The 57,671-nt window shown below is 59.0% G+C and carries 37 protein-coding genes (1 of these 37 running past the window's edge); 17 read left to right on the top strand and 20 right to left on the bottom strand.

From position 1 onward, the window contains the following. Together A9K71_RS15210 and A9K71_RS15205 are read right to left on the bottom strand one after the other, a co-directional pair. Nucleotides 1-1,080 carry the 5' portion of a phospholipase D family protein gene (locus A9K71_RS15210; protein WP_156752688.1) on the bottom strand. 141 nt of this gene lie to the left of the window's left edge, so the window shows 1,080 of its 1,221 coding nt (coding positions 1-1,080); the start codon lies at nt 1,078-1,080; the stop codon falls past the left edge of the window. A gap of 130 nt (nt 1,081-1,210) precedes the next feature. After that, nucleotides 1,211-2,500 (bottom strand): hypothetical protein, encoded by a 1,290-nt coding sequence (locus tag A9K71_RS15205; protein ID WP_066996970.1) that lies wholly within the window; start codon nt 2,498-2,500, stop codon nt 1,211-1,213. A 112-nt stretch (nt 2,501-2,612) separates the two neighbouring features. On the opposite strand from A9K71_RS15205, the gene A9K71_RS15200 reads away from it, so the two are divergent. Together A9K71_RS15200 and A9K71_RS15195 are read left to right on the top strand one after the other, a co-directional pair. Next, nucleotides 2,613-2,876: a helix-turn-helix transcriptional regulator gene (locus A9K71_RS15200; RefSeq protein ID WP_066996967.1), complete on the top strand. Its 264-nt coding sequence runs from the start codon at nt 2,613-2,615 to the stop codon at nt 2,874-2,876. A gap of 319 nt (nt 2,877-3,195) precedes the next feature. Then, the gene (locus A9K71_RS15195) at nt 3,196-3,582 is read left to right on the top strand and encodes a DUF3768 domain-containing protein (RefSeq protein ID WP_082980535.1); all 387 of its coding nucleotides are present in this window, start codon (nt 3,196-3,198) and stop codon (nt 3,580-3,582) included. A 143-nt stretch (nt 3,583-3,725) separates the two neighbouring features. On the opposite strand, the gene A9K71_RS15190 is transcribed toward A9K71_RS15195, so the two are convergent. Together A9K71_RS15190 and A9K71_RS15185 are read right to left on the bottom strand one after the other, a co-directional pair. Beyond that, the gene (locus A9K71_RS15190) at nt 3,726-4,160 is read right to left on the bottom strand and encodes a MucR family transcriptional regulator (protein WP_066996964.1); all 435 of its coding nucleotides are present in this window, start codon (nt 4,158-4,160) and stop codon (nt 3,726-3,728) included. A 956-nt stretch (nt 4,161-5,116) separates the two neighbouring features. Next, nucleotides 5,117-5,617 carry a hypothetical protein gene (locus A9K71_RS15185; protein WP_156752687.1) on the bottom strand — a complete coding sequence of 167 codons (501 nt, stop codon included), beginning with the start codon at nt 5,615-5,617 and terminating at the stop codon, nt 5,117-5,119. Between the two features lie 403 nt (nt 5,618-6,020). On the opposite strand from A9K71_RS15185, the gene A9K71_RS15180 reads away from it, so the two are divergent. Next, nucleotides 6,021-7,034 (top strand): WYL domain-containing protein, encoded by a 1,014-nt coding sequence (locus tag A9K71_RS15180; protein ID WP_066996958.1) that lies wholly within the window; start codon nt 6,021-6,023, stop codon nt 7,032-7,034. A gap of 7 nt (nt 7,035-7,041) precedes the next feature. Here the strand turns inward: A9K71_RS15180 and A9K71_RS15175 are convergent, their stop codons facing one another. Beyond that, complete coding sequence (locus A9K71_RS15175) at nt 7,042-8,538, bottom strand: DUF2779 domain-containing protein (protein WP_210180297.1); 1,497 nt, start codon at nt 8,536-8,538, stop codon at nt 7,042-7,044. Between the two features lie 395 nt (nt 8,539-8,933). Between A9K71_RS15175 and A9K71_RS15170 the strand changes: the two genes are divergently transcribed. The 8 genes from A9K71_RS15170 (at nt 8,934) to A9K71_RS15135 (ending at nt 24,706) form a co-directional block, all read left to right on the top strand. Then, a complete protein-coding gene (locus A9K71_RS15170) occupies nt 8,934-10,721 on the top strand; it encodes a DUF262 domain-containing protein (protein ID WP_082980534.1) in 1,788 nt (595 codons plus the stop codon). Continuing rightward, on the top strand, nt 10,718-12,988 hold the full coding sequence (locus A9K71_RS15165; protein ID WP_066996952.1) for a DUF262 domain-containing protein: 2,271 nt from the start codon (nt 10,718-10,720) through the stop codon (nt 12,986-12,988). Before A9K71_RS15170 ends, A9K71_RS15165 begins: the two co-directional genes overlap by 4 nt. Nucleotides 12,989-13,447: 459 nt before the next feature. Next, nucleotides 13,448-13,942: a hypothetical protein gene (locus tag A9K71_RS15160; RefSeq protein ID WP_197504235.1), complete on the top strand. Its 495-nt coding sequence runs from the start codon at nt 13,448-13,450 to the stop codon at nt 13,940-13,942. Nucleotides 13,943-14,432: 490 nt separating this feature from the next. Continuing rightward, nucleotides 14,433-17,165: a DUF499 domain-containing protein gene (locus A9K71_RS15155; RefSeq protein WP_066996950.1), complete on the top strand. Its 2,733-nt coding sequence runs from the start codon at nt 14,433-14,435 to the stop codon at nt 17,163-17,165. After that, a complete protein-coding gene (locus A9K71_RS15150; protein ID WP_066996947.1) occupies nt 17,165-18,154 on the top strand; it encodes a hypothetical protein in 990 nt (329 codons plus the stop codon). The genes A9K71_RS15155 and A9K71_RS15150 overlap by 1 nt, the downstream gene beginning before the upstream one ends. Before the next feature lie 12 nt (nt 18,155-18,166). Beyond that, nucleotides 18,167-21,379 (top strand): hypothetical protein, encoded by a 3,213-nt coding sequence (locus A9K71_RS15145; RefSeq protein WP_066996944.1) that lies wholly within the window; start codon nt 18,167-18,169, stop codon nt 21,377-21,379. Then, nucleotides 21,376-21,882 (top strand): hypothetical protein, encoded by a 507-nt coding sequence (locus A9K71_RS15140; protein WP_066996941.1) that lies wholly within the window; start codon nt 21,376-21,378, stop codon nt 21,880-21,882. Before A9K71_RS15145 ends, A9K71_RS15140 begins: the two co-directional genes overlap by 4 nt. A 10-nt stretch (nt 21,883-21,892) precedes the next feature. Continuing rightward, the gene (locus tag A9K71_RS15135; RefSeq protein WP_066996938.1) at nt 21,893-24,706 is read left to right on the top strand and encodes an SNF2-related protein; all 2,814 of its coding nucleotides are present in this window, start codon (nt 21,893-21,895) and stop codon (nt 24,704-24,706) included. A 296-nt stretch (nt 24,707-25,002) separates the two neighbouring features. Here A9K71_RS15135 and A9K71_RS15130 read toward each other — a convergent pair whose 3' ends face one another. From A9K71_RS15130 to A9K71_RS15110, 4 genes are all read right to left on the bottom strand, one after another. Beyond that, complete coding sequence (locus A9K71_RS15130; RefSeq protein WP_066996935.1) at nt 25,003-29,253, bottom strand: DUF3883 domain-containing protein; 4,251 nt, start codon at nt 29,251-29,253, stop codon at nt 25,003-25,005. 142 nt (nt 29,254-29,395) lie between these two features. Next, nucleotides 29,396-30,595 (bottom strand): DNA recombination protein RmuC, encoded by a 1,200-nt coding sequence (gene rmuC / locus A9K71_RS15125; protein ID WP_197504234.1) that lies wholly within the window; start codon nt 30,593-30,595, stop codon nt 29,396-29,398. Between the two features lie 364 nt (nt 30,596-30,959). Next, nucleotides 30,960-31,223 carry a hypothetical protein gene (locus tag A9K71_RS15115; RefSeq protein WP_066996929.1) on the bottom strand — a complete coding sequence of 88 codons (264 nt, stop codon included), beginning with the start codon at nt 31,221-31,223 and terminating at the stop codon, nt 30,960-30,962. 58 nt (nt 31,224-31,281) lie between these two features. Next, nucleotides 31,282-34,635 carry a TM0106 family RecB-like putative nuclease gene (locus A9K71_RS15110; protein WP_066996926.1) on the bottom strand — a complete coding sequence of 1,118 codons (3,354 nt, stop codon included), beginning with the start codon at nt 34,633-34,635 and terminating at the stop codon, nt 31,282-31,284. 79 nt (nt 34,636-34,714) lie between these two features. Here A9K71_RS15110 and A9K71_RS15105 point away from each other — a divergent pair, with 79 nt between their 5' ends. Next, on the top strand, nt 34,715-35,710 hold the full coding sequence (locus A9K71_RS15105) for a WYL domain-containing transcriptional regulator (protein ID WP_066996923.1): 996 nt from the start codon (nt 34,715-34,717) through the stop codon (nt 35,708-35,710). Nucleotides 35,711-35,989: 279 nt separating this feature from the next. On the opposite strand, the gene A9K71_RS15100 is transcribed toward A9K71_RS15105, so the two are convergent. From A9K71_RS15100 to A9K71_RS15080, 4 genes are all read right to left on the bottom strand, one after another. Continuing rightward, on the bottom strand, nt 35,990-36,445 hold the full coding sequence (locus tag A9K71_RS15100) for a hypothetical protein (protein ID WP_156752686.1): 456 nt from the start codon (nt 36,443-36,445) through the stop codon (nt 35,990-35,992). 575 nt (nt 36,446-37,020) lie between these two features. Beyond that, nucleotides 37,021-38,970 (bottom strand): Hsp70 family protein, encoded by a 1,950-nt coding sequence (locus tag A9K71_RS15090; RefSeq protein ID WP_066996915.1) that lies wholly within the window; start codon nt 38,968-38,970, stop codon nt 37,021-37,023. Beyond that, nucleotides 38,967-39,980: a hypothetical protein gene (locus tag A9K71_RS15085; protein ID WP_156752685.1), complete on the bottom strand. Its 1,014-nt coding sequence runs from the start codon at nt 39,978-39,980 to the stop codon at nt 38,967-38,969. The genes A9K71_RS15090 and A9K71_RS15085 overlap by 4 nt, the downstream gene beginning before the upstream one ends. Before the next feature lie 200 nt (nt 39,981-40,180). Beyond that, nucleotides 40,181-41,326 carry a hypothetical protein gene (locus A9K71_RS15080; protein WP_066996909.1) on the bottom strand — a complete coding sequence of 382 codons (1,146 nt, stop codon included), beginning with the start codon at nt 41,324-41,326 and terminating at the stop codon, nt 40,181-40,183. A gap of 356 nt (nt 41,327-41,682) precedes the next feature. On the opposite strand from A9K71_RS15080, the gene A9K71_RS31535 reads away from it, so the two are divergent. Beyond that, entirely contained in the window at nt 41,683-42,084 is a 402-nt protein-coding gene (locus A9K71_RS31535) for a hypothetical protein (protein WP_156752684.1), read from the top strand. A gap of 583 nt (nt 42,085-42,667) precedes the next feature. On the opposite strand, the gene A9K71_RS15075 is transcribed toward A9K71_RS31535, so the two are convergent. From A9K71_RS15075 to A9K71_RS15045, 7 genes are all read right to left on the bottom strand, one after another. Continuing rightward, the gene (locus tag A9K71_RS15075) at nt 42,668-44,167 is read right to left on the bottom strand and encodes an efflux transporter outer membrane subunit (RefSeq protein ID WP_066996906.1); all 1,500 of its coding nucleotides are present in this window, start codon (nt 44,165-44,167) and stop codon (nt 42,668-42,670) included. A 12-nt stretch (nt 44,168-44,179) separates the two neighbouring features. Then, nucleotides 44,180-47,323: an efflux RND transporter permease subunit gene (locus A9K71_RS15070; RefSeq protein WP_066996903.1), complete on the bottom strand. Its 3,144-nt coding sequence runs from the start codon at nt 47,321-47,323 to the stop codon at nt 44,180-44,182. A gap of 4 nt (nt 47,324-47,327) precedes the next feature. Then, nucleotides 47,328-48,620, bottom strand: coding sequence for an efflux RND transporter periplasmic adaptor subunit (locus A9K71_RS15065; RefSeq protein WP_082980532.1), 1,293 nt, complete (start codon nt 48,618-48,620; stop codon nt 47,328-47,330). Further along, entirely contained in the window at nt 48,604-51,750 is a 3,147-nt protein-coding gene (locus A9K71_RS15060) for an efflux RND transporter permease subunit (protein WP_066996900.1), read from the bottom strand. The genes A9K71_RS15065 and A9K71_RS15060 overlap by 17 nt, the downstream gene beginning before the upstream one ends. After that, nucleotides 51,747-52,886: an efflux RND transporter periplasmic adaptor subunit gene (locus tag A9K71_RS15055; RefSeq protein WP_210180296.1), complete on the bottom strand. Its 1,140-nt coding sequence runs from the start codon at nt 52,884-52,886 to the stop codon at nt 51,747-51,749. The genes A9K71_RS15060 and A9K71_RS15055 overlap by 4 nt, the downstream gene beginning before the upstream one ends. Beyond that, nucleotides 52,879-53,094, bottom strand: coding sequence for a hypothetical protein (locus tag A9K71_RS15050; RefSeq protein WP_245299633.1), 216 nt, complete (start codon nt 53,092-53,094; stop codon nt 52,879-52,881). The genes A9K71_RS15055 and A9K71_RS15050 overlap by 8 nt, the downstream gene beginning before the upstream one ends. A 94-nt stretch (nt 53,095-53,188) precedes the next feature. Then, nucleotides 53,189-53,872 carry a hypothetical protein gene (locus A9K71_RS15045; protein WP_066996894.1) on the bottom strand — a complete coding sequence of 228 codons (684 nt, stop codon included), beginning with the start codon at nt 53,870-53,872 and terminating at the stop codon, nt 53,189-53,191. A 212-nt stretch (nt 53,873-54,084) separates the two neighbouring features. Here A9K71_RS15045 and A9K71_RS15040 point away from each other — a divergent pair, with 212 nt between their 5' ends. The 4 genes from A9K71_RS15040 (at nt 54,085) to A9K71_RS15025 (ending at nt 57,550) form a co-directional block, all read left to right on the top strand. After that, nucleotides 54,085-54,810: a response regulator gene (locus A9K71_RS15040; protein WP_066996891.1), complete on the top strand. Its 726-nt coding sequence runs from the start codon at nt 54,085-54,087 to the stop codon at nt 54,808-54,810. Continuing rightward, entirely contained in the window at nt 54,807-56,051 is a 1,245-nt protein-coding gene (locus tag A9K71_RS15035) for an ATP-binding protein (protein ID WP_066996888.1), read from the top strand. Before A9K71_RS15040 ends, A9K71_RS15035 begins: the two co-directional genes overlap by 4 nt. A 120-nt stretch (nt 56,052-56,171) precedes the next feature. Continuing rightward, entirely contained in the window at nt 56,172-56,558 is a 387-nt protein-coding gene (locus tag A9K71_RS15030) for an acetylxylan esterase (RefSeq protein WP_245299632.1), read from the top strand. A gap of 359 nt (nt 56,559-56,917) precedes the next feature. Beyond that, the gene (locus A9K71_RS15025; RefSeq protein ID WP_066996882.1) at nt 56,918-57,550 is read left to right on the top strand and encodes a tyrosine-type recombinase/integrase; all 633 of its coding nucleotides are present in this window, start codon (nt 56,918-56,920) and stop codon (nt 57,548-57,550) included. Nucleotides 57,551-57,671 lie beyond the last annotated feature (121 nt).

Raw genomic sequence — 57,671 nt, 5'->3', positions numbered from 1 at the left:
GTCCAAGGTGAGGGTCGATTTGGCGAAACCCATCTCACTGGCAGCGGCGTCGATGTTCGGGTTTGAGATGCACAGGAAGACGTCAGGTCGCTTCATAGCCAACAATCGCGATGCCGTTGGTACCCCTCCGACCCGATGCGAGTTGGCAAATGCATTGATGAATAGACGTACGAAACGGTCGAAGTGTTCTTTCGTGACATCTCCCTTCTGAGGGATGCTGTCGACTGCTCGAGCCAGAGATCGATCGTTTTCCGAGATTCGATTCTTGAAATCTCCGGCGCCACTCATCGAACCGAACCAGCCCCAGTCTCGATTGAGTTCGTCATCGCCGGCCTTCTCCCACTGCCCGATTACACCCCCTAACGCCTTCCGTTGCAAAAGACTTAGTTCGTGAAATGAACGGGCAGCCGATAGCCAGGTCTGCGCAATCCGAAGAAGCTCCAGGCTCTCGTCCGCGTCATGGTAACTGGAACGCCTCACGGCGCCGACGTAACCCGCCCAGTCCATGTCGACTAAGGGAGATGTAAGGCCCTTGAGGTTTGGGAGAGGTACCTCGTTAAGGGGGTTGCGGGGGAGACGAGGTTTGCGTGCTGTGAGCTTCCAGCTAACGCGGTACCGCTGCGCAAGCTCCCGTGTAACGCTCTCTCCAAGTTTGGCGCTGCGCGCTGTGAATGAGAAAATGTCGGCTAGAACACTGTCGTCGGCCGAACCGGTGACCAGCACTGACGCTTCGTGGTTCTTGCCAAGCCCGCCGAGGGTGAAATTCGCGCTTCCGATTATCGCCGCCGCTCGCTTCCCAGAGCGAAAACCATAAACCTTCGGATGGTAAGTTCCTTTCGGAAATTCAGTGACGACGTAGGATCCTTCGACTCTGACGAGCGAATCGATAAGGTTCGGGTCCGTTTGAGCGAAAGCAAGACCAAAGGTGACGGCCCTGATTTTGGAGGGCCGCGAAAGTAATTTTTCAGCTAGCGACGTGGAGGTTCCCCAGGCGACCGCCCAATGAAACTCGTCGTAATCTCTGATCAGCCGCCCTAGGGCACGCTCCACTGCACTTCCCGTCAGAAACTCGACTTCCATCTTATGTCCCCCCAGCCCCATTATGAGTCTGCCACAAAGGCGGTTTGTAAATCCAGGGGAAAGGGAAGGGTGTCCCGAGCCTTCAAACGTCTAGATAGGGCAGCGGCAGGAACTCTCCGGAGGGGGGTTGTCAAAAATCCTTCTTGATTTCCTTTGTACCAGGCATACTCCCTGCTTCCATAGCCAGCATCTTGACGGAGTTTTTGCATACTTCATCCAGCTCACTTGAAAATTCCCGCGTAACCGATTGGTCCAATAGGCTATCCAGGTAGAATTTGACTTTTGTCATCCCCTCTTTATTCCTGTACTGCTTGTCGTAGTGCCAAAGTGGGTAGGCCACGGGCGAATTATTCCATATCCGATCCGGGGAGATTCCGCTTGAGGAGGTAACGGTTCTTTGCTGAATAACTTTGATATGCTCCCTCGCTTCGGCCATCATCGTGTCGTCGACATACTTCCTCTCGTATTGAATTCTATTATCGTAACAGATTGATACGAGTTTGTAGGCGCCATAGAAGTCACTGAGGATCTCAGCAGGTTCCGACAATCTCGCCTCAAGCGAGGATTGTGCTTGCGAATTTTCAGAGGCAACGCTGTTAAGTTTAGAGACCTGGGCATCGGACTGGTCAACCATCCCGTCGAGGATAGTTTCAAGGGCGATCAACCCGTCCGACAGGGATGCCATGACGACCAGATCGCCTAATCTTAGAGGCCCGCCGTCGAAGTCAACGCTAAGATCGATGAACATATCCCCAGGGTTGTAAGCGAAGATTTCCGACAAGGCGTCCCTTGTGGTATTTTCAGACTTAAGTGCGCAGTTCGAAAACCTCTGTTCGATCTCATGCCGCTTGTCTGAATCCAGACTCAATCTTACCAGCATATTGCCGTCGGCGTAGATCGGATTGTTTATGTTTGCACGTTTAACTCTGGCTAGCATCCATGAATCAAGTTGATAAGACAATTTCTGCGACGTTTCGCTGTATGCTCTTTTATCGAGATGGTACATCGTAAATATGTTTGAAAGAGTTTTGTGACCGAGAAAGCGGCAGAACTCCGATTCGTTCGTCATTTCTCCATATACTACGTTATTCTCATCGGAAAATTGTTCACCACCCTGGTCCCCGGCCAACGACCCTGGCTTTACCGGATCTGCGTTTGCAGTTTGAGTAGCGCGGTCAGCCTCCGCAATCCTTGCTGGGCAAAGGGCCTTGAAGTTGTCGATCGCAACATCATAGTCGGACTGATGCTCTTTCAGCGTCTCGCCGGACTCTGTGTCGAGGTCGTAGGGCAGATTAACGTCCACCGCGGGGCCTTTGAATGTGAGCCTATTTCCGCCGGCGTAGACGTGTCTAGTGCCAAGGCCGAATGCCATTTCAGTGACGACCAAAGCCACTGCGCCAATTCGATTCAAGATCATCATTTGCCCGCCCGAAAGTCCGTAATGGTTGCAACCTCTTTAGCAACCTTTGCACTAAATAGGGGACTGTCAGTCCGTCGATTGTCAAGCCGTTCGTATTGCTTTCTTGCTCACGATGAACGTGCGCAAGATCATTGGCTGGAACCTCCGCAAACTGCGTGTCGCACAAGGGTTGTCGCAAGAACGGCTGGCGCTGGCCGCGGAGATCGATCGGTCCTACGTTGGTCGCGTCGAGCGCGGTTCGGAGAACGTGACCATTGATAAGTTAGAGGTTCTGGCCAAGGTGCTGGGTGTTCCCGCCGCGGATCTCCTGATTGAACCTCCGAAGGGCGCTCGCGAGCCGTCTCCTCTTTCTTCCGGGAGAAGGCCGAAGATATGACAGCCGACGGTTAGCGGGCGCGGCCAAGGTCGCGACGCTTGTGTCTTACCCCGATCCAACGGGGGGACAACCGAGCTTCGAAACGATCAAATCCTCGATTTTTGTGGGGCACAATGGTCGGAATGGCGGCCTTTCGGCCTGGAAATAGGCATATTTTCCTATATTCTGGTTCCAGACCGGGGTCGGGATGTCAGGTTTGATGACGTTCTGAGGCTCAACACCCCCCGGACAAACCGCACAAACGGACGCACCTGAACGACAGGGCTGACCATTGAGCCGACCAGAAGGAACATCTCCGTCCCAAAAAAGGGGAAACACTATGACGAACGAGAAACGAGAGATTCCCTTCGGGGGAGTCAACGATATCAGTCAATCTCTAGACGAAACGGTCCTCAGAATCAGGCTATTAAACGACGATCTAAGGATCCGACGCCTTGGCGGGATCGTTGTCATTACCGACGGGATAGCAGCGCTCGGTCCCTCAACGATCAGGGACATCATCTCGGCTATCACGGTGTTCGATGGTTTCACTCCCGAGAATGATCCCTACGGTGAGCACGATTGTGCGGTCATGACGGTTGTCGCCATCAAAATCATCTGGAAGATCGACTACTACGACCTTACCCGCCGTTATCACTCTACCGACCCTTCAGATCGGAACGTTACGTCCCGTGTGATGACCATCATGCGGGCCGACGAATACTGAAACGAGTCCCCATCAAAAAGGGTAGCAGCCGCCTGCTCCGGCGATCGGTCACGGCGCCTTAGCGTCAGTGGAACCTTCTCCAAGCCGACGGCCAGGCCAGGCCAAAAACTACTTCACTGCAGATCAGCCGCTTTTAGTTTGCTTTATCGAGCTCTTTTGGCCGCTTTCTTTGTCGCCGGCGCCTTCCTGCCAAGCCCACTGGATTTCGCCAGCGCCGACCGTTGAGCCGCATAGTTCGGCGCCACCATCGGGTACTCTGCCTTCAGTCCCCACTTCTCGCGGTATTCATCGGGCGTCAGCTCGTAGTGCACGTTAAGATGCCGCTTCAGCGATTTGAACTTTTTCCCATCCTCGAGACAGACAATATAATCTGGAAACACTGATCGCCTTGGGTTGACCGCAGGAGCTTGGGTTGGCTTCTCGGGTTGAGCGGGCTGCTTGATTTTCGAAAGCGCCGAATTTACGCTCCCGATAAGGTCTGGAAGAGACGCAACTGGCACAGCGTTCTTGCTTACATACGCAGAAACGATCTCGGCAGTTAGCTCAAGCAGGTAAGGGGCGTCTTTCTCAGCTGACATTCGAAATCCTTTGCTCTCCACAAGTAATTCTGCTCATAAACGCTCTGCCGGAAAATGCTAGCCCTCCCGTCGTTCCACGCCTGAAGGCATCGTGTCGAAACGATTGGACAGCGCATTGGGCTTGTCTATTTTGGGTGCAGTTACCGACGTGAACCAAATTGAGTGAATGTCTAAGCTGGTGCCGAGGCACGGCTCGGAATGCATGCAGGAGGGAGGAAAGATATGCTATCGTCCGACGTGACCATAAAGGACGTCTGGAGCAGTCTCAGAGATCGCAAAGCGTACGCAGAATGTGTCCTCAATTCGATGGATTACTGCATACGAAAACATGGCAACGCACGAGTTAGGATCGGTACCGATGGGAAGGGAAAGTACCCTTCTTACCGGGTCGTTTATGATGGCTTGAATGAATCAGGCGCAGCCGTGGAACACGTCTTCAACTCATTCTTTGATAGCGGAAAGCCTTTCCCACGCGATGTCGCTTTCAGAGTTCCGGGTGATTGGAGCGCTGCGTCGAGCACGGTCGCTGAAGTAGAAGAACTCCTGGAAAAAGAAGTTCAGGAGCGGCGAAGACGAGTTAAGTAGGCGGCATTCACACATTGTGCTGGATGATCCTACTTGGGCACACCAAGATCGAGAATCGGTTCGATGTCTTGGCATGGGTGTCGAGGATGCGCTGACCTTTCCCGAGGGGACGGAGATCTGAAACATCAGCTCTTCAGAGTTCAGCGTTGATTGAAATGCCACCACAGGCTACCGGCCCGGTCTTTATCGGCCGCCCCCGTCATTCGCTCAGTTGCAAAACGGCCCGCTGTTAGGCGAATCCTTGGACTGTCACGATGCGTTAGATCAAACCCGCGAGCAATGAGAGATTCAGTGTGAAAGACTAATTTCACACTATCGGTCTGCTTCGGGATTCCCGATACCCTTGTCAGCGATAATCGGGTAGCCACGGTTTAAACACTGTCGCCACCATCCTCCTTGATTTCAAACAGCAGCAGTTTGTGTGTAAAGCCTGACAGCATGGCTCCCAGGACGGCACCGATGATCGCGTGCGGCAGATCATTAGTGCGGTGAGCGTAGATGACCGCTGATTGGCGGTCGATTAGACAAGCCTGGTAATCGCTTCCCCATTCGGCGTTTTCCTCCTCCTTGATCGTAAGGAGAAGACAAGAGCCGAAGACCCGCTCCTTGAATTTTAAGGCATCGTCCACCTTGGTCGTGAAACGAGGGATCAATTCAAGGCGGGGACCTTCAATGAACTCACCATCGGCGCGGAAGTAGCCATGTCGTCCCATTTCAACGACATGGGTGCCGTTATCGTCAACATAGTCGACTTCTAAGGCATGTATCTCGCTGACCCAGTCCTCATGGACAATGGGCAGCAGTTCCCGCAGCGAGATGGCCGCTTCGAGTGCATCTGCTGACAAAGCACTCAAAGTTACATCATTGTCCATGACGGTAGCCCTTCGAACGGGCCGGGAATCGATAAGTCTAAACAGATCGGCGTCGTAGTCACGACTCCCGTAGTCCACGCCTACCAATGGTAGTAGATCAACCAACTTGGTTAGCGACGATCGGGAAATCGTTGCAGGTTCAGACTTATCCATAGGGTTTCCTTCTGTTCCCAATTCAAACCACTTCTCAAGGCGTTAGTTCAGCATCGTGTGGCACTTCAGCATCCGGCGATGGCATCCACGACATCGCCGCAACCCCCACGCTATCTCTCGTGTTGGCTTCAAAGTGAGCGATTTCGATCATTGATCATTTTTGTCTCCAGTCTTTCTCGTTTCAGTGAAATGGTAGATAAATCGAGAGGTGGACGGATTTGGTCGTTCATGTTTTGATCCGCGAGGGTGGATGTCATACAGGAAAGCCGAGGAATTGCTCCAACTGGCCATCCGTCTCGCCGCCAGCCGGTCCGGTCTAAGCGCGACAGATATCGAAGCGGAACTCGGAAAGGGACCAAAGGCGGCGCTGGAGAAGAAGCGTCAGCGAATGCTCAGCGCGATGAGAGGACTGTTTCCTGCGGGTCTGAAGGAGGTCAGCGAAGGTCCGCGGCGATATTGGTCGTTGCGGACAAAGGAGCTTGATCATCTTCCGGTCGTCCAGCCGAGTGATCTGGCGATCCTTGAGCGGGCGGCGACAGTGCTCGCAGCAAGCAATGACGGGGAAGCCGCGGCCAGGCTCCGCATCATTCGGGATCGGCTGGGCGGATCCCTGATGAGGCGCGGCGAGAAGAGCTATGAAGCGGATCTGGAAGCGATGTTGCATGGCCATGCAGTAGCGGCGCGACCTGGCCCGCGACCGGTGATCGACCATTTGGTATCAGACGCGGTGGGAAGAGCGGTGTTGGAACTTCGAAAACTGCGGTTCGTCTATGAGAGCTCAAATGGGGAAGGGCGCGAGCGAACGGTCGAGCCGGTTGGTGTTTTGCTGGGTGGGCGCCACTACCTTGTAGCCCGCGTCGATACTTCGCCTGTCGCCGCGGAGCCCGGAAGATGGCGCATGGATCGGATGACGGAAGTTCGAGTTCTGGAGGAGGGAATCCGGCCAATGCCTGACGGCTACAGCTTCCGCAAAATGGCCAGAAAAGCGTTCGGCGTCTACTACAATAGCGACGAATACGGAGAGGTGGTCTGGCGATTTAGCCCGGTGGCGGCACGAGCGGCGGCCGCCTATCACTTTCATCCTGACCAGAACCTCGAGCCGCAGCCGGATGGCTCATTGATCGTGCGGTTTCGTGCCGCCGGACATCTGGAGATGGCCTGGCATCTTTATCAATGGGGCGACAACGTGGAAGTTCTCGAACCACCTGAGCTTGCGGCACTCGTCAAAGGTCACCAGCGGTCAGACTTCGCCGCGGTTCCCTGACAGGCGATTAAAGAAGATTGGCTATGTCGCGCCCCAAAAATTGCCGGGCAATGATCACCATCGCCAGCGTATCCTGCCGGCAATAGGCCCTGAGACCAAGATCGATCGCCGATCGCCGATCGGGTTCGGTCGCAGGATCGATCGCCTCTAGGTACGCCTTTTGTGCCTGAGAACCATCCTGGACATCTAGGCGACCATAGTCGAGATTGGCGATGGTCGGCAGGACGGCTTTGATCGACCAACTCCCGCGTTGGTCGCGGTGATACCAGCAATCGCGGGCGACGGGCAAAAGATCAACAAGCCCATCTGCGATAGTGTTGAGCCGCTTCAAAAATTCAGGAAAGGCCGCGGCAAGCTCGCGCAGGACACGTCTCTCGAAACTCGCGTTATAGGCGACGGGGGTCGCGCGACAGGGAATGAGCTCGACCAATGCCTTGGCGCAATCCTTTCGTGGGTCCTCGCCGTCGATGCTCAGGAATTCGTGGTGCGTAATCGAGCCGTCGGCTTGTTCGAGGTGAAGCGAGAACTGGAAAGGGATCTGCTGGTATGGCTTTGTTCCAATCCAGCGCGGCACTGCAAACCCTATGGTCTCGAAATCCAGCCATGCACGCGGATACTCCCATTGGTCCATCGTTTGCCGAGCGGATTTCAGATCATGGAAGGGCTTGCCGCTGCGCGTTGCTGCCACGATTCGGGCATCTCTCGATCCAAGATCCGCCTCATCAAGCGCAAGCAGATCCGATATCCCTTCCTTTTCCCATCGCTTTCCTGCGCCGTACGGCAGGAGCGAAACTGGCCAGGCGGGGGCGTCTTCGTCAGCGACATGGCAGCAGCCCGAGAATTCGCATGGGAACGGGCTGCCGCAATGGTCACCGACCTCAATCACTGGTTCTTCGCCTGCAAGCGTTTCTCTGATTCCGGCGACAAGTTTGCCGCGACCGGTAGCGAGTTCTTGAAGTTCGTTAAGAAGTTCATGATCACGGAAGAGGCCAGCATAATCGCCAACGGAATGGAGCACGAATTCCCTGTCAACATGACGGATTGATGCCGCGGCCAACTCAACACCAGCCTGTTCAAGCACCCAGATCTGGGTGCAGAGGTCGCCTCGGTGGTAATCTTTGACGCCTGTGGAGCTCTTCACTTCACGCATTGCCCAACGGCCGTCTGGCGTTCGCTCGAGGATATCCACGCGAACGAGCACTCCATCATGTTCGAAGGTCGCTTCAAAGATCGGTCCGGGGTGTCCTTTCTCGATGAGACATTTAGTGGCCGCGAGCGCGGCACGCAGGTCCGGCAAAGCCTCTATCATGACGCCACCGGGACAAAGTTCACACGCAATCTCGCCGATCGCGTGACCCTCTGCAAATCGCGCTTGGGCCTGGTCGTCGTACGCTGCAAGCTCTGGCTTGTGGGTCATCAGCCAGAGCCGTTTCGGACACTGCTCATAGGCGGAGACCTTCGATTTCGATAGGCCGAAAGGCTTGGTCTTATTGGGCTGAAGCAACATCACTATCCTTGCGAAAACATCGGGTCCTATTCAGTCGCATGGATAGCCGACGAATCTGGTCGGGTCCGAAACGAGAACGCAGCTGGCGCTGATTGCAAATCTTTCCACTGGAAATTAAAGAACTGGACCGACAAGCACACGATTTGCCAATGAGCGGGTAGCGCACACCCCCCTGATCGTATCGGCAGACGGCGACCACATCGACGTGGTAGAGCCGCTTGCGTCTCGGAATCGGGGGCATTTGTCGAGCGCCGTTCGCGTCACGGTGGATCGTGATCTTTTTAGGGGATGCATGCGAATAGTGGGGAATTCTGGATGCCCAGGAGTCCAATCCTTCCTGATCTTGAGATTTGCCGTCGCTAGATTTTAATCGCAGGCGGAGGGGGAATTGAATGGCAGTAGTTGAAGCGAAGACAACATCGAGCACGGCTTTCGAGGAAGGCGCAACATACTTCAAGAATGGAGCTCTTCTCGAACTGAAGCTGGTCGGCGATATCTCCGGGCAGTTTTTTGTTGCCAAGTACCAACGTGGCTACCGCTGGGGGAAACAGGAAGTTGAGCGCCTCCTTAGCGACATCTGGGAAAGCAATGGCGCCCCGTATAACCTGCAGCCCATTGTTGTGAAGCGAACCGGCAATGAGGAATGGGAACTTGTCGACGGTCAGCAGCGGCTTACGACGCTCTATCTGATCTTCCTTTTTATGCAGCGCGAGGGCTTGCAGAATGCCGGGCCGGCGTACTCCATCGCTTATGAAACGCGGCCTGGTAGCGAGAACTACTTGCACGAGCTGGACCAAGCTCGCAGCGAAAGCAATATCGACTTCTTTCACCTCTACGTGGCTTTCCAGTGCATTCGAGAATGGTTCAATACGCACGGTGCGCGTCGCCAGTACGTCGCAAACAAGTTCTACGGATATCTGTTCGAGAGCGTTCGCGTAATCTGGTACGATGCACCGATCGATTTGGATTCAACTACTCTATTTACGCGCCTGAACGTCGGTCGCATTCCGCTCACTGACGCTGAACTGATCAAGGCCCTCCTGCTCTCGCGCAGCCGAGGCGGGCCAGGACGTGCGGATCGCACCCGTGAATTCGCAGCGCAATGGGACAGCATCGAACGCGATCTGCATCAACCCGACGTATGGTCTTTCATCACCGACGCCGCTGAAGACGAATACCCGACGCGCATCAGTCTTCTACTCGACACACTTGCTGGTGGCACTCTTGGGTCGAAGCGCCCGCGCTTTTACACATTCGACAACCTGCGGGAGAGAATCGAAGCGACCTCGCCCGAGACACTATGGAACCAGGTCGTTGACCTGCATGCAACGATTCTCGGCTGGTTTGAAGATCGCAATTATTACCACAAAATCGGCTTTCTTGTTGCTGTTGGGCAATCGTTCGGAGAGCTTGTAACGCTCGCTGCCAACCACAGTAAGAGCAACTTTATTGCGGCCTTGGACAGACGTATTTGCGAAACACTCGACCTCAGCCCATCCGATGTTACCGCCCTGAGCTACGAAACCGACACACACAAGGAAAAATGCGCTCGGCTGCTGCTTCTGATGAACGTTGAAACTGTACGCCGCTTGAGGCATTCGACTGAGCGCTATTCATTTCGACAGCACCGGGATTCGGCATGGTCGCTTGAGCATATTCACGCTCAGAATGCCGAGAGCCTCACCAAGGCGGAGCAGTGGAAGGAATGGCTGCGATTGCATCGCGATGCGCTCACGGATCTCCCATCAGTCGATCCGGAACGACGCAGCGCAATTATTGGCAAGATTGATGCTGCCGCCGATCAGATCGACCGCAACAGCTTTCAGGAGCTGGTTCGCGACGTAACGGCAGTGTTTACACCGTCGGATGCGAACGCTCCACCTTCAGTTCACTCGGTTCATTCGGTGACCAATCTTGCACTGCTGTCGAGCGGCGACAACAGTGCCATCGGCAATGCAGTGTTTGAGGTGAAACGCAGGCAGATCCTGGAGCTCGACAGGAAGGGCGCATACATTCCCCTCTGCACTCGGCAGGTTTTCCTAAAATACTATACGAATGCTGACGCGCAACAGGTTCATTTTTGGAGTGTCCAAGACCGCGAGAGCTATCTCCGGGCAATGATTTCTCCCGAACAAGGGATTCTTTTCCCGTATTTGAAGTTAGAGGACCGGCAATCATGAGGAGTTATCTAACTTCTTACAATTCGCTATTCACCCACAGCGTGCCGGAATCGCCCACCGTCAAACATATCGAAATTCCGCTCATCCAACGCGACTATGCGCAGGGGCGCACGGGAACCGCTGTCGAGCGAATACGCGCGAGTTTTCTTGACGTTCTGTATCGTGCCGTCACCTGCGGCGAGAGCGTAAATCTCGATTTCGTATACGGCGATGTGGAGAATGGGACGTTGCGACCGCTCGATGGGCAGCAACGGCTCACCACATTATTTCTTTTGCACTGGTATCTGGCGTTTCGTTCGGGACGCGTCTACCAAGAGCAGGGTTGGAAGAGTTTTTCATATGCCACTCGGGCCAGCGCACGTCTTTTTTGTGAGCGGCTTGTAGAGAGTGAGCCTCCAGCGACAGTAGAGATTTTGTCCGCCTGGATCGCCGATCAGTTCTGGTATCTGCATACTTGGCGTCACGACCCGACCATCCAATCGATGCTGGTGATGCTGGATGCGATGCATGAGCGATTCCGAGACGACGATTGCCTAGCCGCATGGGAGCGCCTCATTGATGCTGAGGCGCCGGCAATCACATTTCACCTGTTGCCGATCGAGCAGGTAGGCTCGGGCGACGATCTGTACATTAAGATGAATTCTCGCGGAAAGCCGCTGACGCCTTTCGAAAATTTCAAAGCGTTGTTTGAGAAAATACTGGAAACATCGTGCCCCGATCGGGTCGATGAATTCGCGGTCAAGATTGACGGCGTTTGGTCCGATCTGTTGTGGCGATACCGGAGCCGCGACTTTTCCATTGACGATGGTTTTTTGCGGTATTTTCACTTCGTAGCGGAAGTATGCGAGTGGCACGAGGGTCGCTTCGCAAAGGGCGACATCGCGTCACAGGCTGAAGATGTCTATGGAAGGCGCAACCCGAGGGCTGCGGCCAATCTCGACTTGTTGTTCCAGGCCCTCGACACTTGGGTGGACGTGGAAATCCAATCAATTTTTGCTGGTCATTTCTCGACAACCGCGGCGCCACTTGACTCGAGCAGCCCGAGCAAGGTCGTGTTGTACGGTCAGCAGGGCACCGCTGAAACTGACCTCTTTGCGGCGTGTTGCCAAACCTATGGACAAGCGCGCGGTCGCAATCGGGTGTTCGGGTGGCCGCAGACCATTTTCCTTTATGCCGTTCTACTCCACAGGATTCATAAGACGCACGATTTCGCTCGTCGCCTACGCGTCCTTAGAAATCTGGTCGAGGCGTCGAGCAATGAGCTTCGATTGGAAAAAATGCCCGAGCTTCTGGCCGATGTTCGGTGCATCGTGATTGATGGTGCCCTAGATCGCGTCTCTGCTTTCAACCAGGCGCAAGCCTCGGACGAGAAGCTAAAACAGGAACTGCTGTCAAAAAGTCCAGGTCTCGAACGAAACTTGCTCCATCTTGAGGACCATCCGCTACTGCGCGGATGTCTTGCGGCTTTTGAACTCGACGAGGCCGTGTTCGACAGACGTGCCAGTGCCTTCCACAAGCTCTTTTCCGCAACTGAGTGTATGCCTTCTCTCACGGGCGCGTTGCTCGCGATCGGCGACTACTCGCGACAGATAAATGCCCGCCTATTCCAATTCGGTTCAGGTTCAAATCCTGCCCCATGGCGTGAATTATTGACCGGGGCAAGCAGGTTGAACCTCTCCGAAACCCGAGCCGTTCTCGGGCACTTGCTTGACGTGGTCGCCAGCGCCGAAGTTGATGTGGGTAGCACCCTGAGCAAGATTCAGCAGGACTGGCTCGATGCTACGGCCGGCGCGAATGGTTTGGGGTGGCGTTGGTACTTCGTGAAGTATCCAGCTATGCGCGAAAGTCGCTCGGGAATTTACGTCGGCTCGAACGGTCTTCTCGGTTACAGCGTCTGTATGCTCAACAAGACCCAACTGAACAGTTGGTACCGTGACCCATATCTCTATGCAATTTATCGCGTGAGTGGGGTAGAAAATAGCATCGAAGATCCTTGGTTCACCGGCCATGAAACGGAGTCCCGGTGGATGCGTCTGAATAAGAGTGGTACCGAACTTGGGTGCGTCGCCGAAGGTTTGGTTCTTCGTCCTCCACCCTTAACGTCACACGTCGAAGCATTTTCCCGGATTTGCGCTCAGCATGGAGTCGGCGCTGACCGTGTGTTGCTGGTGCCTCAAGTGGAGTGCGAAGGGCTCAACCTCGATTCTTGTGATCGAGTTGAACTCGGGGCAGCACTGCTGCGCGATTTGGTTGAGGCCGGATTGTAGATGGCGCATTCGTTCTGCGTTGGTTTTTACTAGCAGTCGCGTAGGAGATGGTGCTGGCGGGACGAAGTCGTAACGAGGGCAGCGGGCGTAATCTGAGGTGATTTGCACGACGTACGGGACGCAAGGTCGTGATCAAAGCTCTGCGTGGCTTGGTGAGGACGAGTCTGCGAGGTCACTGCCGTGGGGAGGTTCAGTGTGAAAACCCAATTTCACACTGAGGACGTCCTCGGTTGACGACCTAGTCGGTGAGTTCGATCGTAAGCGATGGCCAGTCCCTGTACGCGGCGGCGCTTTGAGGCTGTGTCACATGCCTGGCGTAATTTCGCGGGACGGGACAACCGTGCGTGCCGAACGTGACCGTATCGTTCCGCGCAAAAGGATGGTAACGGCAAGTCGTGCGAAGGTTAGGCAATCGCTCCCTGGAGACGGTCTCGGGGATCGCTGGCTAGAGGGAATGAATTGGACTTCTTGCAGCAGCTGCAATCGGCCACGGTTGCCGAACTCCTCGTCGTTCATGCCCAAGTCGCGGAAGAATTGCGCAGCCGGGGAGTGGTGCGCAGCGCCAACAATCCGACGGGTGATCTTGCTGAGTATTTATTTTGCCGTGCCTTCGGATGGCACCAAGCTCCGAACTCCGAACGGGGATATGACGCCATCGGAAAAGACGGCACGCGGTATCAGATAAAGGGCCGTCGCATTCACCGTCGCAACAAGTCCCGACAGCTTTCCGCGATCCGCGATATAGACGGGGGACATTTTGATGTGCTGGCGGGTGTCCTGTTCGATGACAACTTCAATGTGATGAAGGCGGCGCTGGTCCCCATAGCGTTCGTGGTCGAACGATCCACTTATATCGCCCATACAAATAGCAACAAGTTCATGTTGCGGGACGACGTATGGACTGCCCCTGGCGTCCGTGACGTGACTGCCGAGATTGGGGCTGCCATGCCCTGATTATCGGGCAAACTGCGATCCGGTACCCTTTCCAGCACTGATCCGCTGCCGGGCAGATCGATCGTGCGCATGTAGGGTGCAAGACGGAACATCGCTGCGATGCCCCTGATGCGGATCAAGATCACCTCGTTCGTGGCGAAACAGATTGTCGAGCCTGCATTATCGCTATAGAGCTAGCTTTGCGAGCGGCTGGGCGGGATCTATGACGATGCATCCAAGTGCAACCACCTGAAAGAATTCTCTTGAAAGAACGGTTTGGGTGCTATCCTCGCTACCCAAATTCTTGGTGTTGATCGGCAAACCTCCAGCAACTCCTGAATGCTTGGTCGGGCTTTTTGCCCGAGGTGACCGTATGGTTTGAAAAGGTATTTGGTACACTCGCCCGGCTATGCGGCATGCTCTATTGCGAGTTGGCCGAGGTCATGCGGCGGACAAACAAGATCAAGGTTGAGCCTTTCCGTGCCTCAACCGCGGAAAGCGAGGGGAAATAATGCTTGGGCTGACTTTACGTGAAGAATTTCGGGGCAAGCGCCTCAAAGGCACAGCCATCGAGCTGTCCAACGATCAGCATACTGGTGCAACCCAGATTGCCGCCAAGCAGTTCCTGGAAATCACCTATCCCACGCACGATCTATTGAAGGGTATTGAGGCCGTCGGTCCCAACCAGGGCCGCCCTGTTGTCGTGATCGGCGAACGGGGTCTCGGTAAGTCGCACTTGATGGCCGCGCTCTACCACGCGGTGACGGACCCGGTATCGACCGGTGCGTGGCTCAATGCGTGGGCGACCACGCTGGCCGATCCCGGCGTAGGCAAGGTCGAGCTGCGCGATGGGATGCATGTTATCGGCGAAAGCCTGCACCGTCACCGCTACAAGTTCCTGTGGGATGTGCTGTTCGAGAATCACCCGCACGGCACTTTCATCAACGGCAAGTGGGAAGGCCAAGGCGCATCCAAGACCGAAATCCCGTCAGACAAGCTCATCATCGAGCTGTTAGAGAATAAGCCGACGATGCTCCTGCTGGACGAATTCCAGACGTGGTACGACGGTCTCACCAACACCAAGCAGTATCCGTGGAAGAACTGGGCATTCAACTTCATCCAGATTCTTTCGGAGATCGCCAAGGAGCGCCCCGATCTGCTGGTGCTGGTGATCTCGGTGCGCAACGGCGGTAGCGATGCCTACCAGCAAGTGCACCGCGTCAACCCGGTCGCCATCGACTTCAAGGCGGGCGGTAGCGCTGAACGCATCCAGCACGATCGCCGTCGGATGCTACTCCACCGCCTATTCGACAATCGCTTGCAGATCGCAAATGGCACCATCGAATCGCTGGTCGCACAGCACGTCACTGAATCTTTCCGTCTGCTCGACGTTCCTTCCGCCGAGCAGGAGCGCAAGCGCCGTGAGTTCACTGAGTCATGGCCTTTCGCACCTCACCTGCTGCGACTGCTTGAAGAACAGGTGCTAATTGCCACCGATGCGCAGGAAACCCGGGACCTTATCCGCATTCTTGCCAACCTGTACAAAAGTGCTGGTGACACCATGCCGGTGCTCACGGCTGCTGATTTCCGGCTGGATGATGACGCCTCGGGCATTGGTGCATTGCTGGAAGCTGTGGCTAATCAGCACCACCGCACACTTCGAGAGAAGGCGCAGCAGAACGTTATCTCGGTACAAGAGGCGCGACACGATCACGCCAGCGTTGCGCCGCATCTGCAAGAGATCATCGGCGCGTTGTGGTTGCGTTCGATTGCCATAGGCAATCTCGCCGGAGCCGAACCAGCCACGCTCCAATTGGACATCACCCGAAGCAAGCCGGTGGACGACAACGCCTTTCAGGTTGAGTTGGCGACTATTGTCGATAACAGTTTCAACATCCATCACGAAGGCACGAAGCTGCTGTTTCGTGAGGAAGAGAACCCGCGTGCGAAGCTAATGGCCTATGCGCGCAACGACAAGCTGTTCGCAGACGGGGCCGACCAGGCCCAACTCGCAAAGCAAGTTCGTTACGTTATCGGTGGCACTGACGAGGTTGCCAAGACCTTCCGCGTGATCGCCTTGCCGAAGTCTTGGGTCAACGCACCATGGACATCGCTCGACGAAGCCGAACAGCCGGACAGGTGGGATGACCGTTTGCCCATCCTTGTGCTACCTGAAGAGCCGGATAAGCTCGACGCCACACTCGGCCGCTGGCTTAAAGATCACTTGCAGAAGCGCCGCAATACCGTGCGTTTCCTGCTCCCGCGCCCAGGTAGCAGCAACGCCTTTCTCGACCATGACTTGCTCATCCTCGCCCGCGCCGAGATGAAGGCTCAGGAATGGAGTAGCCAGAACCCCGAATATAAGAGGCTGCACAAGGAATTCGAGAGCACCCTGCGCGACAACCTCAAGAAGAGGTTCGACCGCTTCGCCGTGCTGCAACGTTGGAATTTTGCTGACCCTGCACAGAGCAAAATCACCGTTGAGCGACTGGACAAGCAAGGCGCGCAAATTCCCGAAGCCATTGAAGAATCACTAGCCAGTGACCTGTTTGTACCCGAGGATTTCGAGGAACTAGTACTCGAGTTCGCTAATAGTAACGATTCCGTCGGCAAACTGCTGCGCGAACTGCAAGAGCCACGCCCCGCCGGACAGGACTGCATTCCGTGGCTGGGCGAAACGGCGATGAAGGAGCGCCTGTTGCGCCTGTGTGCCAAGGGCACGGTCGCCATCAACGTGCGCGGCATGGAATACCTGCAAACCCATCCAGGCGAGGACGAGGAGACCGCCTGGCGGCGTCTGCGGTCCAAGCTCTCACTCACGGGTCGCCACCTCGATGACGTGTTTGTGATGTTACCCTCTGCGGTGCCGGCGACGGGTGGCTCCGCACCGCTCGCGCCGTCGTCGACGAGCAGCGGATTTTTCGAGGGCGGCATCACAACGCCACCAATGCCGCCTGTGCCCGGAGGCGGCCCGCTCGACGGCGTCCCTCCTACACCCGCGCCGGGCGGCATCTTTGGTGGCGACGCTACGACCGCCAAGCCTCGCATCCCTCTGTCCAACTCAGCCACATCGCCGCTTAACCTCATCGGGAAGATCGAAGGCTGGGGCATCGGCCCAGCCACGCGCGTGGCCGAAGTGTCGATTAAGGTATCCGAAGCCACCGGCGCGCAGCTCAAGGAACTGCTTAAGAAGCTGCCCGAAGGCATGACCTTCGAGCTGAATCTTGAGAAGGAGGACGATTGATGGTCTTGACTGTCAGCGCATTGCATGGCCTGACGCAGGGCACGGACGCACATGCCTGGCGCATCATCATCAGCCATGTGATCGAGACCAATTCAAAGCCCTTGGCCGCAGGCAATGCGCCTAGCGAGGTCGCCAAGCGCGATCGCGAAATCGCTGAACTGGATTTGTTTCTCTCCTCCAGTGGCTGGGACTTGTGGCAAGCTTTCGGCGCAAGCGTTGAGCGGACTTCGGATCGCTTGGTGCGCTGGTGGGCCGAATCCTTCAGCGCAAAGGCAATGCTGGTCCTAGACGGTCTTTCCCTGCGCGAACTGCCGTGGCTGTTGCAGGGTGCAAAGGAACGCGGCTTCACCCTGCACGAGGTCAGCGCCCATGCCTCCGAGCTGCCCGGTGAAACCGACCAATTCGCCCGCGCGCTCGGCTTTGCCAGCCGCAGCAAACTCCAGAACAATGGCGGCGGCCTCGCACACAAACTACAACCAGCGCAGACGGAAACCGTCGATCTGCCGTGGAAGGATTGCGAGGCTCTAGTCGGCAACACGCCAAACCAAATTTTCTGGCACCACTGGCCCGACGTTAAGTTGCATGACGGCTCCGGTGCAGGTCGAGGATTGGAACCGCTGACGAAAGACGTGGCCGAGCAGCTGAGCGGCGACGATTTTTGGGCCTTCGTCGAACGTCTCGCTACCGGCCGGCGGTTGGTTATCACTTCCGACCACGGCTACGCGGCCACCGGCTACTTCCCTGATGCGGATGGCGAGGTCGGGCAATTTCTCAAGCAGACGTTTTCCAGCGGGCGCAGCAAGCCTGGAATGGGTGACACCGGTCCCTTCGTGCCACCCGTGGCATTGCAAATCAACAGCCCGCGCGGCGCGTACCTTTTGGCCTTGGGCCGTAGGAAGTGGCGCAGCCCGGGCGGCTACCCAACGCTCACACATGGTGGCCTGTCGCTGCTCGAAGTGCTGTCACCCTTCGTTGAACTGACCAAATAAGGATTGCGGCTGATGGCCACCAAGAAAGAACTTCTCGCGCAAGAAGTCGCCAAGGCCGTCGGTGCAGGCAAGGCCGGTGCGCTGGAAACCGTTGATTTCAATGATCCGAACCGTCCAAAGACTTGTCTGGAAGTGGACTTTCCGATCCTGCCAGTCAATCAGATCGCGGTGATCGAAGGCAATGCAGGCAAGCCCATCTACCAGATGTCGAAGTGGTGGGCGCGGCGGCGCTCAAGCGTGTTCCGCTCGATGTTGATCGCGGCGGCCACCAAAGCGCCGGACGATTCCTCGCACGCGGCCAAACTTGTGTGGGACAACTACTATGCCAATCACCAGAGGAAAGGCGCATTCAAAGCCCTTAAGGTCGCCGACATCTTCATGGGCGGCGGCACCACGTTGGTGGAAGGCTCGCGTCTTGGAATGCAGATGGTCGGCAATGACCTCAACCCGGTGGCGTGGTTCGTGGTCAAACAGGAGCTGGCCAACGTCGATCTGGAGGAGGTGAAGAAGCTTCTCGCCGACATCGAGGCCGAGGTCAAACCGCAGATCATGCCGTACTATTACTGCGACGGCCCTGAAGGCGAAAAAGGTACATGGACGCACCTTCCTAACAACAAGGTAATGCCCGCCAGCTTCGATCCGCTAGCTATTCCGCGCGACGAGCGCAAGGATTACCGTTACGACGGCCCAGAAGCCATTTACACCTTCTGGGCGAAGCACGGTCCGTGTCAGGTCACTGGCTGCGGCCACCGCACACCCATTATGAGTAGCCCGGTGATGGCGGTGAAGACGCTCACTGTCAAGCAATGGGAACATGCCTGCGGTAGGTGCGGCACTAGCTTTCACGTCGAGGAAGAAGCAGCTCGCATGGCCCCGGATGCGCCGCTCTACGTCGCGCCCTCCGAACATCCGTATTCCGTGCTTAACCGAAAGAAGGGCGTGATTTGCCCGCGGTGCGGTCACACCGCGCTGACGAATCTGGGTCAGGGCAAGAACAAGAAGGTTCAGCTGAGCCTGCTGGTGCATCCGCAATGGCTTGCGGGTGAGTCTAAACAAGATGCGAATGGCCAGCCTTATGGCGGCTCGGCGCAGGATGACGTGGCCGCGACCACGCGCTGGGATCATGCACGCGCCGCGAAGATTCGTTTGTTGGAAGTGCGTGGTCCGCTGCCGGACGAAGTGACATGCCCGGAAACGGGCGTCACCTTCGCGCCGGAAAAAGGCACGGTACCGAAGAAATCGCATTACGCCTGTTCGGCTTGTGGCACCGTTCAGGATGTGCTGACGACTATAAAGGCTACGGGTAAGACCGGACCGATGGCTGCTTATGCAGTGCAGGGCTACGCGCCCAAGCGCGATGCGGCGGGCAAGCCATATAGCGGGCGCTTCTTCTCTGCCTACGATGTGGGACACGCGCGACAGTACGACAGCGCGTTCGCGGAATGGGAAGCTCGCAAGGACGCTGACCTGAAGGACTACTGGCCGCGCTCTGAACTCCCCTACGGCTTCATGACTCACCACTTGCAGGGCGGCGTTCCGAACCACGGCTTCACGCACTGGTGGACAATGTTCCATCCTCGTCAGTTGCTCGTCCACGCACAACTGCTGAAAGCCATCGTGAACGTCGGCGACTACGATTGGAAGGTGCGCGAGTTTGTTCTCGGGGCGTTTCAGAATTATCTGCGAAATCAGAGTGTTCTTGCGTTCTGGCACATCACCAAGGATCACTTCGTTCCGGCTCTGTCGAACAATAATTTCCACCCGAAATCAACTCTGGTTGAAGTGGGAGTCTTTTCGCCTATGGGCTACGGCCCCTGGAGTTCTTGCGTGCCGGTTCTCCTTGAAAGCCGGGATTGGGCTGTGCGGCCATGGGAGGCGGTAAGCGCGGAGAGCCTGAAACGAAAGGATGCCGCGCTTGCAAGCGGCATCAGTGGCAAGAGCGAGAAGGTCTTTCCGGGCGACCCGGTAAATGGTGCAGAGGTTTTCTGTGGATCATCCACCGAGCTGACAAAACTTGCCGACGCCAGCCTCGATCTTGTGATCACCGACCCACCCTTCGGCGGCCTGCTCCATTATTCGGAGCTGTCAGATTTCTTCTATGTCTGGTTGCGCCTCGCGCTGAAGGATAGATACCCCGACTACTTCCGTGCCGAATACACGCCCAAGTCGCTGGAAGCGGTCGCAAACCGCGCGCGCGAGCCGGAAGACCCGGACGGCTTCTACCAGCGTCTGCTCACGCAATGTTGGCGCGAAGTGCATCGTGCGCTGAAACCAAGTGGCATTCTCGCCTTCACCTTCCACCACAGTGAAGATGAACCGTGGGTGGCGGTGCTGGAATCGTTGTTCGACGCGGGTTACTACCTCGAAGCTACATACCCAATCCGCTCCGACGAAACCAAGGGCGAAGGCGAATTCGGCTCCAAAACCATCGAGTACGACATCATCCATGTTTGCCGTAAACGGACCGAGGAACCGAAGCCGGTGAGCTGGGGCCGAATGCGGCGTGAGGTGATGGCAGACGTACGCCAGTTGCAGGGCATGCTAGAAAACCATGCCAAAGAAGGTCTGCCGGCTGCCGACCTCCAGGTCATCCGGCGAGGGAAGGCGCTGGAATACTTCTCTCGTCACTATGGCAAGGTTTACGTCGATGAAGGGCGCGCCATCTCCGTGAAGGATGCGTTGGTAGGCATCAACCAGCTCATCGACGAGGATGCCGACAAGGGCAAGGAGCCACCGCCTGTCACCGCCGAGCCGATCACGCGTCAATTCTTGCGTACTTTCGGCAACGGGGCCGATCTGAAGCGCGACCAGTTGCAGAAGTTTCTGAAAGGCTCGATCACAACGCCGGACGAATTCGTGCAGCGCGGCTGGTGCGCGGAGAAGAATAAGATTTTCACCCGCACCGATCCCTTGGATTTCGCGCGGGAATGGTCGGGCAAGCATCGCCGTCGCCTGATTTCCGATTTGGATCAGGCGCTGGTGCTGGTCGGTGCGTGCTTCGACGGTAGCGGCATCAACGCCTCGGACACGTTGAAGAACGAAAACTTCAAGCCGCACGTTGCACTGAAACCGCTGCTAGAATGGCTTCACCGCAACGGCTCAGATCAAGCCGCCCGCAATGCGGCCTCGCGTGCGGTGTCAATCTACAACGCATGGCACGCTAGCCGGGCTCCCCAGCCCGTACAGGGGTCGTTGTTCGACGACGATGGGGAATACAAACAATGAGACAACTGGTGGACACTGTATGGCAGCGGCGCGGAACCAGTTGGGTGTGGGACGAGGAAGCGCGCAACCGGATTTGCTTGCCTGGCGAGGTCTGGAGCTTGCGTCAGTTTCTGCGCTCAGCGCAGGTGCCGGGGAACTGGCCGGAAGACCTGCCGAGTAACGGTGATCAGACGCTTGTGGTCGCCGGGCTGGATGGCAGCCTCGACTTGTTGACGTCGACGGATGCCGAAACATGGCTGGGCGATGTGGTTAAGCCCGCCGTGCTGTCGTTTCAAAATGCCTACGCGGGCGGTGCAGCGCTGGTGTTCTGGCTGCCCGGCGGCCAGAACCGCATCAGGGTGCAGGCGTCCACCGACGCGGTGAGTTGGCTGTGCCACACGCCCCACGGACATCAGATCGACTTTGGCCGCGTCCTGTGGGGCGAGGCTAACGAGTATCCGCAGGAAATCCTGCTGCGCGATGGGGGCAAGTCCGCTGGCTTGTTCCATCTGCGGATTACTTGAGGACGGCACAGTGACGCCAGAGACTCAGTTCCAACCCGGTGAGCGCATTACTCACCACGAATACGGCCAGGGTGTTGTTCTCGATCCGGTCCGTGACGGCTACCTGCGTGGCTTTTTCGGTGTCGGCGAGCGCCGAGTACCTGTCGCCTCGCTGCGACGCGAACTGACCCGCACTGAGCGCATTCTCCGTGCGGTGGATGGGAGTGCAGAGCGCGGGCGCAAGGCGTGGCTGTCCTACGAGGCGCACGCGCTTCCAGTGATGGAAAGCGCATCTGCTCTGACCTCGGCTAAGATCGATCTCTTGCCGCATCAGGTGGTGCTGACGCATTGTATCGCCACCGCTTCGCCACGGCGCTATCTGATCGCCGACGAAGTGGGCCTCGGCAAAACCATCGAAACGGCGCTGATCTTGCGCGAACTTGCCAGTCGGGGCGAACTGAACCGCGCGTTGATGGTCGTGCCTGCTGGCCTTGTGAACAACTGGCATCGCGAATTGAACGAGGTGTTCAACCTCGATTTCGAGGTATTTGGCTCTGAAGGCGACATTACCGACCGCAAGACAAACGCCTTTGCCAAGCACGATAGACTGATCGCCAGCATCGACACGCTGAAGCGCCCGGCGCGCATCAAACGGCTGCTGGATGCACCGCGTTGGGATTTGGTGGTGTTCGACGAAGCCCATCACCTGACTGCCTACCGCACTGGTGGCAAGGTACGAAAAACCGAAAACTACAAGCTGGCCGAGGCGCTGAAAGATCATTCGCGCGATCTCCTACTGCTTTCGGCTACGCCGCACCAAGGCAACCATTTTCAGTTCTGGATGCTGGCCCAGTTACTGAATCCGACACTGTTCCGTAGCCCCGAGGAGATGGTGGAGAACCGCCATCGGCTCAATACGGTGATGTTCCGCCGCACTAAGGCCGATGCCTGCCAGCCGGATGGATCACCATTATTTGCGCGGCGTTGGGTTCATACCGAATCCTTCGTGATGGCGAAGGGCGAACGGCTTTTTTACGAAAAGTTGCGCGAATATCTGGAGGACGGCTTCGATCTTGCGCGTCGCCAGGGCAATCAGGGGCGCGCGCTAGGCTTCCTGATGGCGATTTTCCAGAAGATCGCAGCGTCCAGCTTCGCTGCCGTGCGCCGCACGCTTAAACGTCGCCTTTTGATGCTGACGTTGCACGAGGCGCTGCTGCGCGACAAGGAGCTGGACATCGAGGGCCGCGAGCGATTGATCGAGGAGGCGCGAGCGCTGATCCACGAGGAGTTCAATCTGCCACGCGACAGCGTTGGGCGCAGCGAGGTGGACCGCGTCCTGGCCGACCTGAAGTACCGATTGGTAAAGAGGCTGGACGAGGAGGCTTTAGAGATGGCCTCTGATCCCTACGACAGCGAATATAGCGCTATGCATGCGGAGGAAGCCGCCTCAGCGGTGGTGAATCTGCATCTGCCCGAAGAGCGTCTTCGTATCGGCGACCTGCTAGGCGTTTTTCCGCCACAACGCGAAACCAAAATGCAGAAGCTGCTCGACGGCTTGGGGACGCTGTGGCGGCAGAACCAGAATGAGAAGATCGTAATCTTCGCCACCTATCTCGGCACAGTGGACATGATCGCCCGCGAAATCGAACAGACCTTTCCTGGCCAGGGCGTGGTGGTTTTGCGCGGTGGTGACCACGGAGCCAAGGTGGCGGCGGAACGTCGCTTCCGGCAGAAGGATGGCCCCCGCGTGTTGGTCTGCACGGCGGCGGGACGCGAAGGCATCAACCTGCAATTCGCTCGCATCTTGTTCAATTTCGATCTGCCGTGGAACCCGATGGACATGGAGCAGCGCATTGGGCGCATCCATCGCTACGGCCAGAGCCATACGGCTCAGGTATATAACCTCGTGCTCTCAGACACCATCGAGGGACGCATCTTCCTGCTGCTGGATGAGAAGCTTACCGAGATTGCACGAACAGTTGGCAAGCTTGATGAACAAGGCAATGTCGCCGAGGACCTGCGGGCGCAGATTCTTGGGCAATTGTCTGAGCGGTTGAATTACGACCGCTTGTATCAGGAGGCGCTGTCCGATCCAGAACTGAAGCGCACGCAAGTGGAATTGGAGGCGGCGCTGTCGAACTCCCGCGAGGCGCGGCAGGTGGTGTTCGACCTCTTTCAAGATCTCGATGGTTTCAGTCTGGACGACTACAAACCGTTCTCGGACGTATCGTCCAGCCTCGATCGGCTGGTGCATTTCTTTTCGGCGGCGGTTGGGGACCGCCAGCAGAAACTGGTGAAGGTGGACGATGCCACCTACGATCTCGTCACGTACGAAGGCGCGCGGCGCGCCCGGTTCACCTTGAGCCGCGAAGCAGCGACAAACCAGGATGGGCTGCAACTGATGGGCTTAGATCACCCGTTGGTGCAGGAGGAGTTGGGACGCTGGCGTAGCCTGCCACCAGAGGAAATCGGTATTGCGGTGTCAGGTGACGTGGACGAACCGGTATTGCTGTCGCTGTGGATGGTGGAGGCGTCGGCCGGCAACGGTGAACGTCGCGTGGTGGTGCAACCCATCGCCGTCAAGCAGGATGGCACGCGCGTCCCGGCGGTCGAGCGTTTGTGTGAAAAATATCTACAGGCGCCGACGACAGCGCCAACCTTTCAACCTGAGCAGCGAAGCGATCTGTTCACCCACGCGGTCGAGCCGACTTTACAACGGGAACTGAAGCACAAGGGAGCCGTGAACGGCGACGGGAGCTATTCGGCGGAGTTAATTGGATACATCGAGATCGTAGGCTGCGGCGTGCAATCGGCGATGACTCGAACGGATCATCGAGCATCCTGAAACCTCGCTATCGTTGTCTTGACAGGGTGGGTTCGCAGGATGAGGTCAGAAGGGCTATCAAGGATTTCTTGCGCCACTCGTCTGTATGCCCTGTCAGAAATTTTGAGAATATAGCCGCTATGCTGATGCTTCATAGAGAGGAAGAACGCAGAGATCCGGTATTTCGAGGCTTGGCGGAGAGGGAGAAAATTTCGATTCTGATCGCGACGACCTATCCTCAGTGTAAAACACCATCTTCACACTGAGAGATTTCGTCGACCGGTACGAATTGCACACAACCTTCCCGCGGATCGTGGTTATTGGGCCTGGCTGGTCTCATCCGCCGGCGACATGAGCTGACACGACAAATCGGAGCGTAAGCCTTCGACCGTTACCTGGAGCGTGGCCAGTTCCAACTGGAGACGGGAGGTGCTGAGCATCGCGCTTGGATTTGAAAAGCATTTTGCTACAGGCTCGGGCTCCGCGGCTCGATATACACGCCAAATCTCATATCGTTCTCGCTCGCGGATAGCCTTTTCAAACTCCTTCCGCGACCAGTCAAACCGTCCATCCGTACCTACAGTCGATTTTACCTCAATCCAGCGGGGATTTCCCGCCGCATCGATTGAGCAGATATCGTGATCGGCGCCGGGATCGGCCAGAGAAGTCCAGATTACGACTTTTTCCGGGTCTGGATGACCCTGCCTCCGAACACGTTCGATTTCCATGCGATAGATTAAGGCCTCGCCGCGCTGGCCAACCTCCTGGTCGCGATCTATGTCCGCCCCGGTGCGCGGGGCCCAGCCGCCGTATCCGTGGCCTCCGTAATACCGGCCCTGAAGTGGCTCTGCCATCTCTTCGGATGCCTCCTCAACTAACAAGTGCACTTCGTCAAGTGGAGGCAGCGGCGGCAATTTGAGAGGCCGTTGTGTGGCCAGCGGGATGATCAACGTGGGATCTCCCATGGCAGATGCTACGGGTGGATTATCATGCTCCGGTTCGATATCTAGAGACTCAAATACCTGCCTAATGGCATCTTCCCCAACACCATCGACGGCCTCGGGTGGCTCTATCTCTGAACCGTCGGTGAGTCCGAGAGTGCGGATGAAGACCCCGACTCTCTCCAACCATCCGATAATTTCGTCGACTGATCGCGCCAACACTAAGGGAAGCATGTCAGTGGAAAGCGTCCTGATTAGGTCAACATTGGTTGCCCCGGCCAGCTCGGCGAGCGCCTGGGCAAAGAGCTGCTGAAAATCGAGCCGAGTTCTTGGGGAAACCAAACCTATCAGCTCGCTATTGACGGCCGCCTCCACCGGTACGCGGGCAACGGCAGATCCAACCCTGTATTCTCGAACTATGGACTCGTAGAAGGTGACGCCTTTGACGCGCCTGAGATTCACTTCCAGCTCTTCAAGAGAAGGGGGGGCGTAGTTGTCGAACATGTGAAGACGACGAACCGCGATCGCGTGTAGCGCCCCGGCGAAGATTGGCCGCCGAAGCATCTCTATCACGCCTTCGTCGTGAAATTGCTTAAACCAAATAGGTTGTCGCGATTCGGAACCGAAAATGGGCGTACCTGCGCCAGCCAAACTGGATAGTGGCCGTATGCGGAGTTGATGAAAAAAAGCCCTGTTCCTCTCGTTAACGTCGACTATGCCTATGTTGACGTCGGAAGCGTCCAATGCATCTGCGAGCGCCGGGAAATCGTTCTCCATTAACCCGCCCGCCCTCAGCTCATCCAGGCTGAAGAGATATCCGTTTCGCGCCAGTAGACACTCAAAGTCGTCAAGACCTGAAGGCAGGCCCGCCGGGCCTAGCACGTAGTAGGCTTCAGTAAGAGATCGCGCGATCTGGGCAGTCACTGATTGACGGTCCCAATCATCGCATAAGGCCTTGAAGAACTTACGCCAGTCGCTCTCGTCCACTTGTTCGCGTGCTCCCAAGGCGAGGCATGCGAGGGTCGTCTGGTCCAATTTCCGGATGACGGGCAGGTATTGGTCCATGACCCGCGGAATCCGCTGCCCGGCGAGAATGGACTTTGGCGGATGGAATGTTCCATTCCACCATATGATGGGCCGATCTTTGAATTCGTGCCGCGATCGTTTCTCTCGTTTGAGCGCTTCGACAATGGCCGGGTAGATTAGATCCATGCGCGATGGTCGCTCTGATCGCGCCTTGTTCCCTTCCAAGATCGCGAGCAGAAACTCGACCGACGGGTGTTCGGCAATGCCGATCCGTCGATACAGCTCGTAGTTTGAACCACCTACAATCACTGCACCGCTATCAGTGACGGCTCGATTAAGTGGCGTGTCTAAGTGCAAGTCTTTAGGCGCCTCAAGCGATTCAGCTCGTGAACGCAAAAAAGGAACGCTCAGGAGCTTGTTCCTCGTTACCGGCGTAATGAGACGAAGGTTGTCGTTAAGCACACGTTCGAATGCTTCAGCCGCTGAGGGCCGATTGACCATATTCTCTGCAAACGCGATAAGGTCTTCGCTTGCTAGGCGATCCCTGATCTTGAGCTTGGACATGAGCACTGTCGCGTCCAACAACTCTTTTGATGGCAAGTGTAAGACCGGAGCCATCAGCTTCGCTAGTGAGCCCTTTAGCCGGACCATTCTCTCGGCTGCTATCCAATCACCACGCTGACTTCGGAGGGTGGGAGCTTTCCGTACTGCTACGAGTGCGCGCCTGCCAATTTCGGCCTTATCGTCGAGCAACCGGGCGTAAAGGGCCGCACGCTCGGTCTCCGAGATCGTACCAGCTGAGGCGCGACCAGATGCTTCTACAATCCAGTTCTGCTCGTCAAACGGTCGGCATGCGGCTGAGATCGCCCGATGCGGCCCCAGCGCCTGGTGGAGGCGATGTTCCATGGGCTCGGGCGATACATTCCATATTTCGGGTGCTACCAATACAAGGTCTTTCGCGGGCCTCAGCGTGTTCGCAGCAGAGAGTGTCGACGCGGTGTTCTGCAAGTCGGCTCGATTGGCTGGACTCAACCGCCTCGAAAGTGCCGACAGGCTGGCCGCCATTTTCACTTGCCTATCGACGTTGTTGAGGGCGGTGTCGTATGACGCGAAATGCCAGTTACCTTCTTCTTTCTTGAGCTTAGTCTGGAGATGTTTCGTGTCGCTTCCGGCACATCTCAATCTGACCAGGGCAGCCAAGGTGAAACGATCTGCCCCTCGGCTGAGGGCCAGGTCGCGAACAACTGGATCCTTCGCAAGGAGTGGGTGAAGGTAGCGTTCGTCAGAAAGGAATCCGTCCAGGAGCGGATCTTGAGGAACTACTATCAAATCTACCTTCGCCAACTTTCCGGACGCTCGCGTAGGCCAGCACTCCCGCTCTGTCAGCAGTTCTGAGACCCTGTCGATGAAGTCGTTAGGTTTTCCGGCTTGGGTCTGGGCAATGGCCCGGAATGAACCGGCTCCAAAGCGTTGAAACCAGTCGCCAACGATCAGGTCAACGGTTAAGCACGCAGCCTGTTCGATCAGCCACTTGTTCCAGCCATGGTCTGTCAGGCCACTCCGATCGTTGTCCAAAATGAACGGAGCACTTACCGATACTAGGCATCCGGTTGCAGCGTCGGGAGCTTGGAGTGGGTAGTGAAAATAACCGGATCTAGTGAAGTCCAGCTTCTTCCGCTTCAACGGCAACGAGACGCCGATCGTTATTCGGCCCCCTGCACCTTTGAAGTAGCTTGGATGGTGAAGGGAGCTATACTCATCGGGCACCTCCAGCGAGGTTGTGAACTCAAGCTCCTCGAATTCTTCGACGTTTGGTTTCGTCCCGAAAATGTCAGTCAACTTGCCGACACGACGAACGACCGCCACCCCCTTCATTGGCGAGCGCAAGCTTTCAGCTGTCTGCCTCCAATGAAGAGTTCTTTGGCAGCGCGTGGAGCGCAGGGTTAGTCCCCGCAGGCCCGCACGTTTGCCTGGCAAGGCAAGCTTCACCAGGGTGGCAAGCATGCCGCGGGCCATGACGTCAAAAGCAGTCCTTTCATGCTTTGCAGTAAAGGGCTCCAGCATTTCGAAGGATTTCTGCCTGAAAGGAACTTGTATCCGGACCCCTTTGCCATCCCAGTATCCTGGGTCGCGCACTTTGCCAGTCTCGAGGGTTTTCAAATCGAGAACGGCCACCGATCCTCCCGATCGCACATATATTTCGTCACCGAAAAGGAAGAGGGAGCGCAGTCCGAAGTTCTTGGACCCGATGCCATTGGCCTTTGCGTCGACCCGCTCCGCCTCACCGGCGCCGACCACCCGGCCTGTGCCGACGATTACCGAAAGCCGCTTCCAGCCGTCTGCACTCACGCCTTTCCCGTTACCCGCCACCTCCAAAGCGCTTTCGCCGAAGGAAACGATGAGATGATCTCCGCCACCATCGAATTCGTTCTGGACCAGCTCGCGCAATACGTCACTGGCATTGTGCCCACTGACAAATTCCTCAACAACGCTGGCACCAATCCGGGTTTGCCTATGATTAGCGAAGTCCGGCGGCTGCCATGGTAAGTGATCCGCCTCGATCGGACTGACCGTGAGAACCGACGGCCTCAATTTTCCCATGCCAACCTCCCCAATGACTCTCACCACATTTTATTCTCAAGAGAACTTTAGTGTATCGCGAGCAACGACCCATCAAATATGATAAGCTTGAACTTTGATGAGAAACGGTACCACTCCCCTAACTCAAACCGGATTGATATGATCATGAGGTTTCCTCCAACACGTCATCTTCTGGTTGTTCCTTTTCCCCCTCTCCGAGAGAAATATCCTCGTTGAAATCCGGCAGCTCCACCGTCTCGACGTCGCGAAGCTTGCGCTCCAATGCCCTGGTACGACGTCCAGCATCGTCGACCGTTCTCTTGGCGGTATCGAGTTGTTTCCCGAGCTTACTCCAGACTTCTCCGTACTTGCGGAACTCAGCCTTGGCGGCGCCAAGCACCTGCCAGACTTCGCTCGACCGCTTCTCAATCGCGAGTGTGCGAAAGCCCATCTGTAGGCTCGTCAGTAGCGCGGCGAGCGTGGTGGGGCCGGTCAGAACCACACGGTATTTGCTCTGGACGTCACCGCCGAGACCTGGGCGCCGTATGGCCTCCGCGAAAAGCCCTTCAGTTGGAAGATACATGATTGCGAAATCCGTCGAATGCGGCGGATGCACATACTTTTCCGAAATCGTTTTGGCCTGCAGTCGAATGGCGCGCTCCAGACCCGCGCCGGCAGCCTCTACTTCGGCCGATGATCCCGCGTCCTGAGCGATCAGGAGCCGCTCATAATCTTCCTGCGGAAACTTTGCGTCGATCGGCAGAAAGACGGGAGCACCATCGTTCTTGCCGGGGAGCCGGATTGCAAACTCGACGACTTCGTTTGAGTCAGGGTTGATGCGCACATTCTTCGCGTACTGGTCGACGGTGAGCAGATCCTGCAGGATCATTTCCAGCTGCATCTCGCCCCATCCGCCACGGGATTTGACGTTGGTGAGAACCCGCTTCAGGTCGCCCACGCCCGTTGCCAGGGTCTGCATTTCCCCGAGGCCTTTGTGGACCAGTTCCAGCCGGTCGCTGACGATCTTGAACGATTCGCCGAGCCGGGTCTCAAGTGTACCTTGCAGCTTTTCGTCAACAGTCAGCCGCATCTGCTCGAGCTTCGCTTCGTTCTCCTTTCGCAAATATTCCAGATTTGAGTTTAGCGCCTCGCAGATGGACTCCTGCTTTTTCTCGTTTGACTCTGTCAGCGACTTGATCTGCATGGCCACGGCCTCAAGGCCGGCTTTTTGATCCCTGCGAGCTTCGATGTGCGCATTTTCGAGGCGCTCGGCCAACTCCTTCATGGCCTGGTTTGTCTCGCCAAGGCGCCTTGCCTGAATGTCTGAAAATGCATCGGTGCTTTGCTTCAGGCCGGTCTCCAACGCTGTCCGGCCGTCGCTTGCTTCCTTTCGCAGCGCCCCGAGCTGGTCATTTTGCTGGTCCCCAGAGTTGCCAGGCGGCTTTCAACCAACTGAAGAAACCGGGCTAGGATCTGCTGCAATTCCTCTCGGCCATTGCGACTGTCCTCACGGGACGCAGCTTGCAGCTTCTCAAATCCTTGCTCGAATTGGCTCGGCTCCAAGGCGAAGCCTTTGAGGTGATTGATCCTCATGCCGAGATAGAAGAGGGCAATTAGGGAAAGAACGCAGGCCAAGGCGGATGCTATGGCTGCGAGCAAAGGAAAATCTATATTGTACACAGTAACAACCCCCAAAAATTACAAACCTGCCGCGCGGAATTTAATTGCTAGAACTTGAGTCGCCCTAGCCTTTTTGCGGCGGTGATCATTTCCCCGCCGTCGCTCATCACGAGATACGTGTCGAGACGATCTGAGACCTTGGCGTATTGGCCCCCCAGTTCCGCCCTGGCGCGCGCCTTCGCCTTGTGGTCCATGAAATAGACGTCCGCACCATAGCGATGGCGGCGGCATCCGTAGGCGAGAATGGCGTCGATGACGTCGCCTCTGACACCTCTTTGTTGGCAACGAGTTTGGGCATGGCGCGTGAACATTGGTCATTCCTCCTTCCTTCGATCTCTGGAAGGTAAAGGGTAGGGGTGCCATTTCCTGTCATGCTGTATGCGAGGCCTGGCGCCCGCTTTGAGCGCGGCCGTATTGCCGCAACGCGCACAACGTATTCACAAGCCGCATTTCGTGAATGTTGCTGCAGGGAATGTCGAGGAGCTTTGGGCTGGCAAAAACCAGCGCCAAGACTTGCGCGCGCGAGACCGCGACATTGATCCGGTTCAGGCTGAACAGGAAATCGACGCCGCGCGGAATCTCCTCGTACGATGAACTCGTCATCGAGATGAGGCAGACCGGTGCTTCCAGGCCCTGGAACTTGTCGACGGTTCCGATCCGAGCGCCAGCGGGGAGAGCCCTTTTCAGCGCGTTGACCTGCGCGTTGTAGGGCGCCACGATCAGGACATCATCGAGCGTTATTCGCCGTTGCCGTCCGTCGCGGTCGCGAAATGTCTTCCCCAACAGACGTGACATCTCGCCCTTGATGGCTTCGATCTCTTCCGGAGAGGTTTGCCTGTTGCCGGAGTGCACGATTTCACACAGGCGAACACCCGAAGCGGGTTCTTCAACAAGAATGGCCTGCCTCGCCGCGTCCTCATGCGATCTCAGCCTGCCATCATAAACCGTATCGGAAACGAATCGGCAGAGATCGGGGTGCATCCTGCGCGTGACGGGCAGGAATATGCCAACATCCGGGGGAACCGTGTTGTGGCCGGCAAGCCGATATTCGAGCGATGAAAGTCCGCTCTCGCCCGGATGCGCGCCTTGGACGGGTTGTGGCAGTTGCATAGGGTCGCCCACGAGTACGATGTTCTTCGCGCAGGTGCCCATGGCGATGAGGTTCGCCAGCGAAACCTGGCCAGCTTCATCGACAAACAGATAGTCGAAGGCCTGTTCGAAGTCGGGCCTGGCGAAAAGCCAGGCTGTTCCCCCAACGACCGATGCCGAAAAAAGCTGCCGGTCATTGTTGCTCGTCGCCACGTAGATGGATCGGTAGTGGCCGTCATCGCCAGCATGGCCATTCTTCTTCGCGATGCTGACCGGCCTCTTAAATTCGGCTGCCCTGTCCGCAACTGCAAAGAGAAGATTGTCGATTGCCTTGTGGCTATTCGAAGCGACTGCGACGCGCTTGCCACGCCCGACCAGATCCAGGATGGCGCGCGAGCTGACATAGGTCTTGCCCGTCCCTGGCGGTCCCTGGATCACCAAGGTGGTCTCATCCATCTCAACAATGGCCGTGACAGCTTCCTGGACAAGATCCCGGTCCGGGCTGACTATGCTTGCGGTCCTGTCGCCGCGGCGGAAGCGAGGCTTTGAGCGGTGCAGCAGGTCAAGGACGGCTGGATACTGCCTGTCATCACGAATGACGGAATCCACCACCCGGTCCACGGCCCTCTCAATGGCATCGGTTCTTAGCGGACCGGGAGGGACAAGCGAGATCGCCGCCGGGGCGCCATCGAACCACTTCTTGGGAAAGAGGACCTCGGCCGTGTTTCGGGCGAAGTCGATCTCTGCGGAAGCCGGGATGGGAGCTCCATCCAAGTCGACGTGGCAGTCTCCCGACTGGAGCTTGCTTTCTTGTTCGGGGAAACGATAGTCGCGTATCCAATAATTGCCTTCGCTTTTGGCCGGCGACATGGCCACCAGTGCGCCAAGGCAATCCAGATCGTCGACAAGCCTTTCTGGCTCCCGGCCCATCTTGTCGAAGACCGACCACCAGGCCGGTTTCCGTTCGCGCCGGTGAAAATGGCCGAGATCAAAGAGCAGATCGGCAAAGGTGGCGCCGAAGCGCTCCCGCAAGGGAGCCAGCCTATTGTGCAACGCGTCATCCGAAGCCTGTTCATCACTGACTTTCCCAAAGTCGAAGCTCTTCGCGTCGGCGATCACCTTGTCCGCTCGCCAGGGCATGTCGACCGGACGCACGCCAGCAATGAGCCAGTCCCGCAGCTTCTGTGTCGAGATGCAATCGATCCGGTTGTAATCACGGATCTCGTCGAGGATGTGCTGGTCACCGCTTTCTCGCCATTCCTCGTAGGCCACGACGCTACCACCCGCGGTCTTTACCTCTCCCGTCCGTTCCTCCATGTAGAAGACCTCGAGGTTTTTGAGTGAATATCTCGGCTCCGAGACAATGATGCCCCCGGAAACCACCCGATAGAGGTCGACGAAGCGGCCTTCCCGCAGCATCTGATCAAGCAGTGGTTCACCGATCGCATGAATGCTGGTCAGCCGCCGCAGCGCGGCGACTTCATAGTCCGCATAATGGTAGATGTGCGCGTCGGGGTACTGGCGCAGCCGCGACGCGAAGAACGCCATCAGCTGGCGCAAGGCTTCCTTCTCTTCCGCCCGGTCGTGGCCCCAGAAATCCTTGAAGACACCAACTCCGTCGTCTTCAAACCAGAGGCCATGGAGATATTCGAGGCCGTCTTCGTAGAATGGATCACCCTCGATGTCGTAGAAGAGGTCACCTTGATCCGGCCGGGGGAGAAGGGCCAGTCCGCGCTGCGGATCAAAGGCCTTCAGCTCGAAAGTGGGCGGGCCACCAGCCCGCCGATCGGTCTGTAGGCGCGCCTGTGTCTTCAGCCTGGCAAAAGTGTCGTCGGCAAGCTTCGGAACGCGTTTGCCGAGCCGTCCAAGAGCAGTCATCGTGGTCACGCCCGCGGCAGTCAGCTTGTCCCGCTGGGATCTGGAGATACCCGCCACGAGCGCCAGGCTGTCGGTCTCCTCCCAATGCGCCTTGCACTGTTCGCGCCAGCGGCAGAGACTGCACATCCTCACCGGGTCAGGTGCGGTGTCCGGCGGGCCGGCGACAAAGCGTTCGAGCCGCTCGCGCGCGTTCCTCGCATAGGCGGCGTATTCGTTCAGGCGAAAGGAAAAGCGCTCGCCGCTGCCAAGCTCAAGGTGTGCCTGCTCCGGCTCAGTGCCCTGAAGCCGCGCCAGAAGATCAGAATATAGGACGAGCTGGAGGATGTGCTTGGGATCTGGCTTGCGCTTCAGCTTGGTGTCGATGACCTCGTAAGAAAACGGGCCCAGCAATGAAGGCCGCTCCACCTTGAGGAGGAAATCCGACCAGCCTCCCCAGGGCGCGTCAAAGAAGGCGCCCTGAAAAAGGACATCTGCACCCTCGAAGAGCTTTTCCCGCGTGAGTTCTGCCGCGGCCGGCAAAGTGATATCGCGCGTACATTCGAGGACCCCCCGGCCGTCACTGCGCAATTTGGCGAGATAAGTCGCCTCGTGCTGATCACCATACTTCTGGAGAAGCTGCGCGTCCTCGGAATCCTCCGCCGGCACCAGAGCTTCTCCCCTGGCGTAACGAAGGTCCATCGCGGTGGCGTGCTGGCATCCCATGAACCGCATCAGATCGGATGCGGAAAGCAGGATCTTTCCATCCTCAAGTTTCATGCCGATACCCCAAAGCCACGCATAATAAAACCGTAAGCAATGACCATGACAATAGCTGACACCCGGGGTGGCCAAGGCAATGTCATTCGAAAAGGCACAGGAGCTTATCGGTCTCGCAACCTTTGTGGCTGCGCGCCGCACGGGCGTGACCCTAAGCGACGTGATCGATCAGCTTCAGGTCTCCAAGCGGACCGCGCAGCGCATTCTTCACACGCTCGAAATCCAGTTTCCCGATACGGAGGTCGTCTTCGATGACGAGGGAAGGAAGCGGTGGCGCCTGGAGAGCGGTGCGCTGCGTGATCTCATCACGCTGACCCCTGACGAATTGGCCGCGCTGGATCTTTCGATCGAGATTCTGGAACGGAGTGCGCAGGGCGCAGAGGCTGAACAGCTCAAATCGTTGCGCGAGAAGATTGTCGCGCTTGTTCCGCGCAAGCGCCTGGCACGTCTGGAAACCGATCACGACGCATTGCTCGAGGCGCTCGGTCTTGCAGCACGCCCGGGCCCGGTTTCACGCATCGCGCCGCCGATCGCCGCTACGATTGCGACCGCTCTGAAAGCCTCAGAACGGCTTCGAATTGTCTATCAATCCAAGCAGTCGGCCGAGCCAACTGAACGGGTGGTGGAGCCTTATGGCGTTCTGATTGGCATCAGGCGCTATCTGGTCGCCAAGCCGAAATCCGACCCGACCGGACCGTTCCGTCATTATCTCGCCGAGAAGATCGAGACTGCTCAGTTGACCGGAGAGATTTTCGAACGGGATCCCGGTTTCGATATTCATCGACATGCCGACAAGGCCTTCGGGGCTTTCCAGAATGACAGTGAATTCGCAGAGGTCGTCTGGCGATTTGCGCCTGAAGCGGCGTCCCATGCTCGAAGCTTCCTGTTTCATCCAGGTCAAAAGTTGGAGGAACTGCCTGACGGATCGCTAGTGGTTCGCTTCGATGCCGCCGGTCATCTCGAAATGTGCTGGCATCTGTACATGTGGGGCGACAAGGTGGAGGTGATCGCTCCTGCCGCTTTACGTGAGATGGTAAGGAACTATCGGCGCGCGGATTTCCCTTCGCTGCCCTGAATGCCCGCGGTTTGTGGTCTGTTAAAGCGGTGCACCATCATCCAGAGTCCAAGCACACTGAGGACACTGAGGATGATAAACCTCAGGTTCAATCCGCGTTTCGACGCAAGCCTCCCTGTGCTCCATTTTGATGGCGGTTGCGAGTGGTCCTCGCAAGGCGGGCGATTTATCCTGCCAGGCACAGAGCGGCTATCTTGCACGGTCAGTAATTGTCTTAACTCTGACGTGGTTCTTGTGATGGCAGAAGTCCGCATCGCTAAAACAAAATGTGCGGCAAAACTAACCCGGCGGCTTTTGGCTGCGCGGTTGCCAGGTAGCCGCCGTCTTTGCCACTGAACCGGTTGGCATGTCGGCTCGACCGACTAGTTCGTATCCTAGGTGACGCATGACCGCGCCAACGATTGAGCCTGCATCGACTGTTCCAAGATCGTGCGGATGATATTGCGCGCCGAGATCGGCCACGATCAATGGTTCGACACCTGCGAGGGCCGGCAATCCAGCCTCGGTCGCCTCGAGCAGGAGCTTTTTGCCTTCCGACGACCAGATAATCTCCTCCATCCGGATATGAAGCGGATCGGTGAGGGTGATGCCACCAGATCGAAGCGGGAGGCCGGATGAGTTGATAAGGTCAATGATCTCTTGGCCTCCTTCCATGACCCGTTTCCGGGCATTTTCATACAGCGTCGCTCGGTCCTGAGGTGACATTGTCCTAAGCTTCTCGAGCGTCATCTGCATTGAAACTCCCCTTTGTAGGCACAGGCGCTATTGCGGCTCGGGCGACAGGCTCGCAGCGGTATGACCAGGCCAACGAATCTGACCTTTTGTTCGTTCGCAGCGACAAAATTCTTAATCTCTCGGAATCCGTTAGGACCGACTATTCCAGGCTTCGAATTCTTCTCACTAGCCGAAACTTTAGGCCCTCCTCAGGGACGTATGTGACATTGTCGACCTCGTAGATCGCAATGTAGCCCTTTCGTTCGAACCCGGTCAGGTTTCCGGCGCTATCGAAGAGCGGTTTATCGTCTGTGAGGATTACGCGCTTACCGCTCTGTACTGCTTTCGCTAATTCTAAAATTTGCGGCGAGTTCCCGTAGCCATGTCGTTGGAAGCGGTCGTGGTGGAGCAGACCTTTGACCCAATATTTATGGACGCAGGGAAGTTTCTCTCCGTCGACAGTGGCAAACCACGATCCTCGTTGGCCCTTGGCTTTTGTGGCCACCATACGAATCCCCCTTTGGCTTTGAGCGCCTAACCAGATGCTCGCCGAATTGTCCATGGTCCTCAGCCGTGCTGTAGCCAGAATCAGTGAGTCACGACAAGTCGACTCGATCCATAGAAGCGCCGATCAAATGGGCTGTTGGGGGAGGTAGCGATGCGCCGCACCGCCTTCCCCTGCAGGCCTCAATCGGTCCAACAGCTTTGATCTCGGTCAGCAATCGCTTACATGTAGAGCACGGCTGATAGAAATTTCGCTCCTCGTGCTGCCTTGGCGTGGCCTCTGTACTACGGACATCAAAATACCCGGTTTGGTACTCGGCAATTATGTCGCCAGGTACAAGCTTCCAGAAGGCATCGACACGATCATCGTTACCGGGCAAAAATATGATGTTTGTGCGCTGAACAATGTTGACCGACCCCGCCGCGATCAATGTCGGTCCAGCCGCTGACCCGTTCGGTTTCTCTGATTCAGGCTTATCGGAATGCTTCGCCGGATCGAGTTCTCTATGAGGAAGGGCAAGTGCGAAATCGAGATCGTGGAATTCGGCTTCTCGAACGTCGCCTCTTGCCGTTGATCGAAGGCTCGCCTTGGCGACATAGTCGTGGTCGATGGTAAGGTCGCAGATGATACGTTCGATAAGTGGACGCGCCGCAGGATCGACCAAGACCATAAGAGTTTGTAGCGTCGTCCTCTTGTCTGAGGGCCGCGGCGTTCCGGGAGACCGCGGCTTTGCGAATTCAATGCTAGCGACCCCCTCTCGGGGATCCAAGCAGTACAGTCGAGAATTTGTCACGGCATGCGTGGCGTTTTCAATCGGTAGCGCCGTGCCCTCGGCGACGAGGGTCTGATACGTTCCACGCCCGGTGCTATCTGCGCTGAGTATCTCGATCGGCTTCGACAGGCACAACCGTAGACCGTCCGCAGCTATCCATGCGGCCCCCTCCGAGATGATCCTGTCGCCATTTGCTGGTGCCCGGTACCGTCCGGGGAATTTCTCCGCAAGGGCGTTTCGGATCGCTGGCATGTTTACCATTCCACCCGTGGCCAGGCAGAACTCGACGTCTCTTGTCTGTAGACCAGATCTATCGAGAATTTCGTCGATACGGCCGAGTCCCCGCATCACAAGATCCCGTGACAGAAGATTCAGTTCATCACGAGTGACGCCTTCCAAGAGATCTGAGGATGGGCCATCAGTCTCGAGATAGCCGTCTACAATAAAATCCGTACTATCCTTGTCTGGATCGGAAAGATCGATTTTTGCATTCTCGCACTGGTTCAGAAGCCGAGCCGCCATACCGGGGCGTTCCAGCGCAACTACGTCGGCCAACTTCCACGATTTCCCGTGCTTCTCACGGACCAGATTGCGCAGCCTCTCGTCGAAGCGATCGCCCCCAACTTCATTGTCGCCGAGACTATCGATCTGCTGAATCATGCCTCCTCGAATTCTACAAAGAGTGAGATCGAGTGTTCCACCGCCCCAATCGAAGACAAGCATCGTACGGTCTTCGTAGCGTGCTATCTCACGATCCAAGTTTGATTGGGATCGAAGGTAGGCATAGAGTGCAGCTACTGGCTCATGCACAAATTGCACGACACCAATGCCGGCCTTCGTTGCCGCTGTACGCAATGCCCTGCGTTGCGGCCCACCGAAATTGACCGGTACTGTCATCACGGCCTTCGACACAGTCTCTCCGGCGCGACCTCCCCGGGGCTTGGCGGCATCTGCGACTAAATGTTTTAAGACCTCGGCTATTGCATCCCGCGGGTCGATCACAAGGCCATCGACGTGTATCGCACTATCTTGGCGGAGAGCCATTTTCGGTGACCTGACGAAACCTGGGGGCGCGCCTTCAGAGGTTATATCCAGGTAACGGCGAGCTTGGCGCCCGACGACGATTTCGCTTCCGCGATACCAGAGTACCGACGGATGTGGCCTATTGGTCTCTATTTCGACCAAGGGAATCGATCGACCTTGCTCGTCAATGAGCGTGACCAGACTGTTTGTCGTTCCGAAATCTATCCCGAAAATCTGACCGCTCATTTGCCAATTCCCGTTATTGCGTCAATCGCGGAAATGATGCGCCTCTCCGCAGCCTGAAGTCCTCGCAGACTTCCTTCGTCGGCTCGTTTCATGGCTATCTGGACGGCCTCGGCAGCGTCGACAATAAGCCCCTTTACTCTTTGCAAAGATGTACTAACATCAGCCTGTCTCTGGGTGGAAGAATGAGCGTGATGCCTCCTGTCGCTTTCCGCCCGCGTCTTTTCTTCTTCAAGCTGTCGCTCTAACTCCGCCTTCTCATCCTCCAAGCGATGGATCACCTCTTTGTAACGAGCAGCTCTCTCGCGTTGCTCATCTAGGGTACCCTTCAGGTCAAACCTCTCACGCCGCTCGACGTCGCGTTCATGCTTTGCAGCGAGTATCTGGTCGTTGACGAGATGGATAGCAGCAATGCTTGCCAGAAGTTCAGCCTTGCTACCAATCGACACCGCCCTTCGGACACGGTCTTCCACGCAGCCCTCGGCGCCGACGAAGATGTGGTAGACCTGCGCGGCAATATCAGCCACATCCGCGTTACGGCGCTCGATGAGCCAAGCAATTGCAAGTCGTAGATCATTCTCGGCCCGTTTCGCGTGTAGCCGGTTTTCCCCGAGAAGCGCACCGGAAATCGCGGTGATGACGTAGCTCATAATTTGAGACGGCGGCTCCTGGCTCAAGTCAACTTGCGCTCCGACCAGTGTGTTGATTCGCCGATGAATGAATGGCCATACCCAGGCGGAAACCGGGCTCGAGCTCGACGCGTGGGCGACAAGCTGCCAGAGTCGAGAGCCTTCTCTGTCGTTCTCAGCGACCGAAGCCTCCGCTATCTTGATATCATCCAGATCGAATTTGCGAAGCTGCGCCGCCTTCAGCGCCCTAGCAAACGCTGTAACCTGAACGATGTTCGATCCAAAATATACCTGCAGTCTCGGCTCGACCGTGGTCTCGTCAGAATCCTTTTTGGCATGGGCGTCCACAGGTTTCGTGTCATCGGCCGCCGAAAGACTCTTCATCCTGTCGGGCTCCTCAAGGACGACTTGATTTGTCCCTGCGGAATCGTCGTTAGGGGGCAGACCTGCCTCTCGTGAGAGAGTCGCCGTTCCCTCATTCGGCGGGTCCTTGCCTCCTACCGACTGACTATCCTTAGCACGCGTGTCCCCCTGAGGGGCGCCCTGCAGGTTCTCCTGGCCGCTCAGGCCGGTTTGATCACCGCTCATTCGACGTCCTGCCCATATTCTGCGAGCGCATCCGCAGCCCACTGATCGAAGGGGTAAATGTTTGCAATTTGCTGGAGTGGATAACGTGCCGCTTTCCTGCAACCAAGTCGCAATGCGGTCACGGCCCAGTAAGCGAATATCTTTCGCCGATCATCAATGGGGAAAATATCGCTCGAAGAGAATGACCGACATTCGTCCTCCAACAGCTCGCTCCAGCGCTCGGCGGCGGCCAATCGGGAGGCTAGGGCAATCACACGACTTGTACCGTGGTCGACCGGAAAAAGGCGCTCGTTCTGCGCAGAGCTGCCGAATCCTTTCATCGACGCCATTCCCATCGGCCCACGCAACATGGCATATGCAATTCCAATGTTTCCCTGAGCGGAATCGACGCGCCCCGAGATATCGTTCCGCATTAGTCGCACGATCGTGCAGATCATAGATGCGAGCTTGCGGTCCACTTGCTCCAGTTTTTGCAGTGCCTCTCCGAAGCGCTCTGAATGCATCGCGTATGCAGAGAATAGGGCACTGTTGTTCAATCGTTCCTTCAGCATAAGGGCATGAACATACGCATAGAGGCCTGCGGCATATTCGCTTGCCACACCGGCACACCGTGGATCTTCAAGGAATATCCGAATCGTGTCTGGTGTGGGCGTGGACCGAACAACATGATGGCGGAAAGCTGCTTCAACGCTAGAAAGCGAATCCTGGTCGGGGATGCGAAATTCCAGGCGATACGCAGATACGGCGGGCGCCATTTTTTTGTCGGGCCGGTTCTCGAGCCAGACCCGGATAACCGAATTCACTGCCGAGTCCAGGACGGTGGGTAGTTCGCTCGTCAGTATCGACTTCGCCGCGGTGCCGTCGATCGCAATGGAAGCGGTCGTGCAGCTTGTCACGGCAAATGACCCGTGCGAGACAATCTTGCGGTCGCCCCCGACTTCATAGCCGTTCCACAGAAGGGCAGGCCGTTGCAATCGATGTTGGCTCGTGGCATGCCGCTGCATCGCAGGAAAATTGGTATAAACCGCATCGCAGAACGGGCAGACAAAATTGAGAGGTGCCCGACCTCCTGGAGGCGGAACCTTTTCAGTGTTGGAGTAGACAGCCTCCTGGCTATCCTCGTAAATCCAAGTGATGCCCATTCCACTTCCGTCGCCCGAACCCCATTGGTGAATTATTCACCGCAAAGCGGAAACGCAAGTAGATGATGGCGACTCGAATTTATCCGCCATTCGTGAGAGTCCCCAGAGCCGGCTTGGAGTTTCGCAGCCTTCTTGGCGTGGGAAAGCCCAATTCACCCTGTTGTTCGTTCAAGAGTAGGACCTTCCAACCAGGTTCATTTCTAGGCTTCCAGAAAGGTACTTCCGAACTCCCGCGTTTCGGAAGCCTCGCGGAAATAACGCTGTGACAAAGCACCGAAGCCATTTCGGCAAAATCCTGGTCGCCGTGCCAATTCGCGGCCTTAAGCTGATAATGCAATGCGTGTCGAGCGCCAGACATGGCTGACGATCGAGCTTCCGAACCGAACATGCGCGATTTGATGGCCGCAGTCGCATATGTGCTTCTGCACTGGGGATGGCTAGAAGAAGAAGTCCGGGCGCGTATCGAGGCAATCGAGCCTGATCGCCAATTGTCTGACGGATCATTGTGGGTTCACTGGCGCGAAGTAGAGCCAGAGGCTTGCCAGCGGATCCGTAGCAACATTCAGATGCTTGTCGATGTTCGAAACTGCCTTGCCCATGGGCTGTGCGGCGCGCAGGCGGACCCGCGCTCCGGCAGTGAGCCACACGTTGTTTGTCACACAGGGGCGGGCCGTCGTTACTTCAAAATTTCAGACTTAGAGCGAGCGGCTGACGCGCTTCACGTGGCAAGGAACGAGGTGCGCGACAGCCGCGTTTGATCGTACCGGTAGGAAAGCCGACGGCAGCGGAAACAAAGAAGGCAGCATTCAGACCTTGGAGGGACTGACCAGCGGAGAGGGCAGGGTATTAACCCTGCCAGTCGGCTCCCTCAGTGTAAAATACCCATTTCACACTGAGGGCCTTTCCAAAGGATACTGCAGGCCACCCAGTGACTCGAATGTGACGGACTTTGCAAGGCCCATGGCCGCTTTGCGCTTCATCTCGGCCGCAACGATGTTGACTGCAGTTGCCTATAAGCCGACATCTGATTGGGGGTCGCGCTAGACAATCCACGGTGGCGCCACGACGTGCAAGTAATCCTGATACCATACTCGGTAGGCCTGCGACTTGGACGATATCTGCCGCAGCCCGATTAAGGCAGGCGCTCGCCATTTCGCGACGCGGCGAAGCTTCTGGTCCGCGATACCCTCCGATCCAGCTATTCGTACCGACCGTTTTCGCCTGCCGGAACAACGTTGTTCGAAACATATGCGGAAATCACGTCTGCCATGAGTTCCAAAATTGCATCTTTCGAGGCGTCGTCGGTCATTTCTCTCTCCTCTGATTGACCGTGCATCTTGTTCACTGCGCCACGGCTCTCGACGCGAAGCGTGGCCCAGTCGTGACATCGATGATCTCGGGTGTCGTGCTGTCGACGACGCCGTCCCAGCCGCCGCCGAGCGCCTTGTTCAATGCTATATAGTCGGTGGCGATCGACACTCGGCTTTGGAGCAGAGTGTCGTCGGCTGAGTAGGCCGATCGCTCGGCATCCAGCACATCGAGAAGGCTCGTCTCGCCCGCCTTGTAGAGCGTCCTTTCCAGCCGCGCGGCTTCGCCATAGGATTTCGCGGAAGCGGCGAGCCTGCCGTTTCTGATGCGCTCCTGCGATAGTGAAACCGTTGAGTTCTCCACGTCTTCCAGCGCGGTCAGCACGGCGGCCTTGTATGCAATGAAGTACTGGTCGCGCTGGGCTTTGGCGACGTCGACGGCCGCCCGCAACTGGCCGCCGTTAAACAGCGGCACGCTGAGCGACGGACCGAACGACCAGCCGATGGTGGAGTTCTTGCCGAGATCGCCGAGCTTGAGGGATGTGGTGCTGATGTCGCCGGTCAGGCTGACGCTCGGATAGCGCGCCGCCTCGGCCTGGCCGATCTTGGCGGTGGACTGCGCATACTGCCGCTCAGCCATGCGCACGTCCGGACGGGTGAGCAGGATGTCGGCCGGGATGCCGGTCGGGATCGGCAGGCGGGGCGCTGGGATCGGCTTGGTGCGCTTCAGCCGCTCGGTAAGGGCCGCCGGCGGCCGGCCAGTCAGCACCGAAAGCCGGTGCACGGCTTCGGCGTAGCTTGCTTCCAGCGTCGGAATCTCCGCTTCCGTGCTGCTTGCCTGTCCCATGGCCTTGGCGACATCTGCCGCCGTCGCGGTGCCGGCCAGGGCCATCGTGCTGGTAAGCTCGGCGGTCTGCCTTTGTGACGCAGCCGAGCGCCGGGCCAGCGCGACGCGGGTCTGATAGCCGCGTGCCTGGATATAGTTGGAGGCGACATCACCGACCAAGGTCAGAAGGGTCGATCGCAGGTGTTCCTCGGAAGCGTCGACGCCATAGCTGGCGGCCTCGACGCCGCGGCGGTTCGCGCCGAAGAGGTCGAGTTCCCAGCTGGCATCGAAGCCTGCCTGGTACTGGTCATAGGTTGTGCTGGTTGCCGTGCCCGAGCTGGTTGCTGCGGTCCTATTGCGGGTAGCCGAGGCCGAACCCTCGGCGGATGGTAGCAACTTGCCCACCGACTGGCGGTAGCTTGCCCGCGCCTCGCGGATTTTGGCCTTGGCGGTCGCGACATCGAGATTGCCGGCGACCGCTTCCTCCACGAGCGCGTTCAACTCGGGATCGCGCAGGCGCTGCCACCATTGCGACAGCTGCACCGGCTTAGCCGGCTTCACCGCCTTCTGCCCGCTCCAACTCGCTGGCATTGCCAGAAGAGACTTCTGGTAATCCGGACCGACGACGCATCCCGAGAGCAGGGCAGCGGCAAACGCGGGCAAAAGAAGCCCCTTCGCGGTCGCGAGACCGCGTTCAAAACCTGGCATGGAAAGAAACCTCTATTCTTGAGTGGCTGTGGCTGGGGTCCCGTCCGTATCCTGCTTGGTCGCCTTGCCCTTGAAGATGCGGCGCACCCTGACGAAGAGAAGCGGCACCAGGAAGACGCCGATCACGGTCGCCGCGATCATGCCGCCCATCACGCCGATGCCGACCGAGTTCTGCGCGCCCGAGCCCGCGCCGCTGGCGATCGCCAGTGGTGTGACGCCGAGGATGAAGGCCAGCGACGTCATCAGGATGGGCCTCAGGCGCTGTCGCGCCGCTTCGAGCGTTGCTTCGACCAGGCCCATGCCTGCCGCCTGCCGCTCAATGGCGAACTCGACGATGAGGATGGCGTTCTTCGAGGCAAGGCCGATCGTGGTGAGCAGGCCGACCTTGAAATAGACGTCGTTGGTCTGGCCAAAGAGGGTGGCCGCCGCCAGCGCACCGAAGATGCCGATCGGCACCGACAGCATCACCGCGAAGGGGATCGACCAGCTTTCGTAAAGCGCGGCAAGGCACAGGAACACGACCAGCGCCGAAATCGCGTAGAGCGACATCGCCTGGTTGCCGGAAAGCTTCTCCTGATGCGACAGGCCGGTCCATTCATGCGAATATCCGGCGGGCAGTTGCGCGACCAGCCTGTCGATCTCGTCCATCGCCGCGCCTGAGCTTTGGCCGGCGGCCGCGGCGCCCTGGATCTCGACCGCCGCCGAGCCGTTGTAGCGTTCGAGGCGGGGCGATCCGTAGGTCCAGTGGCTGGAGGCGAAGGCCGAGAACGGCACCATGGCGCCGCTGGAGTTGCGGACCTGCCATTTGTCGAGATCTTCCGGTTGCATACGGAAATCCGCGTCCGACTGCAGATAGACCGGCTTGACCCGTCCCCGATCGATAAAGTCGTTGACGTAGTCGCTGCCCCAGGCGCTCGACAGCGTGTTGTTGATGTCGGCGAGGCTGATGCCCAGCGCGCTGGCCTTTTCCTGGTCGATATCGACCGAAAATTGCGGCTGGTCCTCCTGGCCGTTGGGGCGTGTGTTGGCGAGCAGCGTGCTCTTCCCGGCCAAGCCGAGCAACTGGTTGCGCGTCTGGATCAACGCCTCATGGCCGGCGCCATTGACATCCTGGAGGTAGAAATCGAAGCCGTTGGTGTTGCCGAAACCCTGGATTGCCGGTGGGGCGAGGGCGAAGACTTGGGCATCCCTGATCTTGGAGAAGGCGGCCATGGCGCGGCCGGCGACCGCAGACACGGAAAGAGCCTTGGTCTTGCGCTGGTCGAAATCCTTCATCCGCACGAAGGCGATGCCGACATTCTGCCCGGAGCCGCCGAAGCCGAAGCCGGAAGCCGTGAACACGCCTTCGACCGCGTCCTTCTCCTCGTTGAGATAGTGGTCGGTCACCTGAGCCAGCACGCGCTGGGTGCGGTCCTGCGTCGCGCCGGCCGGCAGTGAAGCGCTGGTGATCAGGATGCCCTGATCCTCATCCGGCAGGAACGAGCTCGGCAGACGGGCGAACATCCAGCCCATGGCAACGACGATGGCGAGGAACACGGCAAGGAAGCGCCAGGAACGGTTGATGATGCCGTGCGAGCCGTCGCGGTAGGCGATGGTGCTGCGATCGAACATGCGGTTGAACCAGCCGAACGGACCCCTTTGCGTCGCATGGTCCTTGGCCGGGCGCAGGATGGTGGCGCAGAGCGCCGGCGTCAGCACCAGTGCCACCAGCACCGAGAGCACCATCGCCGAGACGATGGTGACCGAGAACTGCCGGTAGATGATGCCGGTGGATCCGCCGAAGAAGGCCATCGGCACGAACACGGCCGACAGCACGGTGGCGATGCCGATCAGCGCGCCGGTGATCTCGTTCATCGATTTGCGCGTAGCCTCCTTCGGCGGCAGGCCTTCCTCGTGCATGACGCGCTCGACATTCTCGACCACGACGATGGCGTCGTCGACGAGCAGGCCGATGGCCAAAACCATGGCGAACATGGTGAGCGTGTTGATCGAATAGCCGAAGAAGGAGAGCACGCCGAATGTGCCGAGCAGCACCACCGGCACGGCGATCGTCGGAACGATGGTGGCGCGCAGGTTCTGCAGGAAAAGCAACATCACCAGGAACACCAGCACGATCGCTTCGGCGAGCGTCTTCACCACTTCCTCGATCGAAAGCCGCACGAAGGGTGAAGTGTCATACGGGTAAACAACCTCGACGCCTTGCGGGAAGGTCGAGCTCAGGCGATTGATCGTCGTGCGTACAGCTTCCGCCGTGCTGATCGCGTTCGCGCCGGTCGCCAGGCTGATGGCGACGCCGGCGGCCGGCTTGCCGTTGTAATGGGCTTGGGTGGTGTAGCTTTCGGCGCCGATCTCGACCTTGGCAACATCGTTCAGCCGCACCAGCGAGCCGTCGGTATTGCTCTTCAGGATGATGTTGCGGAACTGCTCGGCGGTCTGCAGCCGGCTCTTCGCCGTCACCGTGGCGTTGAGCTGTTGGCCCTTGCGCGCCGGGAGCCCGCCGAGCTGGCCGGCCGAGACCTGCGTGTTCTGCGCCTCGACGGCCGTGGCGACATCGCTCGGCATCAGCGCGTATTGCGCTAGTTTGTCCGGGTTGAGCCAGATGCGCATGGCATAGCCGGAGCCGAAAAGCTGCGTCGAGCCGACGCCTTCGACACGCTTCAGCGTGTCGTTGACGGTTGAGTCGACATAGTCCGCGAGGTCGGTCGAGTTCATCTTGCCGTCGCTGGAGACGAAGCCGATGACCATCAGGAAGCCGGTCGAGGATTTGGAGACGGTGATGCCGTTGTTCTGGACGACCTGCGGCAGCTGCGACTGCACCAGCTGCAGCTTGTTCTGCGTCTGCACCTGGGCGGTGTCCGCGTTGGCGCCGCTGGTGAAGGTCAGCGTGATCGAGGCCTGTCCGGTCGAGGTCGACGTCGCCGTCATATAGTCGAGATTGTCGATACCGGTCATGCCCTGTTCGATGACCTTGGTCACCGAGTTCTCGACGGTCTGGGCGTCGGCGCCGGGGTAGGTGGCGCTGATGTTGACGGTGGTGGGAGCGATCTGCGGGTATTGCGAGATCGGCAGCGACTGCAGCGCCAAGAGGCCGCCCAGCATGATCACGATGGCGATCACCCAGGCGAAGATCGGCCGGTTGATGAAGAATCCCGACATCGCTTCAGTTCCCGGTTGCGCCAGAGGCCGGCTGCTTGGCGGCACCGGCGGCATTGCCGCCGGTGGCGGTCGCCGAGGCGGAGCTCTGCTTGCGGTCCTTGATCTCGCCGGTCATTTCGTCGATCGTCACTTCGACCGCTGTCGCGTCGCCTCCGGCGCGCACCAGCTGCAGGCCCTCGACGATGACGCGGTCGCCGTCGCCGACGCCCGAATCCACCAGCCAGTTGTTGCCGACGCCGTTGCGCACGCTGAGCACGCGCTGCTCGACCTTGCCCTGGGCATTGACGACCATGGCCGCCGCCTGGCCCTTGGGGTCGCGGGTGACGCCCCGCTGCGGCACCAGGAAGCTGTTTTGGGCGACGCCTTCCTCAACGATGGCGCGCACATACATGCCAGGCAGCAGCAGGCGGTCGGGATTGGGGAACTGGGCTCTGAGCGCGAAGGTGCCGGTCGACTGGTCGACATTGGCGCCGGCGAACTCCAGCTTGCCGTTCTGCGCGTAGATGGCGCCGTTGTCGAGCTTCAGCTTGACGCTGACATTGGTCCCGCTGAATTTCAGCCGGCCTTCGTTGATCGCCTGGCGCAGATTGAGCAGGTTGGTGCTGGACTGCGTGACATCGACATTGATCGGATCGAGCGAGCGAATGGTGGTCAGCACCGTTTCCTGGTTGGCGGTGACCAGCGCGCCCGGCGTCAGCGAGGATTTGTCGATGCGCCCGGCGATCGGCGCGGTGATCGAGGTGCGATCGAGGCTGATCTTGGCGGTTTCGACGCTGGCTTTGGCGGCTGCGACGTCGGCCTGCGCCTGCGCCAGCGTCGCGGCGGCATCATCGTAATCCTGCTTCGAGACGACGTTCTGCTTCAGCAGCCCGGCATAGCGGTCGAACTTGGCCTGGGCGGTGGGCACCGCGGCTTCAGCCTTCTGCTGCGTCGCGACGGCGCTGTCATAGGCGGCCTGATAGCTCGCCGGGTCGATGACGTAGAGCGGCTGCCCCGCCACCACCTCGGCGCCTTCCTGGAACAGCCGCTGCCGGATGATGCCGTCGACCTGCGGGCGTACCTCGGCCACTAGCGAGGCAGCGGTCCGGCCCGGCAGCTCGGCGGTGATCGCGACCGATTGCGGATGCAGGGTGACGACGCCGACCTCAGGCCTGCCGGCGCCTCCCATGCCGGCGGGCACCTGGCTCTTCTCCTGCGAGCAGGCTGCAAGCAACAGCGCGGCACAAAGCGTTCCTGCCCAGGCAGACAGGCGGCGCGGCCGCGCCAGCGAAAGAGAACGATTAGGCTGGATATGCATTGACAGTTTCTTTCACTGGGGTTGCGGCGCTTGCCTGATCGGTAGCGCCGGGCGCTTCGACCAACAGCTTGCGGAGGTGACGGGCAAGGAACCGCTGGATGTCGTCCATGAAGGTATAGACGACCGGCACATAGACGAGGCTGAGCACGGTCGAGGAGAGGAGCCCGCCGATGACGGCGATTGCCATCGGCGCACGCGTCTCGGCGTCGGCGCCGATGCCGAGCGCGATCGGCAGCATGCCGGCGCCCATGGCGATCGATGTCATGACGATGGGGCGAGCTCGCTTGCGGGCAGCGTCGAGCAGCGCCTCGAAGCGGCTCATGCCGTGCTCCTTCTCGGCGACGAGAGCATACTCGACGAGCAGGATCGAGTTCTTGGCCGCGATGCCCATCAGCATCAGTATGCCGATCAACGGTGAGATGCCGAGCGCCTTGCCGGTAATGAGCAGGAAACCAAGCGCGCCGCCGACCGACAGCGGCAACGCGACCAGGATGGTCACCGGCTGCACGAAGCTGCGGAAGAGCAGCACCAGCGTCAGGTACATCAGGATGATGCCGGCGGCGATTGCGGTGGCGAAGCCGGAAAACAGTTCCTGCATACGTTGGGCATCGCCGCGCGCAAGCTCATGCACGCCGGCAGGCAGGCTTTTCATGATCGGCAGCGCGCGAATGGCGGTGGTCGCCTGGCCGAGCGTCAGGCCGGAAAGATCGGCCTCGACCGTGGCGCTGCGGCTTCTCTCGACACGGGTGATGCTGTTGGGGCCGGCGTTGAAGCCGATATCGGCGACGGCGCCGAGCGGCACCGTGCCCCTGCTGCCGGTCAGCGGCAGCATGGCGAGCTTCGCCGGATCATCAATGGCGCCGTCGGGCACGGTGACGACGATCGACACCTGACGGTCGCCGAGATTGAATTTCGCCAGGCTGGTGTCGGTGTCGCCGATGGTGGCGATCTTCACCGTCGCGGCGATCTCGGTCGGCGTGACGCCAAGCTCGGCCGCCTTGGCGCTGTCGGGCCGCACGATCAGCTCAGGCTTGGTGGTGGCCGCGGTCGAGGTCGGATTGATTAGCCCGCGAACCGATTTCATGCCGTCGATCAGCGCGTTGCTCGCCCTCTCCAGGGCCGCGCCATCGTCGCCGACCAGCGTGATCGACACCTTGGCGCCGGCGAAGCCGTCGGCGCCGAACTGAATGCGGGCGCCGGGGATGTCGTTGAGCCGAGGCGAGGCCTCGGCCTCGAACTGCTGCTGGCTTATCCTCCGCTCACCGCGCGGCCTGAGGTTGACCGTGACGGTCGCGGTGCGCACTTCGCCCGAGCTCGAGCTTTGGTTAGGACCGCCGCCCGAAGAAGCAGCCGTGCCGATCGTGGCAAACACGCTGTCGACGGCCGGCTCCTTCTCTAGCCGCCTGGTGATGTCCTGCACCACCGCCGTGGTCTGCTCGATGGTCGAGCCGGGCTGCAACTCGACCGAGATCATCGAGCGGCCGCGGTCGGCCGCCGCCATGAACTCGGTCGGCAGCCGGGTCGCCAGCAGCATCGAACCGGCGAAGAAGGCAATACCGGCCAGCAATGTGATCCAGCGGTAATCGAGCGCGTTGCGCAGCAGCCACAGATACGTCGGCACCCAGGCAGGCGTATCGTCCTCGTCATGGCCGCCGGCGCGCACCAGATAGGCGCCCATCAGTGGGGTGAGCATGCGCGCCACCAAGAGCGAAAACAGCACCGAAACGCAGACGGCGACGGCGAAGGAGAAGAAGAACTTGCCGGGAATGCCGGGCATGAAGGCAACGGGCAGGAACACGGCGACGATGGTCGCGGTGGTCGCCACAACGGCGAGGCCGATCTCGTCGGCCGCTTCGATTGCCGCCTGGTAGGCGCTGATGCCAGTCTGGCGCATATGGCGCACGATGTTCTCGATCTCGACGATGGCATCGTCGACAAGGATGCCGACGACCAGCGAAAGCGCCAGCAGCGTGATGTTGTTGAGCGAGATGTTGAAGGCCGCCATCACCGCGAAGGTCGGGATCAGCGACAGAGGCATCGCCACCGCCGAGACCAGCGTTGCCCTGATGTCGCGCAGGAACAGCCAGACCACGCCGATAGCGAGCAGCGCGCCCAGCCATAGAGCTTCGAAGGCGGCGTCGTAGCTTTCCTGGACGAAGCCGGACGAGGAGGTGACTTCGGTGAACTTCGCGACGCTGGTCTTGGCGCCCATTTCGGCGATCGCGGCGCGGGCGGCCTTGACCACGTCGATCTCGCTCGAGCCGACCGATCTGTAGACATTGAAGGCGACGACCTGCCTGCCGTCGAGATAGGCGGCCTGGCGCGGCTTTTCCCAGCTGTCGACGACAGTGCCGAGGTCGGAGAGCTTGACATCGCCCGCGCCGCTCAGCGCGATGCGTGTGTCGGCCAGCGCCTCCACGGTCGTTGCGCTGGCGAGCGTGCGCACCGACTGCTCCTGGCCGCCGATATTGGCGCGGCCGCCCGGCTGGTTGACGTTGTTGGAGGCGAGCGTCTGGCTGACATCGCCGGCGCTGATGCCGAGAGCGGCAAGCCGGTCGGGATCGAGCTCGACGCGGATGACGCGATCGACGCCGCCGGAACGGGTGATCTTGGAGACGCCGTCGACGCCGAGCAGGACCTTGGCGACGTCATTGTCGATGTACCAGCTCAGCGCGTCGGGCGACATGGTCGGCGCCTCGACGACGAAGGTGAGCACCGAATTGCCGGTTGCGTTGACCTTCGCCACGACCGGCGTCTGGGCCGCGGCCGGCAGGCTGGACTGCACGCCGGAGACGGCGTTGCGGACATCGTTGGTCGCGGTCTCGGGGTCGGTGCCGAGGGTGAATTCGATGGTGGTGACGGAAGAGCCCTCGCTGATCGAGGTCGAGACATCGTCGACTGCTTCGAGAGTCGCGACCGCGTTCTCGATGACGCGCGCGACCTGGACTTCCATTTCGCTCGGCGCTGCGCCCGGCTGCGCCACCGTGACGGTGACGGTCGGCAGGTCGATGTCGGGCATATTGTTGGTGCGCAGCTGCATGAAGCCGTAAACGCCGGCAACGCTGAGCGACAGGAACAGCACGATGGTCGGAACCGGATTGCGGATCGACCAGGAGGAGATGGCGTTCATTGCGCGGGCTCCGCCGTGCTCGCAGCATCGGCCGCTTTCGTCTCGTCGGCGGCGACACGCACCAGATTGCCGTCGTTGAGGAAGCCGGCGCCGGCGACGACGACGCGGTCGCCTTCCGCCAAGCCGTTTTCGATGGCGACGCGGCCGTTCTGGCGCGTGCCCGTGACGATTGGACGCTCGGTGACCTTGCCGTCATCGCCGACGACTAACACAGTCGGTTTGCCGGCATGCCAGACCAAGGCCCTTTCGGCGACGGTCAGCTGCCGGGACGCAGCCGTCTCGATCGTGACGCGGGCGAACATGCCGGGCTTAAGGCCCGAGCCTTCGCCGACGGCGACATAGACGGTGGCGAGCCGGGTGGTCGCGTTGACCGTCTCGGCTACCTGGGAAACACTGCCGGAAAAGGCGCGGCCGGATGCATCGACGATGTTCGCCGGCTGACCGGCCGAGATTGCCGTCAGGACCTTTTCAGGGACAAGGACGCCGACCTCCAGCCTGCCGTCGCGGACGATCTTCATCAGCTCGGTACCGGCCTGGACGATGGAGCCTGTCACAGCCGGCTTGCTGGAGACGATGCCGTCGAACGGGGCACGGATCGTCGTCCTATCGAGTTGAGCCTGTAGCCGCTCGGCCGCGGCTTGGGCCTGATCGACGCCGGCCTTGCCGGTCTTGACGGCGGTCGCCTTGTCCTCGGCGGTTTCAACGCTGACGACGTTGCTGGCGAGCAGCTTGTTGGCTCGCGCGGCGGCCGACAGCGCCGAGTCGAGCGTGGCCTGAGCTTGCTCGACGGCTGCCTTCTGCTCGGCGAGCTGTGCCTTGAGCAGCAAGTCGTCCAACCGCGCGACGACATCGCCGGCTTTCACATGATCGCCCTCGGCCACCAGAACCTCGGTCAGGCGCAGGCCGCTTTCTTCGGCGCCGATCGTCGCTTCCTGCCATGCAGCCACCGTGCCGGTTGCGCTGACCGACGATGTCACCGTCTGGGGGACCACCTTCTCCACCGAAACGGTGAGCGTCGCTGCCGGCGCAGGCGTCTGCGCCGCCGGCTCGGGCGTGGCGCGGCCATAAGCCTTGAGCGCTGCGACGGCCGCCAGCGCGACCAGCAAGGCCGCCAGAAGAAGATGTCTTTTACGCAATTTTGCGGTCATGATTTTCAGTGTTTGAAGACGAGATCGGAAGCGGCAGGCGGTAGGCGGCGAAGCTCAACCGGATCGCCCCTTTCAGCGCCTGCTTCGACAGGATCTGTTGCCTGGCACCGGCACCGGAGCGGATCGGCAAGGGCGAGCCCCGCGAGGTAAGCAGCCGCAGCATCATCAGGGTTTCCCACATCATCATGCGCTCCATGCTTGACGGCGGTCGCGCGGACGCGTCCGCCAATTCGCAAGAGAACCGGCCGGCCCGTGAACGGGTGGATCAGCGGACCGGCCGGCGCAGACGGTCAGAGTTGCTCGCCATTCCGGGGTAGGGGTGGCTGAAGCTGTCCGTGCGGACCTCCGGGGCCGGCTGCGTCGTCCGGCGGATTGCCCCATGGACCGGGGGGCGGGCCGTGCGGCCGATCCGCCGAAGCGAGGATTTCGAGCTGTTCGGGCGTCAGCTTGGTGCGCAGCACGGCGATCGCATCCTTCAGCTTGGCGGCCGAAGCCGCGCGTTTGGTGACCTCGTCGGCCAGGCGTTCCTGGAAGGCGAAGGGATCGCGTTGCGCCTGGCCGGGGCCGCCGGGGGAATCCGGCCCGCCCGCCTCGGGACCGCTGGGAGTGCCGGGGCCACGGTCGAACCGCGAAGGCGCCAGCACCGCCTGCAGCGCGCTGGTATAGTCGCGCCAGGCATCGAGCTGCCCGGACCGGATGCCGATGCGGGTCTCGAGGGCCGAGAGCCGGGCGGCAAGCATTTCCGGCAGCGGCGGTCCCATGCGGCGGAAGCCGAAGCCTTCCGGCCCTTGCGGCCCGTGCCGCATCGGCCCAGGCGGGCGAGGCCAGGACATCGACCCCGGGCCCGTGTCGTCCTTCTGATTGATGGCCGGCGGCTCGTCGCCCGGTGCGGCGCCGGGATCGGGCTGAGCGGCCAGCACGGGATGGATGGCCGCGACCGAAAACAGGCCGAGCGCCAAGAGTTTGCTTCGCATGACGTGATCCTTTGCTGCATGCTTCGGATGGCTGGAGGATAGGAGACGTCTTTTGCCCCTTCGCGTCGCGGCATTGCCGAAGGTTTCCGGAAAAAGGAGATTTGTTTCCGAATGTTTCCAACGGCTTTGCGGAAACGTTCCGTTGCAATTTTCCGTGCCGCTTGGCGGCGTCGCTCCCTATAATCAGGGACGAAAAGGCAAGCGGGCGAAGAATGCAGACAAAATCCCACATCCTCGTCGTCGACGACGACCGCGAGATCAGGACGCTGCTCGGGCGCTATCTCGACGGACAGGGATTTCGTGTCTCAGTGGCGGCGGACCGGCGCGAATGCGAGCACAAGCTTGGCTCCGGCCAGTTCGACCTCATCGTGCTCGACGTCATGCTGCCTGACGGCTCCGGTCTCGACATCTGCCGGAGCCTGCGGGACCGCAAGCCGCATATCCCGGTCATCCTGCTGACCGCGCTGAAGGAAGATGTCGACCGCATCATCGGGCTGGAGCTCGGCGCCGACGACTACCTCGGCAAGCCGTTCAATCCGCGCGAGCTTACGGCTCGCATCCGGGCGGTGCTCAGGCGCTCGGCGCCGGACGAAGTCGCCCCACCCAAGGTTCGCGTCTATCATTTCGCCGGTTACCGGCTGGAGCCGGACACGCGCAGTGTGATGAACGCCGACGGAACCCTGATCGATCTTACCGGCGCCGAGTTCGACCTGCTGCAGGTCTTTCTCGACCGGCCGGGGCGGCTTTTGTCGCGCGACCAGCTGCTCGATCTGACGCAAGGGCGCGAGCGCGAGCCGCTCGACCGGTCCGTCGACGTGCTGATGAGCCGGCTGCGCCGGAAGTTCGCCGAGGCGGGCGAGGAGAACCTGTTCAAGACCGTGCGCAATGGTGGCTATCAACTGACCGCGCGCGTCGAAACGGCGGAGACCGGGGCATGACCTCGCTGCGCCGGCGGCTGATCATCCTTCTGGTCGTTTCGATCCTGGGCGTGGTCGGGCTTGCCACCTTCGTCGCCGTCAAGGTCCTCGGTGGGCCGTCGCCGGAGCTGACCATGGGGCCGCTGGCGCAACAGATACAGTACATGGTGCAGCTGGTTCCCGGCCATGTGCCGGGCAGCGGCGATGCGCCGGTGACGATCAGCGATCGTCCGGCGCCGGGTTTCGAGGACCGCAAGCACACGCGAGTGCTGAACGACATGCTGCGCCAGAACGGCCTCGATGTTTCGGCCGTCGTCAGCCGCAATGCCGGGCAACCTGGGATGGTCGCCTCTGTCGCGTTGCCCGATCATCGCTATATGATCGTCACTGTCCCCGACTTGGGCCCGCCGCGCGATGTCTGGTATGTTTTCGCCGGCTGGATGGCGCTGATCGTGCTCGGCGCGACGCCGGTGTCGATCTATTTCACCGGCGTGCTGGTGCGGCCGCTCGAAATGCTCGAAGCCGCCGTCAGCAAGATCGGCTCGGACGGGGTGCTGGCGACCTTGCCGGAAAAAGGCTCGGTCGAGGTGAGGGCCACCGCCCATGCGCTCAACGAACTGTCGGCAAGATTGAGAACGGCGATGGAAAGCCGCATGCGGCTGGTGGCCGCCGCTGGCCATGATCTCAGGACGCCGATGACGAGGATGCGGCTCAGGGCGGAATTCCTGGACGAGGATCGCGAGAAATGGCTGAGCGACCTCGACGAGCTCGACCGCATCGCCGACAGCGCCATCCGCCTGGTGCGCGAGGAGGTCAATCAGGACGCGGTCGAGCCGGTGGAACTGGACAGGCTGCTCCGCGATATCGAGGTCGAGATGATCTCGCTCGGCCATGCGGTGACGATCGACCATCTCGACCACGTGTCGGTCAAAGCCGGCGCGCTTGGCTTGCGCCGGGCGCTGCGCAACCTGATCGTCAACGCCGCCACGCATGGCAAGAGCTGCACGGTCTCGCTATCCGGGCAAGGCAACGGAGCGGTTCTCACCATCGCCGACCGCGGCCCCGGCATTCCGCCGGACCTCTTGAACAAAGCCTTCGAGCCGTTCTTCCGGGTCGACCCGGCGCGCATGCAGTTCATTCCCGGCGCCGGGCTGGGGCTGGCGATCGCCAAGGAGATCATCGAGCGTTATGGCGGATCGATAAGGCTTGAGAACAGGCAGGGGGGTGGGCTGGTGCAGACAATCATCTTTTCCCGGGAGTAGAACACGAGCCAACGATACCATCGGCTCCCTCGATAAACATATGATGTCACGTCATCCCGGGCTCGATCTGTCGACAGCACTTACGCGCCACGTTCCAGCCCGGTCTCGCGCGCGCCGGCGGTGGCAGAGCTGGCGCGCCTATCTGTGCAAGAACGTGGGGCTCTGCTCGTCTCGGAAGCGAAGTCTTCGCTGAAGCCGCAATTTGCCCGCAGTATTTCTCCGCCCATGCGCCCTTTCCAGACGTATCGCGAGAAGAAGGCGAAGTCTTTGAAAACGCTATCCTATTTCGACTGCGTCAACTTCGCCCGGCAGTGCAAGGCAGCGGCGCTGTTTTCGGTGGCCCTGATGGACGAAGTCTGCTCGCCCTCTACCGTTTATGGCGCGTTCAATGCCTACGATGGCGAAAAGACCATCGTAGAGTACGAATTCAACAACCATGAAGGCGGGCAGGGCTATCAGGAGCGCGAACAGATGGCGTGGCTGAGCGGGCTGTTCGGTGTCGGCTGACGCGAGCGGCCCAGCACTAAGCGTTTCGCCTCGCAGCGCGCCTCTGCTTGGCCGCGCAATCTAAGCTCCAACGGCTATCAGCCGCCCCTGTTGCTCTACGCGCTTCCATTCTGCAGCAGCACCCGGGCATACGCTTCGAGGGCCTACCCAACCTAGCCGCTCAACGATGCTGAAGCAGCTTTAACAGCCGCCCTGGCCGAGCCCGCGTGGGTTTGGATGGCATCGGCTCCCCTGCTCGGTGTCAGCTTACTCAGTCCTCTGCCCGAGGACCGGACAGGCAGCAAGCGGTCCCCCCAATCCCATCCGAGTCAGTATCTAGCGTTGCTCCCGTGGCCAATCATGGCCGAAGGAGAAACTAAATGGGACATTCTCACTATGACCTCACCGCTCCCGATCGCCGCGCGTGGAACGCGGGCAAGAAGGTCGGAACGAAACGGCCGTTGAAACCTCGACAGATATGGGCGATCCGGTTCTTTCTCGACCGAGAGCGGCGATTGCGCGATCGAGCCCTCTTCGATCTGGCAATCGACAGCAAGTTGCGCGGCTGCGACCTGGTGAAGATCAAGATCGGCACCTTGGTTCTCGGGTCGGAAATTCGTACCCGCGCGATGGTCGTGCAAAAGAAGACAGGCCGACCGGTTCAGTTCGAGTTGATGAGCGATGCTCGCTCCAGTCTTCTCGGATGGTTAGAACGGCGCGGCGGCACGGTCGACGATTATGCGTTCCCGAGCAGGATCGACCCAAAGCGTCACATGAGCACGAGGCAGTATGCCCGCCTCGTGGACGAATGGGTTGTGGCGATCGGACTTCGACCTCAGGAATACGGAACGCATTCGCTGCGGCGTACCAAAGCGTCGATCATTTACAAGACGACAGGTAACCTCCGCGCTGTTCAGATTCTGCTGGGCCACACCAAAATCGAGAACACAGTCCGGTATCTCGGCGTCGATGTAGAAGATGCCCTCGAACTCGCCGAGGCCACGGAAGTCTAACCAGAAGCGGCTCCATTTCCGAGTGGAGCCGCGGATGCTAAGCGCCCGATCTCGGTCGTACACACGTTATGTGGTTATTGCGCAAGAGCCGCCGTTTGAAGAGTGGGCATGTGGCTATTCG

It is taken from the genome of Mesorhizobium sp. WSM3873 (assembly GCF_001672445.1).
GTDB lineage: Bacteria > Pseudomonadota > Alphaproteobacteria > Rhizobiales > Rhizobiaceae > Mesorhizobium.
This window is presented reverse-complemented; position numbering and strand designations above follow the sequence as displayed.

Bases quoted from the DNA above. Each gene is read 5' to 3' on its own strand.
- A9K71_RS15080 (WP_066996909.1), bottom strand. From the start codon at position 41,326: ATGGGCATCACTTGGATTTACGAGGATAGCCAGGAGGCTGTCTACTCC.
- A9K71_RS15075 (WP_066996906.1), bottom strand. From the start codon at position 44,167: ATGCCAGGTTTTGAACGCGGTCTCGCGACCGCGAAGGGGCTTCTTTTG.
- A9K71_RS15170 (WP_082980534.1), top strand. From the start codon at position 8,934: ATGGCAGTAGTTGAAGCGAAGACAACATCGAGCACGGCTTTCGAGGAA.
- A9K71_RS15150 (WP_066996947.1), top strand. From the start codon at position 17,165: ATGGTCTTGACTGTCAGCGCATTGCATGGCCTGACGCAGGGCACGGAC.
- A9K71_RS31535 (WP_156752684.1), top strand. From the start codon at position 41,683: ATGGCTGACGATCGAGCTTCCGAACCGAACATGCGCGATTTGATGGCC.
- A9K71_RS15180 (WP_066996958.1), top strand. From the start codon at position 6,021: ATGTCATACAGGAAAGCCGAGGAATTGCTCCAACTGGCCATCCGTCTC.
- A9K71_RS15025 (WP_066996882.1), top strand. From the start codon at position 56,918: ATGGGACATTCTCACTATGACCTCACCGCTCCCGATCGCCGCGCGTGG.
- A9K71_RS15200 (WP_066996967.1), top strand. From the start codon at position 2,613: ATGAACGTGCGCAAGATCATTGGCTGGAACCTCCGCAAACTGCGTGTC.
- A9K71_RS15065 (WP_082980532.1), bottom strand. From the start codon at position 48,620: ATGCATATCCAGCCTAATCGTTCTCTTTCGCTGGCGCGGCCGCGCCGC.
- A9K71_RS15045 (WP_066996894.1), bottom strand. From the start codon at position 53,872: ATGCGAAGCAAACTCTTGGCGCTCGGCCTGTTTTCGGTCGCGGCCATC.
- A9K71_RS15185 (WP_156752687.1), bottom strand. From the start codon at position 5,617: ATGGACAATGATGTAACTTTGAGTGCTTTGTCAGCAGATGCACTCGAA.
- A9K71_RS15205 (WP_066996970.1), bottom strand. From the start codon at position 2,500: ATGATGATCTTGAATCGAATTGGCGCAGTGGCTTTGGTCGTCACTGAA.
- A9K71_RS15035 (WP_066996888.1), top strand. From the start codon at position 54,807: ATGACCTCGCTGCGCCGGCGGCTGATCATCCTTCTGGTCGTTTCGATC.
- A9K71_RS15145 (WP_066996944.1), top strand. From the start codon at position 18,167: ATGGCCACCAAGAAAGAACTTCTCGCGCAAGAAGTCGCCAAGGCCGTC.
- A9K71_RS15100 (WP_156752686.1), bottom strand. From the start codon at position 36,445: ATGCAGATGACGCTCGAGAAGCTTAGGACAATGTCACCTCAGGACCGA.
- A9K71_RS15115 (WP_066996929.1), bottom strand. From the start codon at position 31,223: ATGTTCACGCGCCATGCCCAAACTCGTTGCCAACAAAGAGGTGTCAGA.
- A9K71_RS15105 (WP_066996923.1), top strand. From the start codon at position 34,715: ATGTCATTCGAAAAGGCACAGGAGCTTATCGGTCTCGCAACCTTTGTG.
- A9K71_RS15190 (WP_066996964.1), bottom strand. From the start codon at position 4,160: ATGTCAGCTGAGAAAGACGCCCCTTACCTGCTTGAGCTAACTGCCGAG.
- A9K71_RS15040 (WP_066996891.1), top strand. From the start codon at position 54,085: ATGCAGACAAAATCCCACATCCTCGTCGTCGACGACGACCGCGAGATC.
- A9K71_RS15070 (WP_066996903.1), bottom strand. From the start codon at position 47,323: ATGTCGGGATTCTTCATCAACCGGCCGATCTTCGCCTGGGTGATCGCC.
- A9K71_RS15110 (WP_066996926.1), bottom strand. From the start codon at position 34,635: ATGAAACTTGAGGATGGAAAGATCCTGCTTTCCGCATCCGATCTGATG.
- A9K71_RS15090 (WP_066996915.1), bottom strand. From the start codon at position 38,970: ATGAGCGGTCAGATTTTCGGGATAGATTTCGGAACGACAAACAGTCTG.
- A9K71_RS15165 (WP_066996952.1), top strand. From the start codon at position 10,718: ATGAGGAGTTATCTAACTTCTTACAATTCGCTATTCACCCACAGCGTG.
- A9K71_RS15140 (WP_066996941.1), top strand. From the start codon at position 21,376: ATGAGACAACTGGTGGACACTGTATGGCAGCGGCGCGGAACCAGTTGG.
- A9K71_RS15155 (WP_066996950.1), top strand. From the start codon at position 14,433: ATGCTTGGGCTGACTTTACGTGAAGAATTTCGGGGCAAGCGCCTCAAA.
- A9K71_RS15195 (WP_082980535.1), top strand. From the start codon at position 3,196: ATGACGAACGAGAAACGAGAGATTCCCTTCGGGGGAGTCAACGATATC.
- A9K71_RS15085 (WP_156752685.1), bottom strand. From the start codon at position 39,980: ATGAAGAGTCTTTCGGCGGCCGATGACACGAAACCTGTGGACGCCCAT.
- A9K71_RS15050 (WP_245299633.1), bottom strand. From the start codon at position 53,094: ATGGAGCGCATGATGATGTGGGAAACCCTGATGATGCTGCGGCTGCTT.
- A9K71_RS15130 (WP_066996935.1), bottom strand. From the start codon at position 29,253: ATGGGAAAATTGAGGCCGTCGGTTCTCACGGTCAGTCCGATCGAGGCG.
- A9K71_RS15060 (WP_066996900.1), bottom strand. From the start codon at position 51,750: ATGAACGCCATCTCCTCCTGGTCGATCCGCAATCCGGTTCCGACCATC.